39 protein-coding genes are annotated in these 45,775 nt (G+C 64.7%); 11 read left to right on the top strand and 28 right to left on the bottom strand.

The features are described from left to right. The 10 genes from addA to ubiE form a co-directional block, all read right to left on the bottom strand. The coding region (gene addA, locus Q3C01_RS37035; RefSeq protein ID WP_458150229.1) for a double-strand break repair helicase AddA at positions 1 to 2,334 on the bottom strand (2,334 nt) is incomplete at its 3' end. Beyond that, positions 2,328 to 5,474 (bottom strand): double-strand break repair protein AddB, encoded by a 3,147-nt coding sequence (gene addB, locus Q3C01_RS37030; protein ID WP_458150228.1) that lies wholly within the window; start codon positions 5,472 to 5,474, stop codon positions 2,328 to 2,330. The genes addB and addA, both read right to left, overlap by 7 nt. Positions 5,475 to 5,643: 169 nt before the next feature. After that, entirely contained in the window at positions 5,644 to 6,366 is a 723-nt protein-coding gene (locus tag Q3C01_RS37025; RefSeq protein ID WP_458150227.1) for a nucleotidyltransferase family protein, read from the bottom strand. Positions 6,367 to 6,479: 113 nt separating this feature from the next. Beyond that, positions 6,480 to 6,731 carry a PilZ domain-containing protein gene (locus Q3C01_RS37020; protein ID WP_458150226.1) on the bottom strand — a complete coding sequence of 84 codons (252 nt, stop codon included), beginning with the start codon at positions 6,729 to 6,731 and terminating at the stop codon, positions 6,480 to 6,482. Between the two features lie 143 nt (positions 6,732 to 6,874). Continuing rightward, positions 6,875 to 8,398 carry a tRNA (adenosine(37)-N6)-threonylcarbamoyltransferase complex ATPase subunit type 1 TsaE gene (tsaE, locus tag Q3C01_RS37015; protein WP_458150225.1) on the bottom strand — a complete coding sequence of 508 codons (1,524 nt, stop codon included), beginning with the start codon at positions 8,396 to 8,398 and terminating at the stop codon, positions 6,875 to 6,877. Then, positions 8,395 to 10,899 carry a PAS domain-containing sensor histidine kinase gene (locus tag Q3C01_RS37010; RefSeq protein ID WP_458150224.1) on the bottom strand — a complete coding sequence of 835 codons (2,505 nt, stop codon included), beginning with the start codon at positions 10,897 to 10,899 and terminating at the stop codon, positions 8,395 to 8,397. Before Q3C01_RS37010 ends, tsaE begins: the two co-directional genes overlap by 4 nt. Before the next feature lie 192 nt (positions 10,900 to 11,091). Continuing rightward, positions 11,092 to 11,550 (bottom strand): dUTP diphosphatase, encoded by a 459-nt coding sequence (gene dut / locus Q3C01_RS37005; protein WP_458150223.1) that lies wholly within the window; start codon positions 11,548 to 11,550, stop codon positions 11,092 to 11,094. Then, on the bottom strand, positions 11,547 to 12,998 hold the full coding sequence (gene coaBC / locus Q3C01_RS37000) for a bifunctional phosphopantothenoylcysteine decarboxylase/phosphopantothenate--cysteine ligase CoaBC (protein WP_458150222.1): 1,452 nt from the start codon (positions 12,996 to 12,998) through the stop codon (positions 11,547 to 11,549). Before coaBC ends, dut begins: the two co-directional genes overlap by 4 nt. Before the next feature lie 56 nt (positions 12,999 to 13,054). Next, positions 13,055 to 14,629, bottom strand: a complete 1,575-nt coding sequence (gene ubiB, locus Q3C01_RS36995; RefSeq protein ID WP_458150221.1) for a 2-polyprenylphenol 6-hydroxylase — start codon at positions 14,627 to 14,629, stop codon at positions 13,055 to 13,057. Further along, a complete protein-coding gene (gene ubiE / locus Q3C01_RS36990) occupies positions 14,626 to 15,387 on the bottom strand; it encodes a bifunctional demethylmenaquinone methyltransferase/2-methoxy-6-polyprenyl-1,4-benzoquinol methylase UbiE (protein WP_458150220.1) in 762 nt (253 codons plus the stop codon). The genes ubiB and ubiE overlap by 4 nt, the downstream gene beginning before the upstream one ends. A gap of 81 nt (positions 15,388 to 15,468) precedes the next feature. Here ubiE and mutM point away from each other — a divergent pair, with 81 nt between their 5' ends. Both mutM and Q3C01_RS36980 read left to right on the top strand, forming a co-directional pair. Then, the gene (mutM, locus tag Q3C01_RS36985) at positions 15,469 to 16,374 is read left to right on the top strand and encodes a bifunctional DNA-formamidopyrimidine glycosylase/DNA-(apurinic or apyrimidinic site) lyase (RefSeq protein WP_458150219.1); all 906 of its coding nucleotides are present in this window, start codon (positions 15,469 to 15,471) and stop codon (positions 16,372 to 16,374) included. Positions 16,375 to 16,380: 6 nt separating this feature from the next. Then, positions 16,381 to 16,947 (top strand): GNAT family N-acetyltransferase, encoded by a 567-nt coding sequence (locus tag Q3C01_RS36980; RefSeq protein ID WP_458150218.1) that lies wholly within the window; start codon positions 16,381 to 16,383, stop codon positions 16,945 to 16,947. 118 nt (positions 16,948 to 17,065) lie between these two features. Here the strand turns inward: Q3C01_RS36980 and Q3C01_RS36975 are convergent, their stop codons facing one another. After that, positions 17,066 to 17,809: a nucleotide-binding protein gene (locus Q3C01_RS36975; RefSeq protein WP_458150217.1), complete on the bottom strand. Its 744-nt coding sequence runs from the start codon at positions 17,807 to 17,809 to the stop codon at positions 17,066 to 17,068. A gap of 326 nt (positions 17,810 to 18,135) precedes the next feature. After that, the gene (locus tag Q3C01_RS36970; protein ID WP_458150216.1) at positions 18,136 to 18,813 is read right to left on the bottom strand and encodes a hypothetical protein; all 678 of its coding nucleotides are present in this window, start codon (positions 18,811 to 18,813) and stop codon (positions 18,136 to 18,138) included. Between the two features lie 120 nt (positions 18,814 to 18,933). Here Q3C01_RS36970 and Q3C01_RS36965 point away from each other — a divergent pair, with 120 nt between their 5' ends. Beyond that, the gene (locus Q3C01_RS36965; protein WP_458150215.1) at positions 18,934 to 19,551 is read left to right on the top strand and encodes a TetR/AcrR family transcriptional regulator; all 618 of its coding nucleotides are present in this window, start codon (positions 18,934 to 18,936) and stop codon (positions 19,549 to 19,551) included. 5 nt (positions 19,552 to 19,556) lie between these two features. On the opposite strand, the gene Q3C01_RS36960 is transcribed toward Q3C01_RS36965, so the two are convergent. After that, on the bottom strand, positions 19,557 to 20,915 hold the full coding sequence (locus Q3C01_RS36960) for a serine protease (RefSeq protein WP_458150214.1): 1,359 nt from the start codon (positions 20,913 to 20,915) through the stop codon (positions 19,557 to 19,559). Between the two features lie 239 nt (positions 20,916 to 21,154). On the opposite strand from Q3C01_RS36960, the gene Q3C01_RS36955 reads away from it, so the two are divergent. Next, positions 21,155 to 21,958, top strand: coding sequence for a HesA/MoeB/ThiF family protein (locus Q3C01_RS36955; RefSeq protein WP_458150213.1), 804 nt, complete (start codon positions 21,155 to 21,157; stop codon positions 21,956 to 21,958). A gap of 10 nt (positions 21,959 to 21,968) precedes the next feature. Here Q3C01_RS36955 and Q3C01_RS36950 read toward each other — a convergent pair whose 3' ends face one another. Continuing rightward, positions 21,969 to 22,976 (bottom strand): aldo/keto reductase, encoded by a 1,008-nt coding sequence (locus Q3C01_RS36950; protein WP_458150212.1) that lies wholly within the window; start codon positions 22,974 to 22,976, stop codon positions 21,969 to 21,971. A 119-nt stretch (positions 22,977 to 23,095) separates the two neighbouring features. Here Q3C01_RS36950 and Q3C01_RS36945 point away from each other — a divergent pair, with 119 nt between their 5' ends. Next, a complete protein-coding gene (locus tag Q3C01_RS36945) occupies positions 23,096 to 24,007 on the top strand; it encodes a LysR family transcriptional regulator (protein WP_458150211.1) in 912 nt (303 codons plus the stop codon). Between the two features lie 3 nt (positions 24,008 to 24,010). On the opposite strand, the gene Q3C01_RS36940 is transcribed toward Q3C01_RS36945, so the two are convergent. Then, positions 24,011 to 25,012 carry a 2-hydroxyacid dehydrogenase gene (locus tag Q3C01_RS36940; RefSeq protein ID WP_458150210.1) on the bottom strand — a complete coding sequence of 334 codons (1,002 nt, stop codon included), beginning with the start codon at positions 25,010 to 25,012 and terminating at the stop codon, positions 24,011 to 24,013. A 328-nt stretch (positions 25,013 to 25,340) separates the two neighbouring features. Here Q3C01_RS36940 and Q3C01_RS36935 point away from each other — a divergent pair, with 328 nt between their 5' ends. Further along, positions 25,341 to 25,868: an SH3 domain-containing protein gene (locus Q3C01_RS36935; RefSeq protein WP_458150209.1), complete on the top strand. Its 528-nt coding sequence runs from the start codon at positions 25,341 to 25,343 to the stop codon at positions 25,866 to 25,868. 101 nt (positions 25,869 to 25,969) lie between these two features. Here the strand turns inward: Q3C01_RS36935 and irrA are convergent, their stop codons facing one another. After that, entirely contained in the window at positions 25,970 to 26,461 is a 492-nt protein-coding gene (irrA, locus tag Q3C01_RS36930) for an iron response transcriptional regulator IrrA (RefSeq protein WP_458150208.1), read from the bottom strand. A 352-nt stretch (positions 26,462 to 26,813) separates the two neighbouring features. Between irrA and fabA the strand changes: the two genes are divergently transcribed. Genes fabA through fabI form a run of 4 tightly spaced genes read left to right on the top strand, consistent with a single transcriptional unit; the run spans position 26,814 to position 29,765 of the window. Next, on the top strand, positions 26,814 to 27,335 hold the full coding sequence (gene fabA / locus Q3C01_RS36925) for a 3-hydroxyacyl-[acyl-carrier-protein] dehydratase FabA (RefSeq protein ID WP_458150207.1): 522 nt from the start codon (positions 26,814 to 26,816) through the stop codon (positions 27,333 to 27,335). A gap of 47 nt (positions 27,336 to 27,382) precedes the next feature. Then, positions 27,383 to 28,606, top strand: a complete 1,224-nt coding sequence (fabB, locus tag Q3C01_RS36920; protein WP_458150206.1) for a beta-ketoacyl-ACP synthase I — start codon at positions 27,383 to 27,385, stop codon at positions 28,604 to 28,606. Between the two features lie 8 nt (positions 28,607 to 28,614). Further along, entirely contained in the window at positions 28,615 to 28,968 is a 354-nt protein-coding gene (locus Q3C01_RS36915) for a hypothetical protein (protein WP_458150205.1), read from the top strand. After that, positions 28,965 to 29,765 carry an enoyl-ACP reductase FabI gene (gene fabI, locus Q3C01_RS36910; protein ID WP_458150204.1) on the top strand — a complete coding sequence of 267 codons (801 nt, stop codon included), beginning with the start codon at positions 28,965 to 28,967 and terminating at the stop codon, positions 29,763 to 29,765. Before Q3C01_RS36915 ends, fabI begins: the two co-directional genes overlap by 4 nt. Positions 29,766 to 29,881: 116 nt before the next feature. Here the strand turns inward: fabI and Q3C01_RS36905 are convergent, their stop codons facing one another. The 4 genes from Q3C01_RS36905 to Q3C01_RS36890 form a co-directional block, all read right to left on the bottom strand. Then, complete coding sequence (locus Q3C01_RS36905; protein WP_458150203.1) at positions 29,882 to 30,478, bottom strand: glutathione S-transferase family protein; 597 nt, start codon at positions 30,476 to 30,478, stop codon at positions 29,882 to 29,884. Between the two features lie 284 nt (positions 30,479 to 30,762). Continuing rightward, on the bottom strand, positions 30,763 to 31,182 hold the full coding sequence (locus tag Q3C01_RS36900; RefSeq protein WP_458150202.1) for a Rid family hydrolase: 420 nt from the start codon (positions 31,180 to 31,182) through the stop codon (positions 30,763 to 30,765). Positions 31,183 to 31,233: 51 nt separating this feature from the next. Then, complete coding sequence (locus Q3C01_RS36895) at positions 31,234 to 31,722, bottom strand: GNAT family N-acetyltransferase (protein WP_458150201.1); 489 nt, start codon at positions 31,720 to 31,722, stop codon at positions 31,234 to 31,236. Positions 31,723 to 31,744: 22 nt separating this feature from the next. After that, positions 31,745 to 32,683: a hydrogen peroxide-inducible genes activator gene (locus Q3C01_RS36890; protein WP_458150200.1), complete on the bottom strand. Its 939-nt coding sequence runs from the start codon at positions 32,681 to 32,683 to the stop codon at positions 31,745 to 31,747. Positions 32,684 to 32,796: 113 nt separating this feature from the next. Here Q3C01_RS36890 and katG point away from each other — a divergent pair, with 113 nt between their 5' ends. Next, entirely contained in the window at positions 32,797 to 34,953 is a 2,157-nt protein-coding gene (katG, locus tag Q3C01_RS36885) for a catalase/peroxidase HPI (RefSeq protein ID WP_458150199.1), read from the top strand. Positions 34,954 to 35,025: 72 nt separating this feature from the next. Here katG and pnp read toward each other — a convergent pair whose 3' ends face one another. From pnp to rimP, 8 genes are all read right to left on the bottom strand, one after another. Beyond that, on the bottom strand, positions 35,026 to 37,188 hold the full coding sequence (pnp, locus tag Q3C01_RS36880) for a polyribonucleotide nucleotidyltransferase (protein ID WP_458150198.1): 2,163 nt from the start codon (positions 37,186 to 37,188) through the stop codon (positions 35,026 to 35,028). 379 nt (positions 37,189 to 37,567) lie between these two features. After that, on the bottom strand, positions 37,568 to 37,837 hold the full coding sequence (gene rpsO / locus Q3C01_RS36875) for a 30S ribosomal protein S15 (RefSeq protein ID WP_008540131.1): 270 nt from the start codon (positions 37,835 to 37,837) through the stop codon (positions 37,568 to 37,570). A gap of 2 nt (positions 37,838 to 37,839) precedes the next feature. Then, positions 37,840 to 38,958: a tRNA pseudouridine(55) synthase TruB gene (gene truB, locus Q3C01_RS36870; RefSeq protein WP_458150197.1), complete on the bottom strand. Its 1,119-nt coding sequence runs from the start codon at positions 38,956 to 38,958 to the stop codon at positions 37,840 to 37,842. Continuing rightward, the gene (gene rbfA, locus Q3C01_RS36865) at positions 38,955 to 39,386 is read right to left on the bottom strand and encodes a 30S ribosome-binding factor RbfA (protein ID WP_458150196.1); all 432 of its coding nucleotides are present in this window, start codon (positions 39,384 to 39,386) and stop codon (positions 38,955 to 38,957) included. Before rbfA ends, truB begins: the two co-directional genes overlap by 4 nt. A gap of 152 nt (positions 39,387 to 39,538) precedes the next feature. Further along, on the bottom strand, positions 39,539 to 42,223 hold the full coding sequence (gene infB / locus Q3C01_RS36860; RefSeq protein WP_458150195.1) for a translation initiation factor IF-2: 2,685 nt from the start codon (positions 42,221 to 42,223) through the stop codon (positions 39,539 to 39,541). 70 nt (positions 42,224 to 42,293) lie between these two features. Next, positions 42,294 to 42,977 carry an RNA-binding protein gene (locus Q3C01_RS36855; protein WP_458150194.1) on the bottom strand — a complete coding sequence of 228 codons (684 nt, stop codon included), beginning with the start codon at positions 42,975 to 42,977 and terminating at the stop codon, positions 42,294 to 42,296. 24 nt (positions 42,978 to 43,001) lie between these two features. Beyond that, the gene (nusA, locus tag Q3C01_RS36850) at positions 43,002 to 44,612 is read right to left on the bottom strand and encodes a transcription termination factor NusA (protein WP_027528329.1); all 1,611 of its coding nucleotides are present in this window, start codon (positions 44,610 to 44,612) and stop codon (positions 43,002 to 43,004) included. 2 nt (positions 44,613 to 44,614) lie between these two features. Continuing rightward, positions 44,615 to 45,370, bottom strand: a complete 756-nt coding sequence (gene rimP, locus Q3C01_RS36845) for a ribosome maturation factor RimP (protein ID WP_458150193.1) — start codon at positions 45,368 to 45,370, stop codon at positions 44,615 to 44,617. Between the last annotated feature and the right edge of the window lie 405 nt (positions 45,371 to 45,775).

Here is a 45,775-nt window from a genome sequence, read left to right as displayed (position 1 = left end):
GCGCTTCACCTCGGTGTCGGCCGAGCGCAGCCAGGCCATGAAACCTTGCAGGGAGGCCGGCGCCTTGCGCTCGTAGTTCAGCGCGAGCTCCAAAAATTCGTCCAGCGCGTCGTTGGCCTCATGGCCGAGCCGGCGCAGGATGCGTGCGCGGCCCTCGTCTCCCCCCAGCAGCCAGGCATAGAAGGCGAACGGCGTCTCGTTGCGCGCGCGGGCCTCGCAGGCTTCCAGCCGGCGATGCGCGGTTGCGAATTTCTCGCTTGTTCGCGCGTGCTCAGCCAGCGCCCGGCGCAATGGGCCTTTGCGATCCCAGGCGAGTGCGAAGAGATCGTCGTCATCGAGGCCGAACAGCGGGCTCTTCAGCGCCACCGCGAGCGCAAGGTCATCCTGCGGCAGGAGCAGCGCATCGGCGAGGTTCATCAAATCGATGATCGCGATGTGCTCGGTGAGCTTTAGCCGGTCGGCGCCGGCGACGGGGATGCCGGCATGCTTCAACGCCTGGATCACCGCGTCGAACGCGTTGCCGCGCCGCCGCACCAGGATCAGCATGTCGCCATAGCGTAACGGGCGCCGCTCGCCGGCGTGTCCCGTCAGCGTGCCGCTCTCCACCAGACGCTTGATCTCGGCCTGGATGCGGCGGGCGAGCTTGACCTCGGGGCTGGTGACGGAGACGCCGTCGAACGGCGCGCGCCAGCCTTCGATGTCCTGCCTGTCGTCGGCTTCCGCAAGATCCCAGAGCTCGATCAGGCTCGGGCCGGCATCGCTGAGCGCATTGTGCAGGGGATGGCCGATCTCGATCGCGTGGATGCTCTTGTAGATCTCGGGCTCGCGAAACACGTGGTCGACCGACTGCAGGATCGTCGCGCCCGAGCGGAACGAATAGGTGAACGCGACGGGATCGAATTTCAGGCCGGCAGCGGTGAATTTGCGATGCAGCTCGCGCCGGCGTGCGTCGAATTCGTGCGGCGCAGCACCCTGGAAGGAGAAGATCGATTGCTTCTCGTCGCCGACGGCGAAGATGGTGCGGTTCAGTCCCTCGCGCGCGCCTTCTCCGGCCGTGAACTCGGAGATGATGTGCGCGACGATGTCCCATTGCCGCGGGCTCGTGTCCTGCGCCTCGTCGATCAGCACGTGATCGACGCCGCGGTCGAGCTTGTAGTGCACCCAGCCCGAGCTGACGCGGTTCAGCATCGTCAGCGTTTTGTCGATGAGATCGTCGTAGTCGAGCAGGCCGCGCTCCTGCTTCTCGCGGCGATAGTTCGCCGCCGCGGCGGTCGCGATATGCAGCAGAGCCTCGGTGCGATCGCGCACGCTGACCGCGCGGCGCTTCTCGATCAGTCCGCCGAGCCGCTGCGCCTCGGCCTCGAACAGGCGCGCGACGGACGGATTGTGATCCCCGAACTTCTTGGTCAGCACGGCCTTGCGCGGCAGTTTCTCGTCGGTGAGGAAGACGCTGAGATAGGCATCGACCTGCGCGCTGCCGGAAAACACTTTTGCGGCGCGTAAGCGCTCTGCCTGGTCGTTGTCGGACTTGCTGCCGTCCTCGAGCGCAAGGGCGATGTCATCCCAGCGCGATCGCGGCAGGAACGGACCATCGAGAATTTCCATCTCGATATCCTCCATGCGGTCAGCGATATCGACGCCCAGCACCGCCGCCATCTCCGCAGCAGCTGCCTCGGCGCTGCCGGCTGTATCCGTCCAGGCCATGAAATGATCGCGGCTGAGGCAAGCTTCACGCACGACCTCCTTGAAGGTGACATCGGCGGCGTTCGCCATCGCCGTGAGCAAGGCGCGGCCGGTGACGCTATCGGGATCGCGCGAGGCCTCGAGCAGCACCTTGAGATTGGCACGCTCCATCATATCGGTCTGGTCGCGCTCGTCGATCACGGCGAAGCGTGCCGGTACGTTGGCCTCGAACGGGAACTGCTGGAGCAAGCGCGTGCACAGCGCGTGGATAGTCTGCACTTTCAGGCCGCCCGGCGTCTCCAGCGCGCAGGCGAACAGTTTTCGCGCTTCGCGGCGCAGCTTTGTGCTGGGATAGGGGATACCGGCCGCACGTATTGCATCGTCGAGCGCGGCGTCATCCAGCGTCACCCAATGGCCGAGCGTGGTGAACACCCGCTCGGCCATGTTGGCAGCCGCCGCCTTGGTGAAGGTGATGCAGAGAATCTTTTCCGGCGGCACGCCCGACAGCAAGAGGCGGATCACGCGCTGCACCAGCACATGGGTTTTGCCCGAGCCGGCATTGGCCGACACGAAGGCCGATGCGTTCGGGTCGGACGCACGCGCCTGCGTCGCGCGCACGGCATCGGGGATGGGACGGGGCGCCTTCACCATTCCTCCACCCCCAAGCCGCCGGCAGCGGACCATTCCTTGATGCGTGCGAGATCATCATAGCTGCCGTAGCGGTTGGTCCACATCGGCAGGTTCAGCGAGGTGTAGGCCTGGTTCTCATCCTCGAAGGCGCGGATCAGTGCTTCCAGCTTGTTTCGTGCTTCCGCGGCTGCGGTGTCCGGCGGCTGCGGTGTGTCACTCGGCCTGATCTTGAGCTCGAGAATGCGCTCTTCGCCCGGCGGATTGTTGCCGCTCAGGCGAACGTAAACGAGCTGGCTGACGGATGAGCCGGCGTCGATGTCGGGAAAACCGCCCTCGCGCAGGATCGCTGCTTCCAGCGTGAGCTGCGGCGACAATCCCATGCGCACCTGCTTGCCGGTCGGCGGCTGGCCGGTCTTGTAGTCGAGGATCGCGTAACCGCCCCCCTGGCGTTGCTCGATGCGATCGGCGCGCGCGGAGAGATAAAACGTGCGCCCATTGTCGAGCGGGATTGATATCTCGCCGCGAGTCTCGGCGGCGATCGCCTCGATCGCGCCGCGCCGCGCCTGCTCCCATTCGCCAAACCAGCGGGCGATGCGCTGGAAACGCGGCCACCACAGCGCTCGCGCCTCTGGCCGCTCCATCAGCGGCGCAAAGTGCTTTTCGCCGATCGCGCGCAGGACACGCACTGGATCTTGCGGCAAGCGGGCGGCATAGGCTTCTGTGAACTCGCCCAGCGCATCATGGATCGCAGAGCCGCGATCGGCGGCCGAGAGCGGCATGTCGACGGGATCGAGCGCATCGAGCCGCAGGATGTATTTTGCGTAGATCGTGTAGGGATCGCGCAGCCAGTCCTCGATCGCGGTGACCGACAACTTCAGCGGCCGCGTTGCGCGCGGTGGCCGCGGCTCGGGCTGCTTGATCGGCCTGACCTCGTCGGGCCGGTCCAGCGCGTCAGCGAATTGCACGTATTTTTCGCCGGCTCGTTTTGCCGCCTTCCAGGGGTCGGCAGCCGCAACTGCTTCCAGCCGATGCAGGAAGCGCGAGGCCACCGCCGGCGCTCCGCCGGCCTTGGCGGAATGGGTGAGGATCACCTCGTCGGCGCCGAGCAGCTGAACGAAGTCATGCGCGGAGAGGCCGATGCGGCGCTCCGGCAGGTCGAGGCCGAGCTCATGCCGCATCGGGCGGCTCAGCCAGGGATCGATGCGCGGCGAGGGCGGCCACACGCCTTCGATAAGCCCGCCGACGATGATGCGGTCGGCCTGCATCAGGCGCGATTCCAGGGGACCATAGATCTGGAGCCGTGCGCCGGGCTTGTCCGGCCGCCGCACCGCGCGGTCGCCGAATGCGGTGTGGAACACGTCAACATAATCCGGCAGCGGAACGACCAGCCCGCTCGTTGTCCCGCCGCGCAGGAGGTCATCGAAGGCGGCGGCAAGCGCCAGTCCCTCGCGGTCCTCGAAGGCAAGCGCAACGCCCTGCTCGTCGCGCGACAGCGCGATCAGGATCTCGCGATGGCGATGCGCGAGCTCGGCGAAATCGCAAGGTTTTGACGGTGCCAGGCTCTCGATCGGCGCCAGCGCCGTTTGCAACGCCGCGATCAGCGCCTGGATACGATCGAGGTCTTCGGCCTGCAGCCGCGCGCGGGGCTCGCCTCGATGCAGCGCCGAGACCTCGCTGCGCCAGAGTTTTGCAAGCTCATCGCGGAAACGGGTGAACTCGCGCGAGAGCCCCGCCGTGCCGGGCGGCGGGCGCGTGCCGCGCAACACCGCGAGCTCCAGGCCCTCGATCGCGGCCGTCCACGCGCCGGGCACAGCGCCGAGCCGGCACAGCGGATGCTTCAGGAGCGCGAGCAAGGTCGGTGGTTCCAGGCCCTTGGTCGCAACTTCCGCCGCAAGGCGTGCAAACGTGCCGGCGGAGGTCTCCATCAGCACGTCGCCGCCGGAGTCGTCGAAGGCGAGATCCCAGCGCGCGAGCGCCGCCATCACCCGCCGGGCAAGCGCGCGATCTGGTGTCACCAGAGCTGCGGATTTGCCGAGATGTCGCGCCTCCCGCATCGCAATCGCGATCGCGAGTGCTTCCATCTCGGGATTGGGCGCCTCGACGACGGCAAGCCCTTTCATGCCGGCGGCGATCTTGCCGGCGACATCGCTCTGCTTCAGCCGGTCGTGCCATTTCTCGGTCGCGCTTGACGGCCGCATCGATTCGGAGGCCAGGAGATCGCGTCCACCTTCCGACGGTGGTTGGAGGATGTCGACGTCGCTGCGCTTGATACCAAAACGTTGCAGCAGCGCGTGCATCGAATATTGCGGATGGTTCGAGGCGGGATGTTCCGCGAACTTGCCCAGCGCATCGCGCACGCCGCCGATTGTCCGCCACGCGTCCTCGTCGAGATCGGTGTCGAGCCCCGGCAGCACCACGGCGCCATGCGGGAGCGAGGCAACCGCGTGCAGGAATTTCGCGGTGGCCGGCATCGAACCGGTCGAGCCCGCTGCGATCACGGGCCCTGCGGGATGCGCTGTCAGCCGCTTTGCTTCCGCGGCGATCAGTTGATCGCGCCGTGCCGCGGGTTCGATGCGGTTGATCTCGGCGAGATGGCTCGGCCAGGCCTCGCGCGCGATGCGCAGGAACTGAAGCGAGTGTTGCCAGTATTGATCGAGCTGGTCGGGAATGAGCCCGTCGAGCGCGCTCCAGTCGACGCCGCGCGTGACCATGTCGTCGATGAGGCGCGCAAGATCCGAGGCGAGCGCCAGCGTCGAGGCGGGGCCGCCGACCACCAGCGGCGCCAACACCTCGCCTTTGGCCCAGGCCGCGACCAGGCGCGCCAGCGTCAACCTGCGCTCGAGCTCGCCCAATCGTGGTGGAATCTCCAGCGGGGTCGTGCCGGAAAACTGCTCGGCCTCGTCGGCAAAGGCGAGCTCGTCCTCGTCGATATCGCCGAGGGCGACGATGCGCGGCAGCACAACCGCGTCGGCCTTCATCTCCTCCAGGAAGATCTCGCGCACCACGCGCATCGCGCGCCGCGTTGGCAGATAGAGCGTCGCGTCCGCCAGCCGTGCCGGTTCCTTGCGCGCCTCAAAGCCATCGACCAGCCGGCCGTCGAGCAGCGCGGCAACGACGGTGCGCAGGAAGGGAACCGAGACTGGAACGGTGAAAACGCGCATGTGCTGCCTGATTCGCCGACGCAGGATGCATCATGGTCCGCTGTTAGCAGCACTTCGTAGGGTGGGCAAAGGCGCGCTTGCACCGTGCCCACCACTTCTGAGTCCGATCGTTTGATAGAAGAGGGGGGCACGCTGCGCTTTGCCCACCCTACGAAGTCGACCGTGGGCCTTAGGCCACGCTCTCCAGAAACGCCTCTTCGGCGGCGTGCACGGCATCAGGAGTGCCGACATGCATCCACAGGCCGTCGAGGCGGAGGCCGAACAGCCGCTCCTGTTCGCCGGCGCGGTCGAAGATTTTTGTCAGCGAGAACTCGCCCTGCGGGGCGCCGGCGAAGATCGTCGGCGAGATGATCGCCGCGCCCGCATAGACGAACGGCACCACCTGGTTCTCGCGGCGGGCCCGCAGGGTGCCATCCGGCAGCATCGAGTAATCGCCGCGGCCGCTATATCCGATGCTGCTCGCAGTCGGCGCCATCAACAACAGGATGTCCATCCGCGCCGGATCGAAATTCTCCGCAAGCCGCTCGAGGTTGGAGCGCACGCCGTCGATCCACAGCGTGTCGGAATTGACGTGGAAGAACGGGGCATCGCCCAGCAACGGCAGCGCCTTGACCACGCCGCCGCCGGTGCCGAGCACCTGGTCGCGCTCATCCGAGATGGTCACGTGCGGCCGCTTGCGGCTCGCGACGTGGTCGATGATCTGGTCCGGCAAATAGTGCACGTTGATCACGGCTTCAGCGACGCCGGCCTGGCCGAGCTTGTCGAGCACATGGTCGAGCAGCGGCTGGCCCGCCACGCTGACCAGAGGTTTCGGCATCTTCTCCGTCAGGGGGCGCATGCGCAGGCCGAGGCCGGCTGCGAGCACCATGGCTTTGGTCGGTTTGACGGGCATGCCTGACCTTCTCGAAAACCTCAGTTTCGCGGCCCCAGCAACCCTAGCACGCGGATGAGCCGACCGAACCGCCATAATCACCTGGGATGACGTTTGTACGACGGGTGTTGCAATCAAGCTCCCACGGATGTGGACCGCGTCTTTTTCTTTTTGTCGCCCTGTTTGAGGAAGTTGACGCCGATCTGATCGCCATTGACCCAGGCCAGCTCGCAGCGCCGGTAGGCCAATCCGGTGGACGACAGCAGCAGAAAAAATTCCTTGAGATGCAGGCCCTCGACCGAGCCCTCGATGGTGAGCTTGGCGCCGGTTTCGGAGACGTCCTCCATGGTGCAATCGCGCCGCCAGGTCCCGTCGATCCCCATCATGTGGGCAGGTATCCCGCGCTAGAAGACGACGCGATCGCCTTTGCGTCGTTCGGTGCTCGCTGCCATGCGTCCTCGCTTCCTGCTCGTATCTTTGCGGCCTCCAGCGGGCGAGATTACGGCTGCGATGGCTAACGGCCGGTAAATTAGCCTTTCGGCGGCGGAACGTTGGCGAGGTACCAGTCGCGCATATGGGCCAGTGACGGATGGGCCAGCGAGCGCTGAAGATAGGTCCAGATCCGCGGCTGGTGGCGCAGATAATGCGGCTTGCCGTCGCGGCGATTGAGACGCGCAAAGGTGCCGAGCAGGCGCGTGTTCCGCTGCGCCGACATGATGGCGTAGAGCTCGGCGAAGCCCGCCGGATCGAAGCCGGCATCGCCGGCGCGGCGCGCCTTGATGTAGCGCGACAGCAGCGTCAGCTCGAGGCTCTCGGGCACGTCGATGCGGGCGTCCTGGAGCAGCGACACGACGTCGTAGGATCTCGGCCCGAGCACGGTGTCCTGGAAGTCGATCACGCCGAGACGCGCGATGCCTGTGCGGTCGGCAAGCCAGATCAGATTGGGCGAGTGATAGTCGCGCAGCACCCAGGTCTTCGGCGCCGCCAATGGCTTTGCGAGCAGCTCGCGCCACATCGTGAAGAATTCCGCGCGCCCCTCCTCGCTCAGCGGGGCATCGCGATCGGGGAGGTACCATTCCGGCATCAGCCCGATCTCGATCAGGAGTGCCTCGGTGTCGAAGAGGGGAATGACGTAGTCGTCATGACCGGACAGCGGCAATACCTCCGGCAGCGCCCTGCCGTGCAGTGCCGCCAGTGCGTCGGTTGCGACCTCGTAGCGTGCGGCAATGGGGCGCGGCGGGTCGCCTTCGATGACGCCCTCGCTGCCAAAGTCCTCCGTGATCAGGAAGCCATGGTCGAGATCGGAATGGTGGATGAAAGGCGCGGAGATGCCTTGCTCGCGCAGGCCTTCGTCGATCGCGACGAAGGGCTTGACGTCCTCGGCCAGGTGCACGGCGGCGCTGTAGGACTTGCCGTTGTAGATCGCAGCGCCCTCCGGGCGTTTGGGGAAGTTCATCAGGATAACGATGCCGTCGTCGCGGAGCAGCCGCGCATAGGAGCGGGTCGAGGCGTCGCCATTCATGCGCCGCCGCGTTGACTCCATGAAGCCCGACCTGTCGAGGAATTCGCGCAGCGCCTTCAGCCGTGCGACCGTCGCTGCGGCCTTGCCGTAGCCCGTGATATCGGCCGCGCGCGCGGTCGACCCAAGCGCCGGCCGATGCGTGAGCGCGATGTCGATGCGATCCGGAGGCAAGGCGGACGGCGCGCGCTCGGGCCATTCGACGAGGACGAGCGTTGCTTCCGGCAGCGGCGACAGCCCGATCTCCTCGAGCTCGCCTTCGTCCTCGACGCGATAGAGATCGGCATGCAGCACCGGATGCGCCGGCAGCTCATAGCCCTGCACCAGCGTGAAGGTCGGGCTCGGCACTTCCAGCGTCTCGTCGTCCGCGAGATAGCGGATCATCGCGCGTGCGGCCGCGGTCTTGCCGGCACCGAGATCGCCGGAGAGCGTGATGACGTCGCCGGGTCTGACCAGCAGCGCGACGTCGGCCATCAGTTGTGCGGTGGCCGTCTCGTTGAAAAGCGCGACGGAGAATGTCGTCGATGCGGTCATTCGGCGGCGTCGCGATGCGCCGCCTGGTCGGTCGGGAAATCGCAGGTCACGGTCGTGCCCTTGCCGACGATCGAATCCACCCGCACCTTGCCGCCATGCAGCTCGACGAAGGAGCGCACCAGCGACAGGCCGAGCCCGGCGCCGCGATGGCGCGAGCCCTGCGAGCGGCTTTCGAACCAGTTGAACACCTTGTCCTTCATGTCGGCAGGTATTCCAGGCCCGGAATCTGTCACGGTGAAGACCACGCTGCGCTCGGTGCGGCGCGCGCTGATGCCGACGATCGAATCCTGCGGCGAGAAGCCGACCGCGTTGGCGAGCAGGTTATAGAGTACCTGCACCACGCGCTTCTCGTCGCCGACGAAGCCGCCGACGTTTGGAGCGATCTCGACCTTGAGGCGGATGCGGTCGGTGGCGAGCCGGTCCTGGATACCTTCTGCGGCAAGCTCGATCGTCTTGGAGACGTCGACCGGGCCGAGCTCGAGCTTCATCGCGCCGGCGTCGATGGTCGCAAGATCGAGGATGTTGTTGGTCAGTGCCAGCAGCGCGTTGGTCGATTTGGTGACGTAGTCGAGATATTCGGCCTGCTTCGCCGTCAGCGGACCGGTCGAGGGATCGCTGAGGAAATGCGCGAAGCCGATGATGGTGGTGAGCGGCGCGCGCAGCTCGTAGGAGACATGGTGGACGAAATCCACCTTCATCTGGTCGGCGGCTTCCAGTGCCTCGTTGCGCTCGCGCAGCGCGCGCTCGACATTCTCGGTGTCGGTGATGTCCTGGAAGGTCAGCATGGTGGCGCCGTCGGGCAGCGGCCGGATCATGCCGTTCACGACGCTGCCATCCTTGCGCTCCAGCTTGAGCGGCACATCGACGCGATTTTCAATCGAGGTGATGGCCTCGCGGATCTGCCGCCAGACGTTCGCCTCATCGAACAGCGGCTGACACCAGCCCTCCACGGCCTGGATGTGCGGCTGCTCGCGCAACGCCTCGTTGGACAGCTTCCACATCCGCGCGAAGGCCGGGTTCGACAACTGGACCTTGCCGTTGCTGCCGAACACCGCGACGCCTTCGGCGAGACTGTCCAGCGTCTCGCGCTGCACGCGGATCAGGCCGTCGAAGCGCCGGGCAAGGTCGAGGCTCTCGGTGACGTCGTCGAACAGATAGGTGACGCCGCCTTCGGGGCTGGGCGTGGTAACCACCGAGAGTGCGCGACCGTCGGGCAGGAACCAGGTGTCATGGGCGGTCTCGACCGCGCGATAGGCCTCGTGCAGCTTGGCCTTCCAGGCGCGGAAATCCGGCTGCTCCGGCAGTTTTCGCGCAGCGCGGAGCTGGTCTAGCACGCTGGAATCATCGGGATTGGCATCGAGGAAGGTACGGTCGAGATCCCAGAGCCGGCGATAGGAGTCGTTGTAGAAGGCAAGCCGCCGCTGTCCGTCGAACACGGCAACGCCGGAGGAGAGCTGGTCGAGGGTGCGGCGATGCGCCTCCGCCATCCGCACCAGCGCCGAGCTCAGCGCATCCGCCTCGCTGGCGTCGATCGCGACGCCGACGCTGCCATCGCCGACATTGACGGCGCGCACGTCATAGATTCGGCGTTCACCGCCGATCACGATCGGCAGGCGCGAGGTGAAGTTGGCCGCGTCCCTCAGCCCACGCTCCATGTCGGTGCGGTCGGCGCTGTCCAGGAGCTCGAGCTTGCGCTCCTGGGCGTCGATGACGTTCAAAGCTTCAGTCGCGCGCACATAAGCGGGGTTGGCATAGGCGAGCGCGCCGTTCGCGCTCTTAGCCCAGATCGGCCAGGGGCTGGCGGCGGCAAAGCCGCGCAGCATCTCGGTCTCGTCGAGCAGCGCCTTGTGGCGCAGATTGGTTTCGGCGAGCTCGCGTCTGAGCCCCGAGAGTTCGCGAATCCTGACGATGGCCTGGCCGCCGATGGCGCGGCCGATGGCTTCGAGCGTGCGGCCGCTCGCTGTGGTCAGGTTGAGCTGGAACCCGTCGCCATGCTCGCGCAGCGCATCGACGGCGTGATCCATCTGCAGCGCCGGCTCCGGCGGCAGCCAGGTGCCGAAGGCCAGCACGCGCTGCGGCGAGGAATCGCGGGGCAGCACCATGGAGATGTCGCCGGAGATCTGAGCGCGATTATCGCCTGCGGGCCAGGAGATCAGGATCTGCGGCTCGGCGAAGAGCAGCGCACCGAAGCGATCGGCCTGCAGTTGCAGTTCCCCGATCCGTGTCTGCAACCGCTCCTCATTCTTCGCAGTGCGGACGCGGGTCCGCATCAACAGGATCGCGGCGACCACCGAGAAGCCCAGCAACGCGAGCGCGGTCGCCAGCACCGCGACTTCCTGCCGGTTGAAGTCCAGCAGTGTGGAAAGTGTGTCGATGAGCTCGGCGGCATTCGCCGGCGCAGCCGGAAGCAACGCCGCGAGAGCGCCGCCGATCAGGCCGTTGCGCGCCAAAGACGTGCACGACAGCAGCGTCCGACGCATCGACACGATCACGCCTGACATAATTGCCCCAAGACCGCACGAATCTTCGCCCGGCGTTTTCCCCCGCCGCGCGCGAATCAAAGGACAATATCCCCTTCGTGACTCGACCGGTAAGAGTCCAGATCGTGAACGCAAAGGTGGCCCCAAAAAAATGCGGGCCACACCACGGCAACCGCGTAGTTTGCGGTCAATTTGATCCGAATTCGCGGAAGGTTAGCGTCCGGTCGACCCGAAGCCGCCGCCGCCGCGATCCGTCGCCGACAGCGTGGCGACGGGAACCAGGGTGGCCTGAACCACCGGTGCGATCACCATCTGCGCGATGCGCTCGCCGCGCTTGATCACGAACGGCGTATTGCCGTGATTGATCAGGATGACTTTGATCTCGCCGCGATAGTCCGCATCGATCGTTCCGGGCGAGTTCAGCACGGTGACGCCGTGCTTGGCGGCGAGCCCCGAACGTGGCCGCACCTGCGCCTCGTACCCGGCCGGCAATGCGATCGCGAGGCCCGTCGGCACCAGCGCGTGTTTGCCCGGTTCGAGCGTCAGGGATTCGCTCTCGGGAACGGCGGCCATCAGGTCGAGACCGGCGGCCTCGGCCGTCTGGTAGGCCGGCAGTGGTATGCCTTCGGCATGGGCCAGTCGTTGCAGTTCGACGGTGACCTTCGTGCTCAAGATGCGGGCTCCAGGGATTTGCCGGCCACGCTCTTTACGACATGCGCGATCAGCTCGGTGGCGACCTGTTCCTTGGTCATCACCGGCCAGGAATCAACCGCAATCTCGCCGTCCTCCCCATCGCTTTTGCGGCTGAGCAGATGCACGGTGTTGCGGTCGCCGCCCATCACGCCGGTTGCCGGCGAGACGTCGTTGGCGACGATCCAGTCGCAGCCCTTGCGCGCGAGCTTGGCCTTGGCGTTGTCGATGAGGTGCTCGGTCTCGGCGGCAAAGCCGATCACCAGCGGCGGGCGCTTTTCCGTTAGCTTCGAGATCGTGGCGAGGATGTCGGGGTTTTCGACGAGCTGAAGCGGCGGCATGCCGGCCGACGTCTTCTTCAGCTTCTGCTCGCCCTCATTGGCGACGCGCCAGTCGGCAACCGCGGCGGCGAAGATGGCGATGTCGACCGGAAGCGAGGCCTGCACTTGCTCCAGCATCTGCCGGGCCGATTCCACGTGCTTGACGTTGACGCCGTCGGGATCGTCGAGGTCGACCGGGCCGCTCACCAGGATCACCTCTGCGCCGGCGGCCTGCGCAGCGGCGGCAATGGCAAAGCCCTGCTTGCCGGAGGAACGGTTGGCAATGTAGCGCACCGGATCGATCGGCTCATGCGTTGGACCGGCGGTGATCAGCACGCGCTTGCCCGTGAGCGGTCGCGGCACGGGCGGCCGCAGCAATCGCTCGGCGGCACCCGCGATCTCGATCGCCTCGGACATCCGCCCGACGCCAGCTTCGCCTGCTTCCGCCATCTCGCCGGCATTGGGGCCGATCATCACCGCGCCGTCGCGCCGGAGCTGCGCCACGTTGCGCCGCGTCGCGGCGTTGTTCCACATTAGCGGGTTCATCGCCGGCGCCAGCAGGATTTTTCGGTTGGTGGCGAGCAGGATGGCGCTGGCGAGATCGTCGGCATGACCGCATGCCATCTTGGCCATCAGATCGGCGGTCGCCGGCGCCACCACGATCAGGTCGCAGTCGCGTGCCAGGCGAATGTGGCCGGCATCGAACTCGCTCTGGGGATCGAACAGGTCGGTATAGACGCGCTCATGGGACAGCGCGCTCGCCGCCAGCGGCGTGACGAATTCTTGCGCGGCCTTGGTCAGCACGCAGCGGACCTCGACGCGCCGTTCCTTGAGCCGGCGGATCAGGTCGAGCGACTTGTAGGCTGCGATCCCGCCGCCGATGATCAGGGTGACGCTGGCCTCGGGCAGAGCGTTGGTGCGCGGGGATGTGGGGGCGGCGGACGCCGCCGGCGGCACCGCGAACGGCGTCAGCGGTTCCTCGCGGCCCTCGATCAGCTCCCGCAGGATGACCCGGACTTCTTCCTCGACCGACCTGCGGTTCTTGGCGGAGCGCAGGCGCAAATAGGTTTTGACGCCTTCGTCGAGCTTGCGGATGGTCAGGCTGGCCATGAGGCGGGCCTCCAATGAGGTGATAGCGATGCTATCACATCATGAATGCATTGCAATCAGTTCCCTCGGATGGCGAGCAGGATTCCAACCAGGGAAAAGGCAATGACCCAAAGGCCAATTGTCTGCCACCGGGCCTTGCGGCCCTCCGCACGGGCCATTTCCTCGATCGTGTCCGACGACAGCATGTGGCCTTCGCGGGTCATGGTTTCCAGCTGCTCGAGCACCGTCACGGCGCGGCTGGCGATAGCCGGCAGTCCCGCCAGTATCCGGCCGAGCTCGCCGGCACCGGACATCGCGCCCTGGATGCGGCCGACCGGGCCGAGATTGTGCGCGATCCACTCGCGCACTACCGGGTCGGCAGTCTTCCAGATGTCGAGCTTGGGATCGAAGCCGCGCGCCACGCCCTCGACCACCACCATGGTCTTCTGGAGCAGGATCAGTTCGGGTCTGGTCTGCATGTCGAAGAGGCCGGTGACCTCGAGCAGCAGCGTGAGCAGCCGCGCCATCGAGATCTCCTCGGCGGTGCGGTTGTGGATCGGCTCGCCGATGGCGCGGATTGCCTGCGCAAAATTCTCGACTGAATGGTGCGAGGGCACATAGCCCGCCTCGAAATGCACCTCCGCCACGCGGCGATAGTCGCGGGTGATGAAGCCGAGCAGGATTTCCGCAAGGAAGCGCCGCTCCTTCAGGCCGAGCCGGCCCATGATGCCGAAATCGACCGCGACGAGATGTCCCGCATCGTCCAGGAACATATTTCCCGGATGCATGTCGGCATGGAAAAAGCCGTCGCGCAGCGCATGGCGCAGAAAGCTCTGGATGATCTTGCGGCCGAGGTCGGGCAGGTCGACATGGGCCTCCTGCAGGCGCGCGTGATCGTTCAGCGCGATACCGTCGATCCACTCCATCGTCAGTACGTTGTGTGTCGTGCGATCCCAATCGACCGTGGGTACGCGGAAATCCGGATCGTCCCGTGTGTTCTCCGCCATCTCCGACAGCGCGGCCGCTTCCAGCCGCAGGTCCATCTCCATGGCGACGGAGCGCGACATCGTGTTGATGACCTCGACGAGGCGCAGGCGGCGCGCTTCGGCCGAATAGGTCTCGGCCTTGTGCGCGACGAAGAAGAAGTCGGAGAGGTCGCGCCGGAAACGTGCGGCGACGTTGGGTCGCAGCACCTTGATCGCGACCGCCTTGCGCACGCCGTCGCGTACCACCTCGCCGCGATGCACCTGCGCGATCGAGGCTGCCGCAACGGGCGGGCCGAAGCTCGCGAACACCTCCGTCAGAGGACGCTCCAGCGAGGTTGCGATCTGGGTTTCCGCTTCGGCTTGCGAAAACGCGGGCAGGCGATCCTGGAGGCTTTCGAGGTCGCGCGCCATGACGACGCCGACAACGTCCGGGCGTGTTGCCAGGAACTGGCCGAGCTTGAGATAGGCCGGGCCCATCCGGGTCAGTGCGCGGGACAGCCGCGGTCCATGCTTTGGGCCTCGCCGTTCGACGAGCCGCGCAAGCTTCAAGGCGAGCTGTCCGGGTGGCGGCACCAGGCTCGGATCGACGGCGCCGAACACGCCCTCGCGCGCGAACACGATCGCGGCGCGGGCAAGACGCGCAATGTGGGTAATTGCAGAGATCACAAACGCCAGCCTGAATGCAATGCGACGATGCCGCCGGACAGGGTCTGCCAGCTCACGCGGGAGAAGCCGGCATCGCGGATCATGTCGGCGAAGGCGTTCGGCTTGGGGAATTTGCGGATGGACTCGACGAGATACTGATACGATTCGGCATCGCCCGTCACCATGCGGCCAAGCGGCGGAATCACCTTGAACGAGAACAGGTCGTAGAGACGATCGAGCCCGGGCATCTCGACCGTTGAGAATTCCACGCACAGGAAGCGGCTGCCCGGCTTCAGCACCCGATAGGCCTCACCAAGTGCGAGATCGATTCGCGGCACGTTGCGGATTCCGAAGGCGATCGTATATGCATCGAAGCTGCGATCGGCAAAGGCGAGCGCCTCGGCATTGCCCTCGACGAAGTCGACCTGGGTGTCGAGATGCTGCTTCTCGGCACGCTCGCGCCCAACGGCAAGCATGTTGGCGTTGATGTCGCAGACCGTGGCATGAAAGCCGGGGCCGGCCGCCTTGGCGGCGCGGAACGAGATATCGCCGGTGCCGCCGGCAACGTCGAGCAGCGCGAATGGCCGGTCACTCCGCGGCGGGTCGAGCGCGTTGATCATGATCTCCTTCCAGATCCGGTGCAGGCCACCGGACATCAGGTCGTTCATCAGGTCATAGCGCGAGGCAACGCTGTGAAACACATCGTTCACCAGTGTCTGCTTGTCGCTCAGGGGGACATCCCTGAAGCCAAAATGCGTGGTTTCGGCCGGCCGATCCATTACTCTACTCCACGAGGCGGACCATAGCGCGGCCGCCGCAATGGCGCTATCACACCGCCCTCATAAGGTGAATGCCCGACCATGCCTGAATTGCCCGAAGTCGAGACCGTCCGCCGCGGCCTCCAGCCCGTCATGGAAGGCGCAAAAATCGTCAAGGCGGAGGCCCGCAGGGCCGATCTGCGGTTTCCCTTTCAGCCGGATTTCGTGGCGCGGCTGCAGGGCCAGGTGGTCACCGGGCTCGGCAGGCGCGCAAAATATCTCATGGCCGATCTCGCCTCCGGTGACGTGCTGTTGATGCATCTCGGCATGTCCGGCTCATTCCGCGTGATCAAGCCGGATGATGCAGCGGCCCCGGGAGAATTTCACTATCCCAAGGGCAAGGACTCCACGCACGACCATGTGCTGTTTCGCATGTCCTCCGGCGCCGACATCGTGTTCAACGATCCGCGCCGCTTCGGTTACATGAAAGTGATCGCGCGCAATGCGCTGGAGGACGAGCCGCTGTTGCGCGGGCTCGGCCCCGAGCCGCTCGGCAACGAATTCGACGCGGCGATGCTGGCGCGGTCCTGCGCCGGCAAGAAGACCAGCCTGAAGGCCGCGCTGCTCGACCAGCGCGTGGTGGCAGGGCTTGGCAACATCTATGTCTGCGAGGCGCTGCATCGCTCGCATCTGTCGCCGCGCCGGATCGCCGCGACGCTCGCCACGCGGGCCGGACAACGCAAGGGCGTTGCCGGGGGCGAGGCGACCGATCACGCCACTCGGCTGGTCGGAGCGATCCACGCAGTGCTCGATGACGCGATCAAGGCAGGAGGCTCGAGCTTGCGCGATCATCGCCAGACCTCTGGCGAGCTCGGCTACTTCCAGCATTCCTTCAAGGTCTATGATCGCGAAGGCGAGGCGTGCAAGACGCCGGGCTGTGGCGGCATCGTGAAGCGCTTCACCCAGAACGGACGATCGACGTTCTGGTGCCCGAAATGTCAGAAGTAGCCAGCGATGCAGACGCCCTTGCTTGAAACCGAACGCCTGATTTTGCGTCCCCTGGCATTGGCTGACGCGCCTGCGATCCAGCGCCATTTCAACAACTGGAACATCATCCGGCATCTCGCCATGGTCGTCCCCTGGCCGTATCCGGCGGATGGCGCTGAAACCTTCATCCGCCAGCAGCTCGAAAAGATCTCAGCGGGTGAAGAGATCCATCATTGGGTGCTGGTGCTGCGGGGCGGTGACGGCGAGGCGATCGGAAACATTCATTTCCGCCCTCGAGCCGACGGCGCCAAGGGCAATCGTGGCTTCTGGCTGGCCGAACCTTATTGGCGGCGCGGATTGATGACGGAGGCGATCACGGCGGTGAACGACTACGCATTTCTCACGCTTGGCCTCGACCACTTCTACGTCTGCAACGCCGCGTCGAACGAGGCCTCACGCCGGGTCAAGCAGAAGACCGGCGCGGAGTTCGTCGGCTTCATCGAGCTCGCCCATCACGGCGGACAGTCGAAGTCCGAAAGGTGGATCGTGCGGCGCGAAGCCTGGTTGCTGGAGAGGCCAGCCCTAGCCACGTGACGTTTGCAAAGAGCGAAGCGAAGCAATCCGGCCGGGCTGGTGGCCGGATTGCTTCGTCGCCTGGGCTTCCCTTTACCGGTAGAGGCAAGCCCGGCTGTCGTCTGAGCGATCGCCCTACTCAGGACGCCAGCGTGGCCCTCTCGTTCGACGGGATCTCGGCGGCGGCGTGCACCATGCCGTTTGCGGCCGAGATAACCTGATCGATCAAGAGATTGGTCGTTGTCGCGAGATTGAGCCGGGTCTCGATCCACTGCCAGAGGCCGCGGATTTCGTCCGCCGACTTGCTGCCGGGCGCGAATTCGCTGACCGCGAGGCCGGCGGCAAGCGAGTCCTGGTGATCGTTGCGCATCACGATCAGCGGGCGTGCGAGCACATCGGCGAGGTCGAGCGCGGCTTCCTCGCCGAGCGTATTGGCCGCATTGTCGATGCGCTGGCCACGGATCGGCGTCTGGTTCAGCACGAAGCCAAAGGGACGCTTCCAGGCGCGGGCCACGCCGAGCGTCGAGGCGGTGGCTTCGATGTCAGCGACCGTGGGCCGGGATGGGATCAGGCACAGATCGGAATGGCGGATGGCTGCGGTGGTCGCGGCGCTGAGGCCGGCCGCGGTGTCGACGATCGCGAGCTGCAGGCCGCTCTCCGCCAGCATCTTCAGGCGTGGCTCGATGTTGGAGGCCTGGTAGATCGGTTCGACCACAGGCTCAGCCGTGGTGCGGCGGCGCCGCCAGTTCGACAGCGTTCCCTGCGGGTCGGTCTCGATCAGGCGAACGCTGAATCCGGCCTGCCTTGCGGCCAGTGCGAGGCCGATGGCAAGAGTGCTCTTGCCACTGCCACCCTTTTGGGTGGCCAGTACGATGGTATGCATGGATGATGTATCCTTTGGAATGCCTGAGTCCTGGGTAACGCCACGCGAACGTGCATCGACGGATGCTGAGCTCTTCTCGCTCAGGACGTGCCCGGCCCGATCCAAAGGGGATCGCGGATGTCCGAATCAACGGTACGATGATGGTGGAATAGGGGATGCCAGCTAATCCGTAGGACTACTGGATCAGTAGTCGTACGTATGAAGTGCTCATCGCCGGGCACAACGAAGAAAAAGAGCGTAGGCGGCGCGATCGTACGGCGACGGCCTTTGAGTTGTCAGAAGCAGCGCGTGGCTCGAGCCGCGGCATGGTGGTCCGGAGGTGAACGTCACGCTCTCCGCCGTGCCCGCTGCACGATGATCCCTGCCATCGCCCACAGGCCGGCAAAGAAGAAGATCGCACGGAAGATGAACAGCGGTCGGACCAGCTCCGGAGGTAGCACGAAGATGCCGATGCCGACCGGAAGCTGGATCCAGCGGAAGACCATGACGATCAGCTTTTCGATCGCGGCCTCCTCGGGCAGCGCGAAAGAGAGCACGAACAGACCGAAATAGCTGAACATGAACTTGATCTGGCTCTCGACCATCTGGCCGGCGATCTCGCCCTGTCCGATGCTCTGGCCCTGCTCGGCCATTGTGAGCATGGCAAGCAAATGCGCGTTTTCAATCGCGTCGAGCACGCCGGTGATCAGGATCGCCCCGATCGCGAAATTGACGACGGTCGCGACATTGGTCCGGAACGGCTTGTCGGCGACCCAGGCTTTCAGCACCAGCGCGAGTGAGATGAAGAAGGCGGAATAGACGACGATGAATATGAAATCCAGGCCGAGGTCGGTGCGCAAGAATGGCGCGCGTTGCACCAGCAATGTCGCGTAATCTGCTGCCGGGCGGTTGATCTGAAACAACCCTTGCGACCCCTGCGTGGCCAGCGCCAGCGCAAAAAGCATCAAGGCGAGCAGCCCGCCGGCGATTCCCAGCATGACTGTGCTGCGTTCCGTCCTGCTCATTGTCCGTGCCTCCGTAAGCGGCTGCCCCACACGGGGTGCAGAGTTGATCGGTGCCGTCAAATATGAGCAAATGCTCGGTATTTCCAACTCGCATTCCCGGATGCTCTCCGAGAGGTCCCAATGAGCCCGACAGAGCCGAGAAAATCGCCGAAGCAGGACCGCGCCAGGGCGACCGTCACCGCGATTTTGGACGCGACGGCTCGCATTTTGGCCAAGGAGGGGTTCGAGGCGGTCAACACCAACCGCGTCGCAGAGGTGGCGGGCGTCAGCGTCGGATCGCTCTATCAATATTTTCCGAACAAGACCGCGATGGTCGGCGCAGTCGCCGTGCGCCACACCGAATCCATGGCGGCGGTCATTGCGGCCGGGGTGAATGCGGCGCCTCACGATAACTTGCCGCGCCTGGTGAAAGCGTTGATCCGCGCGACCATGCAAGCGCATGCGGAGAATCCGCGCTTGCGCCGCGCGATCATCGAGGAGCTGCCGCGGATCGGACGTCCCGCGCGTATCGCCGAACTCAAGCGCAACATCCTCCAATCAGTCGTGGAGTTGCTGGCCGCGCATCGCGCGGAGCTCGAGGTCAGGGATTTGCCGACGGCTGCGTTCGTGGCCGTGAACACCATCGAACATATCACGCATGTCGCGCAAACGATGGCCTATGGCCCTCGGGACTTCGCGCGGCTCGAACGCGAACTGAACGATTTGACCCTGGCTTACCTGATCGGCCGGCGCGGCTGACTCGGCTACTTCCGCACGCAAATGACTCGCACGACGGCCGCTTTTGCGTCCGTCGAGCTGCCATTGGCGGTGACATCCTTCGCCTTCAGGAAATTGCGCACACCATCGGCGGACACCATCACGGCCTGCGCGGCAGGCGCCGGATTGGCGGGGCCTGCGACGACCGCCGGTTTCAGCAATGCGATGCCGGCGAACTTGCCGTCACCATCGATCGCGGCGCCGCCGGAAAATCCAACCGCCGGCGCCGGCGAGAGCACTGCATCGCCGCCGGTGACGGCCGCTAGCGCAGTCTTGAGGCTCGAGACGGCGGCGCCGCCGCCCTGGTTCTGCGGATCGGCGATGCCGACGATATCGACAGCCGCTTTGGCTGTGTCACTCGCCAAATTCAGCGGCTTCAAGCCGCGCGCGCCGTAGATGTGCAGCAGCGCGAGGTCGTGTTCCTTGTCTTCCGCAAGCCGGTCGGCATTGCCGTAGCCGCCGATGGTGAGGGCGAGGCAACCGTCGGTGACGAGACGGTCGGTGACGATCGCGCCGTCGTCGGTGACGACGATGCCGGTGCCGTATTCGACGGTTTTCCGCGGTGGTGGTCCCGCCTGCGGCATCGAGGGAAACGCGTTGAAGGCGCTCGACATCGCGATCACGACCGGCTCGACGGTGTTTTCCATGGCCTGATCGTAGAGGATCGTCATGATCCGCACCTCGTCACCCCTGAAGGTGCCGCGCACGTAAAACTTCTTCAGGCCCTGCAATCCCGACAGCACGAAGAAGTCGGGCTTCACCACGGTGTAATCGACCTTGCGCCCGGCGGGCTCCTTCTTCTCGACTTCCGCGAGCTTTGCGGGTGTCGGGTTCGCCTCCTTGCGGCGGCTGAGCAGCACCTGCACCGTGCCGGTCGGCGATGTCCATTTCGAGCCGTTGGCATCGCTCGCCTGCTGCGGCACGAGCTTGCCAGGGATGCCGAGCCGCGCGCCGCTGGTCGGCTCCATCACGACTTTCCAGCCGACGCTCTCCTGCCTCTTGCGCGCCGTCTCGGCGAGTGCGGCCCGCTCCTGCGGGTTCAGCACGCCGGTCGGCTTGCCGCCATTCGCCTTCTGGTATTCCTTGATGGCGTTGACCATGCGCTCGCTGACGTCGCCGGTGATCGCGCCGTTATATTGCCCTACCCAGGCGAGGTCAGATTGCAGCGTAAGCCGCTCCGCCTGCGCCATGGTGTCCGCAGTCTCGGACGGAGTTTGCAATGCGGGACGGATCGGGACGGTCTGGACCGTCTTCGGCTTGGCGCCGGGAAGTGGCGGCGTCGTCATCTGCGCGTGCACGCCAGTCGCGGTCATCAACACAAATGTTGCCGCGAGCATCGATCTCATGACAAATCCAACCAGGCCATTGAACGTGGGCTCATTGAAGCACATCTCGTTGGTCGCAAACAATCTCGGGGTGGTTCAGGCCTGCGATAGAGGGCGCGAAGCCACGTTCTCATGTCCTCATCCTGAGGAGCGGCCTCAAGGCCGCGTCTCGAAGGATGGCCCCGGGTGACATGCGGGCCTTCATGGTTCGAGACGCGCGTTCCGCGCTCCTCACCATGAGGGTCAAGAGAGGAACGACGATGCTGAGTCCCGACGAACTCGAACGCTATGCTCGCCATATCGTACTGCGCGATGTCGGCGGACCGGGTCAGGCCGCGCTGAAGCATGCCTCCGTGCTGGTGATCGGCGCCGGCGGTCTCGGCGCGCCGGCCCTGATGTATCTTGCCGCCGCCGGCATCGGCACGCTCGGCGTGGTCGATGACGACGTCGTGTCGCTCTCCAACCTTCAGCGCCAGGTCATCCACACGACGCCCGATATCGGCCGGCACAAGGTCGAGAGCGCCGCGGAGAGGATCGCGGCGCTCAATCCGCATGTGCGCTTCGTCGGTCACGCCACCTGGCTCAATGCCGACAACGCGCTGTCGCTGATCGGCGATTACGACCTCGTGCTCGACGGCTCCGACAATTTCTCCACCCGCTATCTGGTTTCGGACGCCTGCTTCTTCGCGGAAAGACCGCTGATCACGGCAGCGCTCGGCACCTTCGACGGTTCGCTGACGACCATCCGGGCGCACGAGAAGAACGAACAGGGCGCGTTCAATCCAACCTATCGCTGCCTGTTCCCGGAGGCGCCGCCACCCGGCACCGTGCCGGCCTGCTCGGAAGCCGGCGTGATGGGCGCGCTCGCCGGCGTGCTCGGCTCGATGATGGCGTTGGAAGCGATCCGCGAGATCGTCGGCTTTGGCGAGGGCCTGGTCGGCCGTCTGTTGATGCTGGATGCGCGCGCGATGCGCTTCGAGACGCTGCGTTACGTGCGCGATCCGGCCAATCCGCTCAATGGCGATGGACCCGTGTTTGACGATCTGAGCATCCATCGCACCTGATTACGGCCGCTTACGCCGTTGCCGGCTTCTCGCTGTCCAGATGGGCCATCTGCTCTGCGGCATAGCGCGTGCCGGACGCAACGTCGGGTGGGAATGCCTTGGCAAGCGCCGCAAGATGCGCCTGCGTCAACGTCACCTTGGTTGCGCCGAGCGCCTCGGTGAGGCGATTGCGGGTGCGGGCGCCAACCAGCGGCACGATCTCGTTGCCTTGCGCCGCCACCCAGGCAATTGCGAGCTGCGCCGGCGTTGCACCGATATCGGCAGCGATCGCACGCAGCGAGTCGACGAGCGCGAGATTGGCATCGAGATTGGCGCCTTGAAAGCGCGGCGTCATCAACCGGTAGTCCTTGCCGATTTTGCCGCTGTTCTTGGTCCAGTGGCCGCTGATCAGTCCGCGCGACAGCACGCCATAGGCGGTGATGCCGATACCGAGCTCGCGGCAGGTCTTCAAAATGTCGCGCTCGATGCCGCGTGCGATCAGCGAGTACTCGATCTGCAGATCGACGATCGGATGTACGGCGTGCGCGCGGCGAATGGTGTCTGAGCCGACCTCGGACAGGCCGATATGCCTGATGTAGCCGGCCTTCACCAGCTCGGCGATTCCGCCGATCGTCTCCTCGACCGGAACGTTGGGATCGAGCCGCGCCGGGCGATAGATGTCGATGTAATCGGTGCCGAGCCGCTGGAGCGAATAGGCCAGGAAGTTCTTGATCGCGGCGGGGCGGCAATCCATGCCGACGAATTCGCCGGCGGGTCCGCGCAGCGCGCCGAACTTGACGCTGATCTGCACCTTGTCGCGCGGGCGATCCTTCAGCGCCTCTCGGACCAGCATTTCATTGTGGCCCATGGCATAGAAGTCGCCGGTGTCGAGCAGCGTGATGCCGGCGTCGATCGCCGCATGGATCGTGGCGATGCTCTCGCCGCGGTCGGCCGGACCGTAGACCTCCGACATGCCCATGCAGCCAAGACCGATCGCAGAGACGGTAGGGCCGGTTGAACCGAGTTTACGCTGTTGCATGATGGCTCTCCTCGAATGGCGGCAGGCTGATTGTGCCGCGTGATGAGGCCAGATATGCGCTCGCTCCATTGTGCCGATAAGATGGACAATCCAGAATACCTTGTTCAAAATATAGGACAATGTCCGGTCCCGACCTGCGCGATCTCGACGCTTTCGTGGCGGTCGCCCGCACCCGCAATTTCCGGCGTGCGGCGTTGGAAATTCGCGTGTCGGTGTCAAGCCTTAGCCAACGGCTGCGGGACCTGGAGGAGCGTCTCGGCGTCCGCCTGATGAACCGCACCACGCGCAGCGTCGCGCTGACCGAGGCGGGCGAGCTGCTGCTGTCGCGCGTGGCGCCGGCTCTGCGCGACGTCGGCGATGCCCTGGACCAGGTCCGGGGCCTGCGTGAAGTGGCATCAGGCCGCCTGCGCATCAACGCGCCGCCGCCGGCGGTCGATCTCGTGCTCGCCCCGATGGTCGGGCCGTTTCTCCAGGCCTATCCGCAGGTCGATCTCGACATCGTTTCCGAAAGCGGTTTCGTCGACATCGTCAGCGCGGGCTTCGATGCCGGCGTCCGTTACGGCGAGCACCTCGCGCAGGACATGGTGGCAATTTCGCTGAGCGGCCCGCAGAGTTACGTAGTCGTCGCCTCGCCCGACTATGTCGCACGCCGCGGCAGGCCCGGGCATCCGAAGGACCTGCTCGACCATGATTGCATCCGCGCCCGCTACAGCAGCGGCGTCATTCACGATTGGGAGTTCGAGAAGGCTGGCCAGATCGTGAAGGTCGATCCACCAGCAAAGCTGATCTCGACGAACATGACTCTGGCCATGCGCGCCGCGCTCGATGGCGCCGGAATCTGGGCAACCCTCGATGGTTATGTCGGCGAAGCCCTGAAGTTCGGTGCGCTGGTCAGCTTGCTCCAGGATTGGTGCGAGCCATTCCCGGGGCCGTTCCTGTACTATCCGAGCCGGCGACAGATCCCGCCCGCGTTGCGCGCGTTCATCGATTTCGTCGCAAACTGGCGCAAGCGCGAGACGCGGCGCGCATAGATATTACAGCATGCTCGGCAGCACGCGATCCGGCGGCTTGTGGGCGTCGAGGAAGGTGCGGATGTTGATGATCACCTTCTCGCCCATGTCGACGCGGCCTTCGATGGTGGCCGAGCCCATATGCGGCAGCAGCGTCACCTTGCCGGCCTTGGCGAGCCGCACCAATTTTGGGTTGACCGCGGGCTCGTGCTCGTAGACGTCGAGGCCGGCGCCGCCGATCTCGCCGGCTTCGATCAGCTTGATCAGCGTGTCCTCGTCGGTCACCTCACCGCGCGCGGTGTTGACGATGTAGGCCTCTTTGCGGATCAGCTTCAGCCGCCGCGCCGAGAGCAGATGGTAAGTCGCAGGCGTGTGCGGACAGTTCACCGAGATGATGTCCATCCGCGCCAGCATCTGGTCGAGGCTTTCCCAATAGGTCGCGCCCAGCTCCTCGGCGATCTTCGGGGCTACCGGGCGGCGGTTGTGATAGTGGATCTGCAGGCCGAAGGCGCGGGCACGCCGCGCGACCGCCTGGCCGATGCGGCCCATGCCGACGATGCCGAGCCGTTTTCCGCCGATGCGGTGGCCGAGCATCCAGGTCGGCGACCAGCCCGCCCAGGGTTTTCCTTCCGTGAGCACCGAGGCGCCCTCGATCAACCGACGCGGCACCGCGAGGATCAGCGCCATGGTCATGTCGGCGGTGTCCTCAGTCAAAACCTTCGGCGTGTTGGTGACCATGATGCCGCGCGCATGTGCCGCCTCGACGTCGATATTGTCGACGCCGTTGCCGAAATTCGCGATCAAACGAAGCTTGCAGTCTGGCTGGTTGATGATGTCGGCGTTGATATGGTCTGTCACGGTCGGAACCAGCACGTCGGCCGAACGCGCGGCCTCCGCGATCTGCTCCCGCGACATCGGGGTGTCGTCAAGATTGATCCGGGCGTCGAACAGTTCGCGCATGCGCGTCTCGATGGAGTCCGGCAGCTTGCGTGTCACGACGACGAGGGGTTTTTTCTTGACCGACATGTCCTGCTCTCATGAGGCTTCGCTGGCTGCCTCTGTGGTCAAAGGCCTACCGTTCAGACCTCATTAACCCGGTTGTTCGACACTGGCCTTGCCGCATCGTCCCCGGCGTTTCCTTCAAGCTCTCCCGACGTTTCCCGCCGGAAAATCGGGCCAAACTGGTTTGTTAGGCGCTCGTCCTCTCTAGCAGATGGCCGGGCCAAGACAAGAACCACGGCAGCGGAAGGAAAGACCCCGCGTGGGGCGGGGAGAGGGACATGCGGCATGGAGTTGGAAGTGATTTGCGGAATTCGGCTCGCTTGGCCGGGGTTCCGGCAGGAGACGGGTCGTGATGGCGTTGGGGCGTTTTTGGTCGTTTGTGGCGCTCGTCTTGGGTTGGCTGGGCGCATCGGTCAGCCCCGGACATTCGGCCAAGGATGCGGTTCAGACCGCGAGCGGCCTTCCCGTGCCGCGCTATGTCAGCCTCAAATCCGACCATGTGAATGTCCGCGCCGGCCCGACCAAGGACAACGACGTGGCCTGGGTCTACACCCGCGCCGGCCTGCCGGTCGAAATCACCGCTGAGTTCGAGAACTGGCGCCGGGTGCGCGATTCCGAAGGCGCCGAGGGCTGGGTCTATCATTCATTGCTGTCGGGGCGCCGCACTGCCGTCGTCACCATGAAGCACAAGGACGATCTCGCGCCGATCTATGATCGCGCCGACGCCGAGAGCGCGGTCGCCGCAAAGCTCCAGGTCGGCGTCGTCGCCCAGGTCAAGAAATGCACCACGGGCTGGTGCCACGTCACGGGTAACGGTTTTGACGGCTGGATCCAGCAGGAGCGGCTCTGGGGCGTCTACGCCGATGAGCTGGTGAACTGACGCGAAGCGTCATCGCGGGGGCGATGCTCTCACCGCCCAGGAATGACAACGGCCGCGACGAAGCCCGGCCATGACGATCTCAGATCAAACTCGGGAAAATCTCAGCGCTTCTTGCGCAGGCGCACGACCATGTCGATGCGCGCGATCTCGTAGCCCTCGGGCACGTCGGGCAGCTTCGACAGCGCCAGATGCGGGTCGGGAATGTCGACCAGCTCATGGCTGTTCTCGAGATAATAGTGGTGATGCGTGGTGACGTTGGTGTCGAAATAGGTCTTGGTGCCGTCGACGCTGACCTGGCGCAGCAGACCGGCATCGGTGAGCTGATTCAGCGTGTTGTAGACGGTCGCCAGCGACACCGGAACCTTGGCGAGCGTCGCTTCCTCGTAGAGCATTTCGGCGGTCAGGTGCCGGGCACCCTTGCCGAACAGGAGCCAGCCAAGCGCCATGCGCTGGCGCGTCGGGCGAAGCCCTGCAGCCTGGAGCATTTCGTTGACGTCGTGCCACGGGCAGCCGGTCAAGGCCGGCTGGCGTCCGGAGTGGAGGGACGCGGAATGGGCGGTTTCGTCGTGGTGGTTCGGGGCGTTATCGCTCATTTCCGATTTCAGGGCACGCGAGGAAAAACACTATTGTTCTGCAATATATGGACGGATAGATGCAGATGCAAGTTTCTCGCAACTAGAGCGGTTCTAAGTCGGTGTGGAACCGGGACGGGATGCGATCATTTTACCCTGTAAAGGGCGCTTTGACGCCGGGAGACCCTATGATAGAGAGCGCGCGGCCCCGCTTAGCCAATTTTGGCGCAGCCGGGCTTCACCAGGCTTGGTCCGCGGTCCGTCCGGACGCGCGGTATTCGCGCCTGACAACGGCGAATGGCGCTCCTTCCGTCGAGAAACGGGGCCATGCTCGCCAAAACTACCCCATCGGGATTTGAACAGAGGCTCCGGGATGCTGAACAGGCGCAACGGTTACGAATACGAGGATTTGCTGGCTTGTGCCCGCGGCGAGATGTTCGGCCCGGGCAACGCCCAATTGCCGCTGCCGCCGATGCTGATGTTCGACCGTATCACGGAAATTTCCGACAACGGCGGCGAATTCGGCAAGGGACTGGTGCGCGCCGAGCTCGACGTCAAGCCGGACCTCTGGTTCTTCGGCTGCCATTTCAAGAGTGACCCGGTGATGCCGGGCTGCCTTGGCCTCGACGCGCTCTGGCAGATGGTCGGATTCTACCTCGGCTGGATCGGCGGTGAGGGGCGCGGCCGTGCACTTGGATTGAGCGAATTGAAGTTCGGCGGCCAGGTGCTGCCCGAGGCCCGCAAGGTTGTGTACAACGTCGACATCAAGCGCGTGATGCGCTCAAAGCTGGTTCTGGGCATTGCCGACGGGTGGCTTTCGGTCGACGACACGATTATCTATCGCGCCAAGGATCTGAAGGTAGGCCTGTTCAAGCAGGGCACGAGCCTAGGCTGAAGCAAAGCACATCACTTGAGGAAGACAACGATTAAGGCGAGGCGGTCATGAGACGGGTTGTGGTCACCGGGATGGGCATTGTCTCGTCCATCGGAAACAACACCCAGGAAGTGCTTGCGAGCCTTCACGAGGCGAAGTCAGGCATCTCGCGGGCAGAGAAATATGCCGAGCTCGGCTTCCGCTCGCAGGTGCAGGGTGAGCCGACGCTCGATCCCGCGACGGTGATCGATCGCCGCGCGATGCGCTTCCTCGGTCAGGGCGCGGCGTGGAATCACATCGCGATGGAGCAGGCGATCCAGGATTCCGGTCTCGGGCCTGACGAAGTCTCCAACATCCGCACCGGCATCATCATGGGCTCGGGCGGGCCGTCGGCCCGTACCATCGTCGAATCCGCCGACGTTACCCGTTCCAAGGGGCCGAAGCGCGTCGGGCCGTTCGCGGTGCCGAAGGCGATGTCATCGACGGCGTCTGCGACGCTTGCGACCTGGTTCAAGATCAAGGGCGTGAACTACTCGATCTCGTCGGCCTGCGCGACGTCGAACCATTGCGTCGGCAATGCCTATGAGACGATCCAGATCGGCAAGCAGGACATCATCTTCGCCGGCGGTTGCGAGGAATTGGACTGGTCGCTGTCGGTGCTGTTTGACGCCATGGGCGCGATGTCCTCGAAATACAACGATACGCCCGCCACCGCCTCGCGTCCCTATGACGTCAATCGCGACGGCTTCGTCATCGCAGGCGGCGCCGGCGTGCTGGTGCTGGAAGAGCTCGAACACGCCAAGGCGCGCGGCGCGCGCATCTATGGCGAAATCGTCGGCTATGGCGCGACGTCGGATGGTTACGACATGGTCGCGCCGTCGGGCGAGGGCGCCGAGCGCTGCATGCGCATGGCAATGTCGACCGTGAAGACCAAGGTCGATTACATCAACCCGCACGCCACCTCGACGCCGGCGGGCGACCCGCCGGAGATCGAGGCGATCCGAAAGGTGTTCGGCGTCGGCGAGAAGTGTCCGCCGATCTCCGCCACCAAGGCACTCACCGGCCATTCGCTGGGCGCGACCGGCGTGCAGGAAGCGATTTACTCGCTGCTGATGATGAACAACGGCTTCATCTGCGAGAGCGCCCACATCCAGGAACTCGACCCGGTGTTTGCCGACATGCCGATCGTGCGCAAGCGCATCGACAACGCCAAGATAGGCACGGTGCTGTCGAACTCGTTCGGCTTCGGCGGCACCAACGCCACGCTGGTGTTCAGCCGGCTGGATGCTTGAGTCGTCCCTTGCTGACCTCGGCGGCTGGGCCAGACGAGATCAACTGGCACGACGGGGTTCTCGTTGACTTTCGACTGTCAGGGTTTGCGGCGGACCAACAAGAGTTCGCCCTCGTCGTCGACCTTTACCCGGACGATGACAAATCTGGCCAACGCCGCCGCTTTCACTGCATTGGGACGAACGTGACTCGTTTTGTCGCGAACGGCGACGTCGGGCGGCTTCTGAAGGGGCGATCCAGCGGGAACATCGATCTGTTACGCATGGAGTTCACCGCGGACACGGAAATTCTGGTGGTCTGCCTCTTCGGCGGAACGATTGAAGTTGAGGCTAACTCTTTTCGGCTGATGGAAGCTCCCACATGACATTGTTGATGAAAGGCAAGCGCGGTCTGATCATGGGCATCGCCAATGATCACTCGATCGCCTGGGGCATGGCCAAGACGCTGCATGCCCACGGCGCCGAACTCGCCTTCACCTTCCAGGGCGATGCCCTCGGCAAACGTGTCAAGCCGCTAGCCGAATCGCTCGGCGTCGAGTTGGTGCTGCCTTGCGACGTCGAGGACATCGCCAGCGTCGACGCTACATTCGCAGTCTTGCGCGAAAAATGGGGCCAGCTCGACTTCGTCATCCACGCGATCGGCTTTGCCGACAAGAACGAGCTGAAGGGCCGCTACGCCGACACCAGCCGAGAGAATTTCTCGCGCACCATGGTGATCTCCTGCTTCTCGTTCACGGAGGTCGCAAAACGAGCTGCCGAGCTGATGACGGAGGGCGGCAGCATGATCACGCTGACCTTCGGCGCCTCGGAGCGATCGATGCCGAACTACAACGTGATGGGCGTTGCCAAGGCGGCGCTGGAAGCCTCGGTGCGCTATCTCGCTTCCGATTTCGGACCGCGCGGCATTCGCGTCAACGCGATCTCCGCCGGCCCTATCCGCACGCTCGCCGGCTCCGGCATCGGCGAGGCGCGCGCGATGTTTGCGTTCATGCAAAAGCACTCGCCGCTCCGCCGCGGCGTCACGCTCGACGAGCTCGGCGGCTCGGCGCTGTATCTGCTGTCGGATCTCTCCGGCGGCGTCACCGGCGAGATCCACTACGTCGATTCCGGCTACAACATCGTCCTGATGCCGAAGCCGGACGATCTGAAGGCCCCGGAGTAGAACTCCGTAGGGTGGGCAAAGGAGCGCAAGCGACGTGCCCACCAAGCCAAATGTTGCGCTGATAGATAAGGGTGGGCACGCTTCGCTTTGCCCACCCTACGGACCGCGTCCGCCGCTCACCCCGCCGCGATCTTCTCGGCGCGCTGAAAGGCCGGTCGCGCCACGCAGCGGGCGATATAGGCGTCAAAACTGGGCCGCGGCGGCACCAGCTTGAACATCCGCACGGCAAAGTTCAGCCCCGAGCCGATCACGATGTCGGCGGCCGTGAACTCGTCGCCAAGGATCCATGGTCCCTTGGCCAGTGCGGCGTCGAGGACGTCGAACACCTGCGTCGCACTGCCCCACGCCGCCGTGGAGGTGGGCACTTCGAGCTTGGTGAAGATCTGGATCAGCCCGGGCTCGATGCAGGCCGGCCCGAAGAACAGCCATTGCAGATATCGCGCGCGTCGCGGATCGGTCGGCACGGGCGCGAGCTTCGTCTCCGGGTAGCGGTCGGCGACATAGGCGCAGATCGCCGCCGCCTCGCCGAGCGCGGCGTCGCCGTCGACCAGGGCCGGCACCTTGCCCATCGGATTGATCTTCAAGTACTCCGGCGCCTTCTGCGCGCCCGTCGAGATGTCGGTCAGCACACGCTCATAGGGGAGGCCGGTTTCTTCCATCAGCCAGAGCGCGGAGAACGAGCGCGAGCGGGGCGACCAGTAGAGCTTGATCATAGGACCTCACCTTTCATCGGGACGCGAGTCCTCGTGCATCGCGCGTCCTATGCAACTTGGCAAGTCGCTATGGCTGGGGTGACGATGCATGTTTCCCGCGAGATGTTGGTCAACTTTGCTTTTCCACGGTTTGGTGCAACGCCATCAAAATGCAGAAGCCCTGAAATGGGCCCGCAGCTGGCGTGTCGCGGACGCTTTGGTCGATGGAGACGATCTCTGCGAGAAGATGGACGCTGTTGCGCCGAAGCCTGGAAAGCGCGGCCCCTGCAGAAAGCGCGTTGCCGTCACTCTCTAAAGGCCGTCACGCGGATTTCGACGTGCATCTTAGGGTCGCCAAGTACCGCGACGCCTAGGCAGGTCCAGATCGGCCTATGATCGGGCATACGAAGGCGAAACTGCCGCGCCATCTCCGCTGTAGCTGCGAGGATCGTCCCGTCCGGTTCTGGCGTATGGTATGAGTTGACGTGAGCGACGTTTGCCCAATCAAGCCCGATCTCATTCAGCATGAAGGCCACGTTATCGAAGGCTTGATTGATCTCCGCCTCAATCGGAACACCGACCGGGAAATCGAGCGTATCAGGATGCCAGCCGCCTTGGCCGGACAACTCAACCCGGCCATCGGTCTCCAACACCATCGAATAGCTGTATTCTCTGGCGTTCTTTTCGCCCCAAGCACCCGGAGAATGAAGCTTGAAACTTGGCACGTTGCTCCCCCGTCGCGAGCATCGCGAGGCTATCGCAGCCAGGCCTTATTTTCAAACTGAGACACTACCTGGCAATCGATCGACGCCGTCCTTTCTGCGCCACCGATAGCACTTCATCATGAAGCCTGTTGCCGTCGCGACTTCTTCCCGCTCGAACACAAATCCCTCGCGCTCGTACCAGCGCCAGGCCTTTTCGTTCTCGCGCACGCAGCGCAGGACGATTTCGTCAGGCAATTGCGTCCGCGTGAAGGCGAGCAACTGCCGGCCGATCGAGCGTCCCTGATAGCGTGGCGCGACGAAGAGCTGGTCGAGATAGAGGTTTGGCACATGCAGCGCCAGGATGGCGGCGATCACGCCGTCATCATCGGCGACAAAGAGGCTCCAGCCATCCTCGATTTCGCGCCGCACGCGTGCGCGCAGGTTCGCGAGCAGGAAATTGCTAGCCTCCGCCAGGCCGGTCGAGACCCAGCTCTCCATCCAGACGCGGGCGATCTCGTCGTATTCGTGCGGCTCGGCGGGACGGATTGACGGAATGGACATGGGATGATCTGCCGCGCGCTGATCAGGCCCTGGCATTGCGCGGTATAGCGCTCGCCGCAGGTCGTGCGCGCACCTTGCCGGCCGAGAGGCACACCACCTCGGAGATTTGCAGGAGCTGCCGCGCCAACGGGCTGGTCTTGCGCCAGACCATGCCGATGGTGCGCGAGGGCTGCGGATCGGCGAAGCGCGCGACCGACACGGAGGCCGAGCGCGTCTCGACCGGCAGGGCCATTTCAGGGATCAAGGTCACGCCGATGCCGGCGCTGACCATCTGAACCAGCGTCGACAGCGAATTCGCGTCCAGCATTTCGCGCGGCGGGGCCGATTGCATGTTGCAGAAAGACAGCGCCTGGTCGCGGAAACAATGTCCCTCCTCGAGCAGCAAGAGCCGCATCTCGCGCATCATCTCGCGTGAGGGCACCGGCGTTCCCTCATCCGTGCTCGGCCGCACCAGCAGGAATTTTTCCTCGAACAGCGCAACTTCGGTCAACGAGGCTTCCGAGACCGGCAGGGCGACGATCGCCGTGTCGAGCCGGCCTTCGGCCAGCTCCTGGATCAGCTTGGGTGTCATCGTCTCGCGCACGCGGATGTCGAGTTCCGGATGCAGGCGCGTGAGGTTCTTGGTGATGGTGGGCAAGAGATAGGGCGCAATCGTCGGGATCATGCCAATACGCAGGCGGCCGGCGAAGCGGTCGCGCGAGGCGCGCGCGAAGTCGCCGAGCTCATCGACCGAGCGCAGGATCTCGCGGACGCGCTCGGCGAGTTCCTCGCCGAAGCGCGTGAGTGCGACCTGGCGCGCGCTGCGCTCGAGCAGCAATCCGCCGAGCGTCTCCTCCATTTCCTTGATCTGCATCGACAGTGCCGGCTGCGAGATCGAGCAGGCTTCCGCCGCGCGCCCGAAATGGCCGAGACGCGCCAGCGCATCGAAATATCGGAGCTGCCGCAGCGTCAGATTTATCATCAGAAAATCCTATCGCAGCGATCACTAAAGTCAACTTTACCTGATAAGAGGCGGCGCCTAGAGTCATTTGACCTGGGTCATGGCGATGTTCGACGCCACCAGAGGAGGTATTCATGGACGATCAAGCAAAATGCCCGTTCACGGGCGGAAAACCCGCACCCTCAAACCGCGAGTGGTGGCCGAACCAACTGGATGTCCAGGTCCTGCACCGGAATTCCGATCTGTCGGATCCGGTGGGCGAGGACTTCGACTATGCCAAGGAATTCAAGACGCTCGACCTGAATGCGGTCGTCAAGGACCTGCACGCCCTGATGACCGACTCTCAGGCGTGGTGGCCGGCTGACTTCGGTCACTATGGCGGCCTGATGATTCGCATGGCCTGGCACAGCGCGGGCACTTACCGCATCACCGATGGTCGCGGTGGCGCCGGTGCCGGTCAGCAGCGTTTCGCGCCGCTGAACAGCTGGCCCGACAATGCCAATCTCGACAAAGCTCGTCGGTTGCTCTGGCCGATCAAGCAGAAGTACGGCCGCAAGATCTCGTGGGCCGACCTGATGGTCCTCGCCGGCAACGTCGCGCTGGAATCGATGGGCTTCAAGACGTTCGGTTTTGCGGGCGGTCGCGCCGACGTCTGGGAGCCGGAAGAATTGTATTGGGGTCCCGAGGGCACGTGGCTGGGCGATGAACGCTACAGCGGCGAACGCCAGCTTGCCGAGCCGCTCGGCGCGGTGCAGATGGGCCTCATCTACGTCAATCCGGAAGGACCGAACGGCAAGCCGGATCCGGTCGCGGCCGCCAAGGACATCCGCGAGACGTTCTTCCGCATGGCGATGAATGACGAGGAGACCGTCGCGCTGATCGCCGGCGGCCACACCTTCGGCAAGACCCACGGTGCGGGCGACCCGTCCCTCGTCGGACCGGAGCCGGAAGCCGGTGCGCTGGAAGATCAGGGCCTCGGCTGGAAGAGCAAGTACGGCACGGGCATCGGCGCCGACGCGATCACTGGTGGTCCGGAAGTCACCTGGACGCAGACGCCGACCAAGTGGAGCAACTACTTCTTCGAGAATCTGTTCGGTCACGAATGGGAGCTGACCAAGAGCCCGGCCGGCGCGCAGCAGTGGAAGGCCAAGAGCACTGAGGCGGTCATTCCGGATGCGTTCGACAAGTCCAAGAAGCATGTGCCGACCATGCTCACGACCGACCTCTCGCTGCGCTTCGATCCGGCCTATGAGAAGATCTCGCGGCGCTTCCTCGAGAATCCCGACCAGTTCGCGGACGCCTTTGCCCGCGCCTGGTTCAAGCTCACCCACCGCGACATGGGTCCGATCGCGCGCTACCTCGGCCCGCTGGTGCCGAAGGAGACGCTGATCTGGCAGGATCCAATTCCGGCCGTCGATCACGAGCTCGCAAGCGAGCAGGACATCGCAGGCCTGAAGACGAAGATCCTGGCTTCCGGCCTCTCGGTGTCCGAGCTGGTCTCCACGGCCTGGGCCTCGGCCTCGACCTTCCGCGGCTCCGACAAGCGCGGTGGCGCCAATGGCGCGCGTATCCGCCTTGCCCCGCAGAAGGATTGGGAGGTCAACCAGCCGGCCCAGCTCTCCAAGGTGCTCGGCAAGCTCGAGGCGATCCAGAAGGAGTTTGGCGCGGGGAAGAAGAAGATCTCGCTTGCCGACCTCATCGTCCTCGGCGGTGGTGCCGCGGTGGAGAAGGCCGCGAAGGACGCTGGTATCGACGTGAAGGTGCCGTTCACGCCGGGCCGCATGGATGCATCACAGGAGCAGACGGACGTTCCGTCCTTCGCGCCACTCGAGCCGCGGGCTGACGGCTTCCGCAACTATGTCGGCGGCAAGCATCAGTTCCTGAGGCAAGAGGAAGCCCTGGTGGACCGGGCCCAGCTGCTGGGGCTCACCGCGCCTGAGCTGACGGTTCTCGTCGGCGGCCTGCGTGTGCTCGGCGCCAACGCAGGTGGTTCGAAGAACGGCGTGTTCACGGCGAAGCCGGGGACGCTGACCAACGACTTCTTCGTCAACCTGCTCGACATGAGCACGCAGTGGGCGCCGACCGCCAACGGCGCGTACGAGGGACGTGATCGCAAGACCAATGCGGTCAAGTGGACCGCGACCCGCACCGACCTGATCTTCGGCTCGCACTCCCAGCTCCGCGCCTTCGCCGAAGTCTATGCGAGTGCAGATTCGAAGCAGAAGTTCGCCAAGGACTTCGTGGCGGCCTGGACCAAGGTGATGAACGCTGATCGTTTCGACATCGCCTGATCGTTCGAAGCGTCAGCACAAACAAAAAGGGCGGCCGAGAGGCCGCCCTTCGTGTTTTCAGTACGGAGAGATTTACTCGCCGGCCGCTTCGCGCGGCGCCTGCTGGCCCTCGGCCGCCTTCTGCTTGGCCTCGAGGTCCTCGCCGGTCTGCTGGTCGACCGCCTTCATCGACAGGCGGGTCTTGCCGCGATCGTCGAAGCCGAGCAGCTTGACCTTGACCTTGTCGCCTTCCTTGACGACGTCGGTGGTCTTCTGCACGCGGCTGGCCGCGAGCTGGCTGATGTGGACGAGGCCGTCCTTGGAGCCGAAGAAGTTCACGAAGGCTCCGAACTCCATCACCTTGACGACGGTGCCGTCATAGATCTGGCCGACTTCGGGCTCGGATGCGATCGACTTGATCCACTTGATCGCGGCCTTCATCGCCTCGCCGTCGCTGGAGGCGACCTTCACGGTGCCGTCGTCCTCGATGTTGACCTTGGCGCCGGTCTTCTCGACGATCTCGCGGATCACCTTGCCGCCGGTGCCGATCACTTCGCGGATCTTGTCGGTCGGGATCTTGAAGGTCTCGATGCGCGGCGCGTATTCGCCGAGCTCGGCGCGAGCCGCGGTCAGGGCCTTCGCCATCTCGCCGAGGATGTGGATGCGGCCTTCCTTGGCCTGGCCAAGGGCGACGCGCATGATCTCCTCGGTGATCCCCTCGATCTTGATGTCCATCTGGAGCGAGGTGATGCCCGCCTCCGTGCCGGCGACCTTGAAGTCCATGTCGCCGAGATGGTCCTCGTCACCGAGAATGTCCGAGAGAACGGCAAAGCGCTTGTCTTCGAGGATCAGGCCCATCGCGATGCCCGCGGTCGGCCGCTTCAACGGCACGCCGGCGTCCATCAGGGCGAGCGAGGCGCCGCAGACCGAGGCCATCGACGACGAACCATTGGACTCGGTGATCTCCGACACCACGCGGGTGGTGTAGGGGAATTCGTGGTGCGGCGGCAGCACGGGATGAATCGCGCGCCAGGCAAGCTTGCCATGGCCGATCTCGCGACGCTTGGTGCCACCGAGGCGCCCTGTCTCGCCGACCGAGTAGGGCGGGAAGTTGTAGTGCAGCAGGAACGTTTCCTTGTACGTCCCCGACAGCGCGTCGATGTACTGCTCGTCCTCACCGGTGCCGAGCGTGGTTACGACCATCGCCTGGGTCTCACCGCGGGTGAACAGCGCCGAGCCGTGTGCGCGCGGCAGCACGCCGACTTCGGCGATGATGTTGCGGACCGTCTTGACGTCGCGGCCGTCGATGCGCTTGCCGGTGTCGAGGATGTTCCAGCGAACAATCTTGGCTTCCAGCTCCTTGAACACGCCGGCGACACGGAGCTTGTCGTATTTCGGCTCCTGGCCTTCCGGGAAGTAGTGGGCCATCACCTTTTCCTTGGCGACGCCGACCGCAGCATAGCGCTCCTGCTTGACCGGGATCGCATAGGCGGCGCGCAGTTCCTGCTCGATCAGGCCGAGCATTTCCTTTTCGATCGCCGAATTGTCGATCGTGGTGACCTCGCGCGGCTCCTTCGCAGCCTTCTCGGCGAGCTCGATGATCGCGTTGATGACCGGCTGGAAGTGACGGTGACCGAACATCACAGCGCCGAGCATCACGTCTTCGTTGAGCTCCTTGGCCTCCGATTCCACCATCAGCACCGCATCGGCGGTGCCGGCGACGACGAGGTCGAGCTGGGTGTCGGTCATCTCGTCGAGCGTCGGGTTGAGAACGAATTCGTCATTGGCAAAGCCGACGCGGGCAGCGCCGATCGGGCCCTTGAAGGGCGCGCCGGACAGCGTCAGGGCGGCAGATGCCGCGACCATCGCAACGATATCGGGATCGTTTTCCATGTCGTGCGACAGCACGGTGGCGATGACCTGGGTCTCGTTGCGCCAGCCGTCGACGAACAGCGGACGGATCGGACGGTCGATCAGACGGGAGACCAGCGTCTCCTTCTCGGTCGGACGGCCTTCGCGCTTGAAATAGCCGCCGGGAATGCGGCCCGCGGCATAGGCCTTCTCCTGGTAGTCAACCGTCAGCGGCAGGAAGTCGACACCTTCGCGCGGCGCCTTCGCCGCGACGACGGTGGCGAGCACCACGGTCTCGCCGTAGGTCGCGACGACGGCGCCGTCGGCCTGACGTGCGATCTTGCCGGTTTCGAGCTTGAGAGGGCGTCCGCCCCAGTCGATCTCGACTGAATGCTTATTGAACATAGAGGTCTTCTTTCATGGGTTCTCGAAAGAAGGGACGGTCGAAAAACAAAAACCATGCGCAAGATTGCGGGACGCTGATCGGAACGGGTGATCAGCGTCCTGCGATCCTGCCATGGTTTTTGGATTTCGGATGGCGTCCATCCTTTCGGGTCATACGGGCGCCTCGCCCGTTGCGCCCAGCCGCCGGATTGCTGCTGGACTGGTCAGTCGGCACGAGCGCGAACGCCGAATCACGGCCCTCGACCATCATGCCCCGGATGCGAATCAGTATTGGCTCGCACCCGACATGCGCGTGAGCCTCGATCAAAAACCTTGAAGAAAAGTGCTTTCGTTCGAAACCACGCGCAAAAACGCGCGCCGGTGGCGCGCGCAAGAGCTGTTAACGACGAATGTTGTGCTTCTCGAGCAGCGCCTTGTACCGCGCCTCGTCCTTCTTCTTCAGGTAGTCGAGGAGCGAACGGCGCGTCGACACGAGCTTCAAGAGGCCGCGGCGCGAATGATTGTCCTTCACGTGGGTCTTGAAATGGTTCGTGAGGTTGTTGATGCGTTCCGAAAGGATCGCGACCTGGACCTCGGGCGAACCGGTGTCACCCGCCTTGGTGGCATTCGTCTTGATGACTTCCGCTTTGCGTTCTGCGGCAATCGACATCGTCAATTTCTCTCGTTGCGACCGGTGCTGGCAGTCAGGCCGGTCAGGTTGAACACACGCTTGGGGATGATTTCGCCATTGCCAACTTCAGCAAGCGCCAAAAGACGGCCTGCCACCGTGACATAGACTGTGCCGCTACAAGTGGGCGCATCCCGTCCGCGCAACAAAACGGCTTGGCCCCGATGGAGCCTTGCCGCATCAGCCCGAGTGACGGCCAGTGCCGGGATGTCGTCCAGCGCGGTCTCAACGGGCAAAAGCGCGTCGGCGAGGCTGCCCTCGCCGGACGCGGCTCTATGGCACAAAGCTTCCAGCTGATCCAGCGGAATCATGTCGTTCTCGCCAAATGGGCCGACCAGGGTCCGCCGCAGCGCGCAAATATGGCCGTAAGTGCCGAGAATCCGGCCCATATCCCGGGCCAAAGCGCGGACATAGGTCCCCTTGCCGCATTCGGCCTCGAATACTGCTCGATCGCTATCCGGTTGATCTACAAGGGATAAATGGTGAATCTCGACCGGCCTGGGGGCCAGCTCCACGACCTCGCCGTCGCGCGCCAGATCATAGGCGCGCTCGCCCTGGACCTTGATCGCGGAATAGCGCGGCGGGACCTGCTCGATGACGCCGGTGAACCGGGGCAGCAGTGCCAGAATGGCCTCCCGGGCCGGGCGCTGGTCGGAGGTGGCGGTCGGCCGGCCCTCGATATCATCGGTATCGCGCTCCTCGCCCCAGCAGACGGTGAAGCGGTAGCGCTTGCGGCCGTCCATCACGAAGGGGACGGTCTTGGTGGCCTCCCCAAGCGCAATCGGCAGGCCGCCGGAGGCGAGCGGGTCGAGCGTGCCGGCGTGGCCGGCGCGTTTGGCCTGGAACAGGCGCTTCAGCACCGCAACGGCCTGCGTCGAGGTCATTCCGATCGGCTTGTCGAGCACGACCCAGCCGTGCACGTCGCGCCGGTCGCGGCGCGGCTGATTGTTCTTCTGCTGCTTGGCGCGCGGATCGTTGTTGACGCGGCGCTCCTGCGCATGCGGCGTGGCGTCGCCGCGCAGCTCGGCAAAATTATTCTTCTGCACGTCGCGCGCATCAGCGTCTTCGGTGCCGATTGCACCGTGAGCCGGGTCGATCATCACTGTTCTTCTTCCCGATCCGAATTCGGATCCTGTTCCAGGTCTTTTTGCACCGCAGGCGTTCGCAATAATTTCTCGATCCGTTCCGCTTCGTCGAATCGCTCGTCGACGCGGAAGCGAATGTCAGGTGCAAATTTCAGGTTAACGCGCCGCGCGACTTCGCCGCGCAGGAATTTCTTGTTGCGATCGAGCGCCGCAATCACGCGCTCGGTGTCGCGGCCGCCGAGCGGCATCACGTAGATGGTCGCGAGCTTCAAGTCCGGCGACATCCGTACCTCCGGCACGGTGATGATGTGGCCTTCGAGGTCCGCATCATGCACGCTGCCTTGCGCCAGAATATCGGCCATCGCATGGCGAACCTGCTCGCCGACGCGCAGCTGCCGCTGCGAGCCGCCGGGCGCGGAGCTCTTTTTCTGATGATGGCGGGGCATTCTCTGAAAAATCACCTCGTCATGCCCGTGATGGGACACGGGCATTGTCGTTTGTTGAAACGAATGAGACGTCGATGGCCGGAATGAATCCGGCCATCGCGCTCTCGCAATTTCAGTTCAAAAAGATCCGCGCGCTTCGGTAAGATTTGGACTTACAGGGAGCGCTGGATCGTCTCCACTCGATAACACTCGATCACGTCGCCCACGCGCATGTCGTGGTAGCTCTCGAAGGCCATGCCGCATTCCTGGCCGGCCTGAACTTCCTTCACTTCGTCCTTGAAGCGCTTCAGCGTCGACAGCTTGCCTTCATGCACGACGACGTTGTCGCGGATCAGGCGCACATTGGCGCCGCGTTCCACGGTACCGTCGGTGACGCGGCAGCCGGCGACCTTGCCGACCTTGGAGATGTTGAAGATCTCCAGGATCTCGGCATTGCCCAGCATGGTTTCGCGCAGGGTCGGCGCGAGCAGGCCGCTCATCGCCTTCTTCACGTCGTCCACGAGGTCGTAGATGATGTTGTAGTAGCGAATCTCGATGCCGTTGCGCTTGGCGGCCGCGGCCGCCTCCTTGTTGGCACGAACCGAGAAGCCGATGATCGCGGCGTTGAAGCCTTCCGCGAGCGTCACGTCGGATTCCGAGATGCCGCCGACGCCGGCATGCAGGATGCGGGCGGCGACTTCCTCGGTGCCGAGCTTCTCGAGCGAGCCGAGGATCGCTTCCAGCGAGCCCTGCACGTCGGCCTTGACGATCAGCGGGAATTCCTTGCGGCCCGCGGTCTTCAACTGCGACATCATCTGCTCGAGCGAGCCGCGCATGCCGGAGATCGAGGCTGCCGCGTTCTCGCGCTTCTGGTGCGCGCGGTAACTGGTGATCTGGCGGGCGCGGGCCTCGTTCTCGACGACCGCGAGACGATCGCCGGCCTCGGGCGGACCATTGAAGCCGAGCACCTCGACCGGCACGGAAGGACCGGCCTCGTCGACCGTCTCGCCCTGATCCGAAATGAGCGCGCGGACGCGGCCCATCTCGGCGCCGGCGACGATGATGTCACCGACCTGCAAGGTGCCGCGCTGGACCAGCACGGTCGCGACCGGGCCGCGGCCGCGATCGAGCTTGGCCTCGATCACGGTGCCTTCGGCCGGGCGCTGCGAATTGGTCTTCAGGTCGAGAATTTCGGCCTGCAGCGCGATCATCTCCAGCAGCTTGTCGAGATTGGTCTTGTTCTTGGCCGATACTTCGACGTCGACCACTTCGCCGCCGAACGACTCGACCTGCACCTCGTGCTGGAGCAGTTCGGTGCGCACGCGCTCGGGCTTGGCATCGGGCTTGTCGATCTTGTTGATCGCCACGATGATCGGCACGCGCGCCGCCTTGGCGTGGTTGATGGCCTCGACGGTCTGCGGCATCACGCCGTCGTCGGCCGCGACCACCAGCACGACGATGTCGGTGACCTTGGCGCCCCGGGCGCGCATCGCGGTGAACGCGGCGTGGCCAGGCGTGTCGATGAAGGTGATCTTCTTGCCGGTTTCGGGCGAAGACACCTGATAGGCGCCGATATGCTGGGTGATGCCGCCGGCTTCGCCCGAGACCACATTGGCGTGGCGGAGCGCGTCGAGCAGCGAGGTCTTGCCGTGGTCGACGTGACCCATCACGGTCACGACCGGCGAACGCGGTTCGGTATCGGTGGAATCGTCGACGACGTCGAACAGGCCTTCTTCGACGTCGGAGGCGGCAACACGCTTCACCGTGTGACCGAGCTCCTCGGCAATGAGCTGCGCGGTGTCGGCGTCGATCACGTCGGTGATCTTGTGCATCGCGCCCTGCTTCATCAGCATGCGGATGACGTCGACCGCGCGCTCGGACATGCGGTTGGCGAGTTCCTGGATGGTGATCGCCTCCGGGATCGTCACCTCGCGGATCAGCTTTTCCTTCGGCTCGTTAGAGGCATGGCCCTTCAGGCGCTGGGTGCGGCGGCGGAACGAGGCGATCGAGCGCTCGCGCACTTCGTCGGCATTGAGCGCGGTGACGACCGTCAGGCGGCCGCGCTCCTTCTGCGGGCCGGGCTTGTGGGTGGTCTTGGGGGCTGCCGCAGGACGCGCGACGCCGCCGGGACCGCGGCGGATCTGGCGCGGACCCTCGTCCTCGTCCGGTCCGGCCGCGACTGCGGGGGCGCGACCCGCCGGGCCGGCCGGCCGCTGCGTGGTCGTTGCGGGCCGGGCCGCGGAGGCCGTCGGTCGCGCAGTGGTCGTCCCGGGCCGCGGCGCAGGAGCCGCCGGTGCCGCCGTCGCGGTACGCGCGGCAGATTGCGGCTGCTCGCCTTCGCCAAAACGCTTCTTGGCCTCGATCTCGGCCTTTCGCTTGGCTTCGTCTTCGTGGCGATGACGTTCGTCCTCGGCCTTGCGGCGAGCTTCGGCGGCCTCGCGCTCGGCGCGCTCGGCGGTTTCGCGGATGGCGCGGCGCTGGGCCTCTTCCTCGGCCTGGCGGCGCTCTTCGACCTCGCGCAGCTTGGCATCGGCCAGCGCGCTGGCGCGGGCAGAACGTTCGTCCTCGGTCAGCGTGCGCAGCACCACGCCGGAATTGGCGTTGCGCGGCGCAGCGGGCGGCGGAGCCGGGCGCGAGGGAGCCGGCGCGGCCGGCGCCGGCTTCGCAACCTCAGGCACGTGCGGCTCGGGACCGGTGTCCCCGATCCGGCGCTTGCCGCGCTTCTCGACCACAACCTGCTTGCTGCGGCCATGGCTGAAGCTCTGGCGCACGGTGCCCGTTTCGACGCGCGGCTTGAGCGTCAGCGTCTTGCTCGGAACGCTCAGCTTCTTGTCGCCAGGGGTCTTGGTATCAACCATTCAGCAGTCCTAATCCTGATCTTGTTGTCGTTGTGCGTTGCCGCACCGTCATACCGGTCGTCGTTTGTCTTCAGAAATCCTGGCCGCGCTTTTCGGCAGTCTCGTCATCGTCCGCCAGCCGGTATCGGACCAGCATCTGGCTACGTGACAAAAATGTCCTGCTCGCCGGGCCCGCGAGCAGCGCAGCATGTATCACATTTGACCTGCCTAGTGCCAAATCCAATTCTGCCGATTTCAATGCGGTGACGACGGGAATTTGCGGTCTGTCGTCGCGATTCCGCTCGTTTTGCCGCACCAACGCGTCCAATTTGCGGATTCCGTCCTGGGCTCCGTCACTGGCGTGGATCAGGACCGCAACCGTTCCTTCTTTCAGGGCGGTCTCGACCTTGCCGAAGCCGGCCAGGACCTGACCTGCCTTGGTGGCAATCGCCAGCGCCTCGGTCGCACTCCGAACCAGCAGCGTTTCCGTGTCAGAGGGAAGCGTCGGCGGGACGCGCAAATTGCGCTTGAAGGCCTTGCTGAAATGGTGATGGCGGACGGCTTCCGCAACCGCCTGTCGGGAGGCCGATATCCACATGCCCCGGCCAGGAAGCTTGCGCTTGAGGTCGGGAACAATATCGCCCTGGGGGGAAACGACGAAGCGGATCAGCTCGTCGATCGGCCGGACCTGTCGGCTGACCACGCACATGCGCATGGTCGCGGACCTTTCGGTCCGCGGTCCATGGTCGAGTTCGGGGTCAGTGCTGGCAAGCATCCGGGCGACATCTCCTGATCGCCCTTAAGCCGGCTGCTGTTCGGACGCCTCGGCGTCTTCAGCGGGCTTGGCGAGGTCGGCCTCGGTGATCCAGCCGGCCTTGACGCGCGCCTGCATGATCATCGCCTCCGCATCGTCGCGGGAGATGTCGATGCCGTCGAGCGCGCCCTTGAACTTGGTCTGCTCGCCGCCTTCCTTGCGCTCGGTCCAGCCGACCAGGTCGTCGGTGGCGCAGCCGGCGAGGTCGTCGACCGTCTTGATGTCGTTCTCCCCGAACTTCACCAGCATCTTCGAGGTGACGCCGGGCACGTCCTTGACGGCGTCCTCGACGCCGAGTTCCTTACGCTTGGCCTCGAGCTCGGCTTCCTGCTGCTCCAGATATTCGCGCGCGCGGTTCTGAAGCTCCTGCGCGGTCTCCTCGTCGAAACCTTCGATGCCGGCCAGTTCCTTGACGTCGACCATCGCCAGTTCCTCGACCGAGGTGAAGCCTTCGGACGCGAGCAATTGACCGACCACCTCGTCGACATTGAGCGATTCCATGAAGACACGGGTGGAGTTCTCGAAGTCGGCCTGGCGGCGCTCCGATTCCTCCTGCTCGGTCAGGATGTCGATGTCCCAGCCGGTGAGCTGCGAGGCGAGGCGGACGTTCTGGCCGCGGCGGCCGATCGCCAGCGAAAGCTGGTTGTTGGTGTCGGGCACCACGACCTCGATGCGCTCGCGGTCCTCGTCGATGACGACCTTGGACACTTCGGCCGGCGCCAGCGCGTTCACCACGAAGGTCGCGATATCCGGCGACCAGGGGATGATGTCGATCTTCTCGCCCTGCAATTCGTTCACCACGGCTTGCACGCGCGAGCCGCGCATGCCGACGCAGGCGCCGACCGGATCGACCGAGGAATCGCGGGAAATCACGCCGATTTTCGCACGCGAGCCGGGATCACGGGCCACTGCCTTGATCTCGACGATGCCGTCATAGATTTCCGGCACTTCCTGCGCGAACAGCTTCGCCATGAACTGCGGATGGGTGCGGGAAAGGAAGATCTGGGGACCGCGAGTCTCGCGGCGCACGTCGAAGATATAGGCTCGGACGCGGTCGCCGTTGCGGAAGACCTCGCGCGGCAGCATCTCGTCGCGGCGGATGATGGCTTCGCCACGGCCGAGATCGACGATCACGCTGCCATATTCGACGCGCTTGACGACGCCGTTGACGATGTCGCCGATGCGGTCCTTGAATTCCTGGTACTGCCGGTCGCGCTCGGCCTCGCGCACCTTCTGCACGATGACCTGCTTGGCCGATTGCGCGGCGATACGGCCATATTCCAGCGGCGGTAGCGTATCGGCGATGGTATCGCCGACCTGGGCGCCGGGATTGGCGCGCTGCGCGTCGACCAGCGAAATCTGGTTGGAATGATTTTCGACCTTGTCCACGACCAGCATGTGGCGCGACAGCCGGAGCTCGCCCTTCTTGGGATCGATCTCGGCGTGAACGTCGGTCTCGCTGCCGTAACGGGCGCGCGCCGCCTTCGCGATGGCGTCCTCCATCGCGGCAATGACGATGCCGCGGTCGATCGATTTCTCGCGCGCAACGGCGTCGGCGATCTGCAGCAATTCAAGTCGATTGGCGCTGACTGCCATGGTTAGTCTCCTTCGTCAGGCTCGATTTCGCCGCGCCGCGCACGTTCGGCGGCCAGGCGATGTTGCTTGGTGTTCTTCGGTGCCGGCTTCTTCTTCGGCTTGGTGTTCTTGGTCGTCTTTTCGCTGATCTTGGCGTGCGCCGGTTGCGGCGGCTCCAGGCCGAGATTGCGGCGCATCACGCGCTCCTGCGCCTTGCCGCGGCGCATGGACTGCGCGATCAGCTCATCGGTGAGGACCAGCCGCGCCTCGCCGATATCCTCCATCACCAGGAGAACGTCGGCGTCCTCGCCGGCTTTGACGTCGTCGCGCGTGATGCGAACGCGATCGTCCACGGTGCCGGCAATGGTGCCGCGGAAGCGCTTTCGTCCGTCATGGGCGACGGCCATCTCGATCTTCACGAGGTGCCCCAGATGGCGCTCGAAATCGGAGCGACGCACCAGCGGCCGGTCGATCCCCGGCGAGGAAATCTCCAGCCGATAGGCGCGGTCGATGGGATCGGCGACGTCGAGCACCGGCGACAGTGCCCGCGAGATCGCCTCGCAATCCTCGATCTGCATCGAGCCGTCGGGCCGCTCCGCCATGACCTGGACCGTGCAGCCGGCTTCCCCGGAAATGCGGATCCGCACCAGGCGATAGCCCATGCCTTGCAGCACCGGGCCCGCGATCGCCGAGACCCGCGCGGCCACGCCCGGCTCGACCACGAGCCGCGGCTCGGCCAATAGCTCGGCATCTGTGGAACCAGCGCTGGGTTCGATCATGTCTGGGGTCAAGACGCTTCTAGTGGTTAACGCTTGCTTTACGCTGCTTCAGGGAACTCGTGGGGTCGGTCGGCCTTCACAGAGGTGGTCGCCCGATCACGTCGTCGATACAGGTAATAAAAAAGAGCGGGTCCTTCCGGGCCCACTCTCAATACCGATCGTATGAGAAGATAAGTTGGCGCGGATATAGCGCTTTTCGCTCCTCTCGACAAGACCCGGCCGCCCGGGGAGCGCCTTTTTATGCAGCCCCTGGCCTAACCGTTCCTTCACCAAGGATGGCCTAAATTGCCTGCTGGCGGTGCATTTTAAGGCTTCTCGTGTACTCCCGGCGTGTCCAATGCGAGTTTGCGTTTCATGACCGTTGCCACGTCGCTCATTCCCGGACTGGACGAGATCGTCAGGCGC

The organism is Bradyrhizobium sp. UFLA05-109 (assembly GCF_054185165.1).
This window is presented reverse-complemented; position numbering and strand designations above follow the sequence as displayed.

Bases quoted from the DNA above. Each gene is read 5' to 3' on its own strand.
- addB (WP_458150228.1), bottom strand. From the start codon at position 5,474: ATGCGCGTTTTCACCGTTCCAGTCTCGGTTCCCTTCCTGCGCACCGTC.
- Q3C01_RS37025 (WP_458150227.1), bottom strand. From the start codon at position 6,366: ATGCCCGTCAAACCGACCAAAGCCATGGTGCTCGCAGCCGGCCTCGGC.
- Q3C01_RS37020 (WP_458150226.1), bottom strand. From the start codon at position 6,731: ATGATGGGGATCGACGGGACCTGGCGGCGCGATTGCACCATGGAGGAC.
- tsaE (WP_458150225.1), bottom strand. From the start codon at position 8,398: ATGACCGCATCGACGACATTCTCCGTCGCGCTTTTCAACGAGACGGCC.
- Q3C01_RS37010 (WP_458150224.1), bottom strand. From the start codon at position 10,899: ATGTCAGGCGTGATCGTGTCGATGCGTCGGACGCTGCTGTCGTGCACG.
- coaBC (WP_458150222.1), bottom strand. From the start codon at position 12,998: ATGGCCAGCCTGACCATCCGCAAGCTCGACGAAGGCGTCAAAACCTAT.
- ubiE (WP_458150220.1), bottom strand. From the start codon at position 15,387: ATGGATCGGCCGGCCGAAACCACGCATTTTGGCTTCAGGGATGTCCCC.
- mutM (WP_458150219.1), top strand. From the start codon at position 15,469: ATGCCTGAATTGCCCGAAGTCGAGACCGTCCGCCGCGGCCTCCAGCCC.
- Q3C01_RS36980 (WP_458150218.1), top strand. From the start codon at position 16,381: ATGCAGACGCCCTTGCTTGAAACCGAACGCCTGATTTTGCGTCCCCTG.
- Q3C01_RS36975 (WP_458150217.1), bottom strand. From the start codon at position 17,809: ATGCATACCATCGTACTGGCCACCCAAAAGGGTGGCAGTGGCAAGAGC.
- Q3C01_RS36970 (WP_458150216.1), bottom strand. From the start codon at position 18,813: ATGAGCAGGACGGAACGCAGCACAGTCATGCTGGGAATCGCCGGCGGG.
- Q3C01_RS36965 (WP_458150215.1), top strand. From the start codon at position 18,934: ATGAGCCCGACAGAGCCGAGAAAATCGCCGAAGCAGGACCGCGCCAGG.
- Q3C01_RS36960 (WP_458150214.1), bottom strand. From the start codon at position 20,915: ATGAGATCGATGCTCGCGGCAACATTTGTGTTGATGACCGCGACTGGC.
- Q3C01_RS36955 (WP_458150213.1), top strand. From the start codon at position 21,155: ATGCTGAGTCCCGACGAACTCGAACGCTATGCTCGCCATATCGTACTG.
- Q3C01_RS36950 (WP_458150212.1), bottom strand. From the start codon at position 22,976: ATGCAACAGCGTAAACTCGGTTCAACCGGCCCTACCGTCTCTGCGATC.
- Q3C01_RS36945 (WP_458150211.1), top strand. From the start codon at position 23,096: ATGTCCGGTCCCGACCTGCGCGATCTCGACGCTTTCGTGGCGGTCGCC.
- Q3C01_RS36940 (WP_458150210.1), bottom strand. From the start codon at position 25,012: ATGTCGGTCAAGAAAAAACCCCTCGTCGTCGTGACACGCAAGCTGCCG.
- Q3C01_RS36935 (WP_458150209.1), top strand. From the start codon at position 25,341: ATGGCGTTGGGGCGTTTTTGGTCGTTTGTGGCGCTCGTCTTGGGTTGG.
- irrA (WP_458150208.1), bottom strand. From the start codon at position 26,461: ATGAGCGATAACGCCCCGAACCACCACGACGAAACCGCCCATTCCGCG.
- fabA (WP_458150207.1), top strand. From the start codon at position 26,814: ATGCTGAACAGGCGCAACGGTTACGAATACGAGGATTTGCTGGCTTGT.
- fabB (WP_458150206.1), top strand. From the start codon at position 27,383: ATGAGACGGGTTGTGGTCACCGGGATGGGCATTGTCTCGTCCATCGGA.
- fabI (WP_458150204.1), top strand. From the start codon at position 28,965: ATGACATTGTTGATGAAAGGCAAGCGCGGTCTGATCATGGGCATCGCC.
- Q3C01_RS36905 (WP_458150203.1), bottom strand. From the start codon at position 30,478: ATGATCAAGCTCTACTGGTCGCCCCGCTCGCGCTCGTTCTCCGCGCTC.
- Q3C01_RS36895 (WP_458150201.1), bottom strand. From the start codon at position 31,722: ATGTCCATTCCGTCAATCCGTCCCGCCGAGCCGCACGAATACGACGAG.
- Q3C01_RS36890 (WP_458150200.1), bottom strand. From the start codon at position 32,683: ATGATAAATCTGACGCTGCGGCAGCTCCGATATTTCGATGCGCTGGCG.
- katG (WP_458150199.1), top strand. From the start codon at position 32,797: ATGGACGATCAAGCAAAATGCCCGTTCACGGGCGGAAAACCCGCACCC.
- pnp (WP_458150198.1), bottom strand. From the start codon at position 37,188: ATGTTCAATAAGCATTCAGTCGAGATCGACTGGGGCGGACGCCCTCTC.
- rpsO (WP_008540131.1), bottom strand. From the start codon at position 37,837: ATGTCGATTGCCGCAGAACGCAAAGCGGAAGTCATCAAGACGAATGCC.
- rbfA (WP_458150196.1), bottom strand. From the start codon at position 39,386: ATGCCCCGCCATCATCAGAAAAAGAGCTCCGCGCCCGGCGGCTCGCAG.
- infB (WP_458150195.1), bottom strand. From the start codon at position 42,223: ATGGTTGATACCAAGACCCCTGGCGACAAGAAGCTGAGCGTTCCGAGC.
- Q3C01_RS36855 (WP_458150194.1), bottom strand. From the start codon at position 42,977: ATGCTTGCCAGCACTGACCCCGAACTCGACCATGGACCGCGGACCGAA.
- nusA (WP_027528329.1), bottom strand. From the start codon at position 44,612: ATGGCAGTCAGCGCCAATCGACTTGAATTGCTGCAGATCGCCGACGCC.
- rimP (WP_458150193.1), bottom strand. From the start codon at position 45,370: ATGATCGAACCCAGCGCTGGTTCCACAGATGCCGAGCTATTGGCCGAG.